The organism is Paenibacillus sp. RU5M (genome assembly GCF_900221055.1).
GTDB classification, from domain to species: Bacteria; Bacillota; Bacilli; order Paenibacillales; family Paenibacillaceae; genus Paenibacillus; species Paenibacillus marchantiae.
The window spans coordinates 1-57,671 of record NZ_OBQM01000007.1 but is presented as its reverse complement, the minus strand read 5'-3'; the positions used below and the strand labels follow the sequence as shown (position 1 = coordinate 57,671).

The following is a 57,671-nucleotide window of genomic DNA, read 5'->3' as shown; positions in this document are numbered from 1 at the left end:
GCTATGGCGGTTCATCTCTGACCTTGATGTTGACAGCGCTAGGCATATTATTGAACTTATCCCGTTATGCGAGGTGAATGTACGATGCGAGTCGTTCTAAGCGGCGGCGGTACCGGTGGGCATATCTATCCGGCCGTTGCTATAGCAAGGCAATGTGAGGCGGAGAATCCCGACTCGACATTTTTATATATCGGTGGTACCCGTGGACTGGAAAGTAAACTGGTGCCACAAGAGAATATTCCGTTTCAATCGATTGACATTACAGGTTTTCGCCGGAAATTGTCCTTTGACAACGTGAAGACTGTGATGAGATTTTTGCAAGGTGTTCGCAAAGCCAAGAAAATGCTCAAGGAATTCAAACCCGATGTTGTCATCGGTACGGGGGGCTATGTGTGTGGGCCTGTCGTATATGCAGCAGCCAAACTTGGTATTCCAAGTGTCATTCATGAACAGAATGCCATTCCCGGGTTAACTAACAAGTTCCTTACCCGGTATGTGGACACGGTAGCTGTTAGTTTTGAGGGTTCGGAGAAAGCATTCTCTGGAGCCAAAAGAGTTGTGTATACTGGCAATCCAAGGGCTACAACGGTAGCTCAAGCTAGTCGTGATCGTGGTTTTGCGACACTGGGTGTACCGATGGACAGCCGAGTTGTTCTTGTGGTTGGTGGTAGCCGTGGTGCGAAAGCAATCAATAAAGCCATGGTGGATATGGCACCGATGCTGGCCAAGCTTGAAGATGTGCACGTGGTCTACGTGACTGGTGATTCTTATTTTGATGAAACGCGTGAAGCGATTCGCAGTTCCCTTGGAACGATGCCAAATCATCTGCATGTGCTGCCCTACGTACACAACATGCCTGAGGTTCTTGCATGCACGTCGCTGATTGTAAATCGTGCTGGGGCATCATTCCTTGCCGAGATTACATCTCTAGGTATTCCATCCATTCTGATTCCGTCACCTAACGTGACGAATAATCATCAGGAGGCGAATGCTCGTACACTTGAGGGTGGTGGTGCATCGCTTACGATGCTGGAGAAGGATCTGACAGGCCAGGCGCTATATAAAGCGATTGCTGGAATTATGAATGACGAAGCGGCGCGCAAAAGGATGGCGGAAGCCTCCAGGGAACTGGGGAAACCTGATGCAGCCGAGGTGCTTGTGGGCGAGATTCGGCGTCTTGCTGCAGGGCGTTAAAGTGCGTTTTGGGCGATTGTCACACACACGGCGGGACTGACATAAGATACCCTATAAATCGTGACAATCGTTCCATGGCGCCGCAACACGGCTTGCAGCAATGAAAACTGCCGTGCTCATCGGTTTTGAAGTAAAGGAGGATGTTAATATGCAGCAGTGGATATCGTTACTATCCCAGAACAATGTCGGCAAAGTTCTTGAAAACGAGCCGCTAGCCAAATACACCACATGGAAGATCGGCGGTCCTGCAGATGCGCTGGTCATACCGGAAAACAAGGAGCAGATGATCAATCTCATTCAATTGCTGCACAAGCATCAGATCCCATGGATGCAGCTTGGACGGGGTTCAAACATGTTGGTGTCTGACAAGGGAATACGCGGAGTTGTCGTGAAACCGGGAGAAGGCTTTGATTATGCCGAATTTCACGAGGGCGGGGTAACTGCCGGAGCGGCACATTCCTTTGTTAAACTCAGTGTTGTTGCTGCAAAGAAAGAGTGGACCGGTTTGGAATTTGGTAGCGGCATCCCCGGAACGGTCGGCGGAGCCGTATATATGAATGCTGGTGCCCATGGATCGGATGTGTCACGGATATTTCAATCCGCTGAGATTGTACTGGAGACAGGGGAATTGGTACGTTACAGCAAGGAGGACATGGAATTTGCCTATCGCCACTCTGTTCTTCATGACCGGAGAGGTATCGTGCTGGAGGCTACATTTGCACTCCAGCAGGGAGAACGCAAAGTCATTTCGGAATCGATGGCCGCTTATAAAGACCGTAGACGCCGTACACAGCCACTGCAGATGGCGTGTGCTGGCAGCGTGTTCCGGAATCCACCTGGTGATCATGCCGCCCGCCTGATTGAAGCAGCGGGGCTAAAGGGTATGACTCAAGGAGGCGCACAGGTATCCACCATGCATGCCAATTTCATTGTCAATACAGGCCAAGCAACAGCAGAGGACGTTATCACCCTAATGCAGCAGATTCAGAACACTATATCATCTCAAAACGGTATTAACCTGGTACCGGAAGTCTTCGTAGTGGGTGAACGGTAAACCCCGGAGGTGATACATTGGACAAATTGGTGATTGAAGGCGGGAAACCCCTCTCAGGATCCATACGCATCCATGGAGCAAAAAATGCCGCTTTACCGATTATGGCCGCAAGTTTGTTGGCAGACGGAGAAGTTACGCTGCACAACGTTCCACACTTGCTGGACATTGAAGTGATGCTGTATATCCTGGAACGACTTGGATGCACGTGTCGGCATGAACAGGGAACAGTGACGATAGATACATCGTCCATCCGGTCATATGATGTGCCTGAGGATCTCATGAAGCAGATGCGTTCTTCCATTTTTTTAATGGGACCATTACTGGCTAAGTTTGGGCAAGTATCCGTGTACCAGCCAGGTGGCTGTGCCATTGGGGAACGTAAAATTGATCTTCACCTTCGGGGCCTTGAGACGCTCGGAGCTTCGATTGAAGAGCTGGATCAGCAGATCATATGCCGCGGGCGCAAGCTGGTGGGTACAGACATTCATCTGGATTTCCCCAGTGTAGGAGCCACAGAAAATATTATGATGGCTGCTGTTACGGCTGAGGGTACAACAACGATATTTAATGCAGCCAGAGAACCTGAGATACAGGATTTGCAACATTTTCTGAATGCAATGGGTGCACGGATTATCGGTGCTGGAACGGATACGATCACCATTAATGGTGTGGAGAAACTCAAGCCTTGTTCTTACGAAATTATACCTGATCGGATCGTTGCAGGAACGGTGATGATTGCAGCCGCAGCAACGAGAGGGAATGTAACGCTTACACACTGCAATCCGGCTCATCTTACTTCCCTTATACATGTGTTGAAGCGTACTGGTGTTCAAATCACAGTCTGCAATGATATAATGACGGTGAGCTGTATGAGCCGTCCCAAATCAGTAGACCGCATTGTGACTTCTCCGTATCCTTCATTTCCAACAGACCTGCAGTCGCAAATTATGGTGCTGCTCAGTCTGGCAGACGGTTTCAGTGTGATGAAGGAAACGGTATTCGAGGGTCGGTTCAAACATGTGGATGAGCTGAATGTCATGGGAGCCGATATTTCGGTAGACATGAATGCAGCATTTATCCGTGGCGTTCCCCGTTTGTACGGGGCTACAGTGGAAGCAACCGATCTGCGTGCAGGTGCAGCACTAGTCATTGCTGGCCTTGCTGCCCAGGGAAAAACGGTTGTGGAGCAAGTACATCATATTGATAGAGGGTACGATCGTATCGAGAAGCTCTTTCAGAGTCTTGGAGCTTCGGTTGAGCGACAGTCCCCCGTTTCGAAGCAGCTGGATTTTGCCAATTAACGTCCTTTGAGTCCCCTTCTTAAGGGAAGGGGGCCGGAGGCTTTGTGGAGCGCGACCTATGCCTAAAAGTCAAATTCCGGTTCTGAAGAAGAATCGGCCCAAACGAAACACAAGCCGTAAAATCGTATTTATTCTTTTACTTCTTTTTATTGTATTACTTGCTGTACTTTTTTTTCGTTCTTCGATGAGTCGGATTTCGGCAATTGAGATTACGGGTAATGTATACACAACAACTTCGGAACTGCTGGAGAAAAGCGGTCTGAAGGAGGGCGAACAGTTTTTTGGGACAACCTCTGCTGATGTGATTGAGCGACTGAAAACGATCAAGGCTATATCAACCGTAACTGTGGATAAACAATTTCCGGGTACTATTCTTATCAAGGTGCAGGAATATCCAACGGTTGCGTATGAACTTGGTTCTGACGGTACGCTAAAAGCCATACTGGCAAGCGGGACAAGCTTAACGGTTCCTGCCACCATTGGCGTTGCGGTTGAGAAACCGATTTTGACCCAGTGGAAGGCGGACGATCCGCTCAAGGCCAAGCTGAGTGAAGCGTTGGCCAAGATCCCGAATGAACTAACGACGGATATTTCAGAGATTATTCCGAATCCTACACCTTCATTCCCGGATCAGATTCGGATGTATACCAAGTCACAGTTTGAAGTGATTACAACTGTTTCTCTATTGTCCGATAAGGTAGAGTATCTCAACCAGGTCATTGAGACGGAACGGCCAGGGAAAATCACGATGCTAGAGGCTGATACGTACGTGCCTTTCATTCCGGATAACCCGGAAGAAGATGCTGAACCAGGAGCAACTCCCTGATTTCCGCCTTTATTCGGTAGAGAAGTATTCAAAACCAGGCGGGATCGGGGTTTAGCCCCTTTTATCCAATGAAAGTTGTTCTTTCTGAGACGAAGAAAAAATGATACACTTGAACTTATGGCACTTGAGTTGCCTCCTTCTTTTTTCTTCAAGGTTTTATGTCTCGCAACCAGATCTTGGCACCCAAAAAAATTGTAGAAAAAAGAGGGAAAGCCTAAAGTGTGTTGAATATATTTTAAGAGTGTTTAAACCCGAACGTATTTTACTATTTGGAGTCAGGAGGTGCCACAGACTTGAGCAACAATGACATCATTGTTAGTTTGGACATCGGTACATCCAAAATTCGCGCTATTATTGGGGAAATGAATAATGGAACCTTTAATATTATTGGAGTTGGATCTGCCGACTCGGAGGGAATTCGCAAAGGTGTAATCGTAGATATCGATCAGACGGTGCAATCGATCCGTAATGCAGTGGATCACGCAGAACGTATGGTAGGTATTCAAATATCCGAAGTATATGTTGGAATCTCGGGAAATCATATCGGACTGATGAGCAGTCACGGTGTCGTGGCAGTATCTAACGAGGATCGTGAAATCGGAGAAGAAGACATGGAGCGGGTGTTGAAAGCAGCCGAAGTGATTGCGGTTCCACCGGAACGGGAAATTATTGATGTTGTAGCCAAGCAGTATGTTGTCGATGGCTTGGAGGGCATACAGGACCCCCGTGGTATGATTGGTGTTCGTCTGGAAGTAGAGGCGACCATCATTACGGGTGCAAAAACCGCGATACATAATCTTTTGCGCTGCGTGGAAAAAGCGGGTCTGAAAGTAAGTGATTTGGTACTCATGTCACTTGGAGCAGGTCAGCTGGCATTGTCCAAGGATGAAAAAACGATGGGTTCCGTGCTTGTTGATATCGGAGCAGGGGCTACAACCATCGCCATCTTCGAAGAAGACAGTCTCGTTGCAACTTCAACGCTACCTATTGGTGGGGAGTTTGTAACGAATGATATTGCCTATGGTCTGCGCACATTAACAGATCAAGCCGAAAAGGTAAAATTGAAATATGGCTGCGCATGGCTGGATGATGCTGCTGCGGATGTCATGTTCAAAGTAACACGGATCGGCAGCAACGTAGACAAGGAATTCTCTCAAGAGGATCTGGCGGCTATTATCGAACCGAGGGTTCAAGAAATATTCCAGATGATTTCTCAAGAAGTGAAGCGTCTTGGTTACAATGATCTTCCTGGAGGTTATATACTAACGGGAGGTACGGTCTCTATGCCGGGTGTTCTGCAGGTAGCTCAGCATGAGCTTGCTGCTTCGGTACGAGTTGCGGTGCCGGATTATATCGGTGTGCGTGACCCTGGCTTCACGAGCGGAGTCGGCATTTTGCACAGTGTAATCCGCAGTTTGCGTATTCGTCCCTCGATCAACAACGGCGGTGGAAATAACAACAACAATAATAACAACAAAAAACCGACCAACCGTCCTAAGCCGAATGCGGCCCAGGAATCGGAGCAAAAACCAGGTCTGTTCGAACGGCTGAAAAATATGTTCAGCGAATTTATATAACAGGTTGAATCCATTTCATACAATTCTTGAAGCCGTTTGAATGCGCTGGTTATAAAATAAACGCTTTCGTTCGTCGATATATGAAATTGATTCGGTTCAATCAAAAATTGGACGGGCCATCCATGCACATTGAGGGGGAGATGGAATAATATGTTGGAATTTGATTTCGAGATGGAGAGCTTGGCTCAAATTAAAGTCATCGGTGTAGGCGGCGGCGGAAGCAATGCAGTCAACCGTATGATCGAAAACGGTGTACAAGGTGTAGAATTTATTACGGTAAATACGGACGCTCAGGCGTTGCACCTCGCGAAATCCGAGCATAAATTGCAAATCGGTGATAAATTAACCCGTGGTCTTGGCGCTGGCGCCAACCCGGATGTAGGTAAAAAAGCAGCGGAAGAATCCCGCGACTTGATCATGAACACCTTGAAAGGTGCAGACATGGTATTTGTTACAGCGGGTATGGGCGGCGGTACGGGTACAGGTGCGGCTCCGGTTATTGCCGAAATCGCCAAAGAGTGCGGCGCACTTACCGTGGGTGTTGTAACACGCCCGTTCACATTTGAAGGACGTAAACGTTCCAGCCATGCAGAGCAAGGTATCGAAGCTCTCAAGGAAAAAGTGGACACGCTGATCGTCATTCCAAATGATCGTTTGCTTGAGATTGTAGACAAAAAGACCCCAATGCTTGAAGCGTTTCGTCAAGCAGATAATGTATTGCGTCAAGCGGTACAAGGTATCTCTGACTTGATCGCTGTACCGGGTCTGATCAACCTTGACTTTGCAGACGTCAAAACGATCATGCACGAGCGTGGATCTGCGCTGATGGGTATCGGTGAATCGACTGGCGAGAACCGTGCAGCTGAAGCAGCTCGTAAAGCCATCATGAGTCCTTTGCTGGAAACGTCCATCGAAGGTGCACGTGGTGTCATCATGAACATTACGGGTGGCATTAACCTGTCCCTGTATGAAGTCAATGAAGCAGCTGAGATTGTTACTTCAGCTTCCGATCCGGAAGTGAACATGATCTTTGGTGCCATCATTGATGAGGATCTGAAAGAGGAGATCAAGGTTACAGTTATCGCGACCGGATTTGAGGACAAGCCTGCTTCGCCTCCACCTGGACGCAAACCTGCTCCAGCAAGTGAGCCTGCGGATAACCGTTCGCCGAACCTGCGTCCTTTCGGAAATCAGCCGAGCAATGATCAGCTGGATATTCCGACATTTTTGCGCAATCGTTCACGCAATAATAACAACGATTAATACTCCAATAGATTTCAATGAAGACCCGGTACTCCTGATAGGAGTAACCGGGTCTTTTTGTTTTTTATTATCCTATCACATCGTATTGAACAAATCCTGAACAACGGGTCTGAGCAATTCCGACAAAAAAAGTTGGAACGATCCCCCCATGATTAGACAGACTTTGAAAAGTGAGCTCCTTATACTTGTGAATATGCTCATGAATATCGGGATAACGTTATTTCGATATGTTGCGCGCAGGCAGGTGAAGAATGTGGTTGTATATGTGGATCTTATTTTTTTGACGAACCTGTGTATTGACGGTGCACTCATCGGACTGACGGCCTGGATGCGCAAAACGAAGCTGGTCTGGTGGAGATGGTTGCTGTCCGCGATCGTGGGTGCGCTGTACGTAGTCATGATGTTTGTACCGGAGTTTGATTTTATGTTCACCTTTTTGATCAAGTTTGGATTGTCTCTGGTGATGCTGAGTATTGCATTTGGGTTTAAGGGTCTTCAGGCATTTATGAGGACCTTGGGTACCTTCTATGTAATCAATTTTGTCGCCGCAGGGGGAATTCTGGGTGTGCACTACATGCTGCAAAGCTCTGGGGAATTGTTCAACGGCATTTGGTTTACGGCATCAGGTGGAATGTCTTTTGATTTGAAAATTGCCTTTTGGTTCACGTTTGTTGTCTTTTTTGCCGTGCTTTTTCTATTCAAAGCCGTGCAGAGCTCGAAACGAAAAACAGACCGAATGACAACGTACTTGGGTAAAGTGGAGGTTTTTATTGATGATGTGACTATTTCTTGTACAGGCCTTCTGGATACAGGAAATCAACTCACAGATCCCCTTTCACGTATGCCCGTCATGGTAATGGAGGTATCGTTATGGCAAGACATGCTGCCTGCTGCATGGAAGGGCAGGTTGAAGGATGAGGCGCCGGACAACCTTATCATGGAGCTCGATCAGGAGGATTTCCACTGGCAGGATCGTTTAAGGCTTGTACCCTATCGGGGGATTAACAAAGGAACTGCATTTATGCTGGCGATGAAGCCAGACCGGGTGAAGGTAACGATGGATGAGATGTGTTATGAGACGACAAAGGTATTAATAGGGTTGGACGGGGGCGTACTGTCATCCGATGGAAAATACCAGGCCGTGATTCACCCTGTGCTTGTGCAAGACGCTGCTTCTGCGCAGTCTACGGCTATCTCTGCGGGAGCAACAGAAAAGCCGCTGAATGTGGTATAGGAGGAACGTACATGCTTGTAAAATGGAAACTGGTGGCGCAGCTGCAGTACTATCGTTTATTATTTCTGCTTGGTTTGAAAAGTGAAGAGATTTATTATATCGGAGGCAGTGAGGCGCTACCGCCCCCATTAACACGTGAAGAAGAAGAATTTTTGTTGCAAAAGTTGTCTTCAGGGGATTCCGCGATCCGTGCCATGCTGATTGAACGGAACCTGCGACTGGTGGTATACATCGCACGCAAATTCGAAAATACAGGTATCAATATCGAGGATTTGGTCTCCATCGGTGCGATCGGGTTGATTAAAGCCGTTAATACATTTGACCCGGAAAAGAAAATTAAACTGGCAACCTATGCTTCCCGTTGTATCGAAAATGAAATTTTGATGTACCTGAGACGTAACAGTAAAATTCGTACAGAAGTTTCTTTTGATGAACCACTCAATATTGATTGGGATGGAAATGAACTATTATTATCCGATGTACTCGGTACAGAGAACGATACAATCTATCGGAATATCGAAGAACAGGTAGACCGGAAGCTTTTGCATAAAGCATTGGAAAAATTAACCGAGCGTGAGCGAATGATTATGGAGCTTCGTTTTGGCTTGACGGATGGGGAGGAAAAGACACAAAAAGATGTCGCCGATCTGCTTGGAATCTCCCAATCCTATATCTCTCGTCTCGAAAAAAGAATCATTAAAAGACTCCGAAAGGAGTTCAACAAGATGGTCTGAACAGGAGCATTTTTCATAATGGGTATTAATGGCAAGGATGCCAAGTGCGAATAAAATAGCCTGCCCCGGAGATAATGTACATTAATGTTTCTCCTTGGGAGGTAAGTCACGATGACCCGAAACAAAGTCGAGATTTGTGGCGTGGACACCGCAAAATTGCCTGTCCTCACCAACATAGAAATGCGGGAATTGTTTCATTCCCTACAGCAACACCATGATCGCTCAGCAAGAGAGAAATTAGTGAATGGCAACCTGCGCCTGGTGCTCAGTGTCATTCAGCGCTTTAACAATCGGGGAGAGTTTGTCGATGATCTGTTCCAGGTTGGATGTATCGGCCTGATGAAAGCCATTGATAATTTTGATTTATCCCAGAATGTCAAATTTTCAACCTACGCGGTGCCGATGATTATCGGTGAAATCCGTCGATACCTGCGCGATAATAACCCAATTCGGGTATCTCGCTCCTTGCGGGACATTGCTTATAAAGCACTTCAGGTGCGTGACAGCCTGACGAATAAAAATTCCCGTGAACCGACGATATTTGAAATTTCTGAGGTACTGAATGTGCCGAAGGAAGATGTGGTTTTTGCATTGGATGCCATTCAGGACCCGGTTTCGCTCTTCGAACCGATCTATCATGATGGTGGAGATCCGATCTATGTGATGGATCAGATCAGTGATGACAAAAACAAGGATGTGTCCTGGATTGAGGAAATTGCACTGCGTGAAGCGATGCACCGTCTCGGTCAAAGGGAGAAAATGATTCTGTCGATGCGGTTTTTCGAAGGGAAAACCCAGATGGAAGTGGCTGATGAAATTGGCATTTCCCAGGCGCAGGTATCCCGTCTGGAGAAATCAGCGATACAACAAATGCAGAAACATGTGAAGTCGTAACAAGGGGTAAGCAAGGAGACGATCAAAGGGAAAAAATATCCCTTTGATCGTCTTTTTGCTTTTTGGATTTCGACATCAGAGGGATTTGGAATTGTTCCATTGCCTTTCCTTCGAAAAAGAGGACATTTTTCGCGTATGAAACATATATTGTATAGAAGCGGAGAACGGGCAGAAGCGGATTAATCGGGGGGCGGGACCAAATGAAAGTGAACACAGGTGAACCGGTCGGTAGCGGGATGAAAATTTCGGATTTTCAAACCAAAGATGTTATTAACATTACGGATGGCAAACGTCTGGGTCAGATTAGCGATTTGGAACTGGATCTGAAGCAGGGACGAATTGAAGCAATTGTTGTGCCAGGTTACAGCCGTTTTATGGGGCTATTCGGCGGGGGAACGGATCTAATCATCCCTTGGAGGAACATTGTGAAGATCGGTTCGGATGTGATTTTGGTTAAAATGGATGAAATGAAGGAAAATAACTACGATGAGCGTGACCGTGAAGCCCGCTTGTATGACGAGCAGAACGGCCGGGTGGACCGGGTGGAACGTATTGAACGGTTGAATCGGAACCAGCGTCGAACGATATAACCGAGACAGAACGGGGTTCATTTGGTACACTGGAAGTTGTGAGGTGAGAAGATGGAACCGTTTATTTTGGATAAGGAAATACGGTCGAGAAGCCAGAACTCAAATTGGGGTCCTGACCCGTTGTTATTATATGTGGAGCCGTGGAAATTGCAGTTTAAGCATATGAAAGCCGGTTTTACGACAAGGCAGGGTGGTGTTGGAAGCACACCTTACGCCAGTCTAAACTGTGCCTATCATGTGGGTGATGATCCGGCTAACGTGCTGAGTAATCGCAAACTTGTGGCTGAAAAGCTGGGTTTCCCTTTGGAATCCTGGACTTGTGGAGAACAGGTACATGGTAAACATGTCGCTGTAATCACGGCTGAAGAGCGGGGTAAAGGTTTGCTGGATCGACAGTCTGCATTACAGGATACGGATGGTTTGGTCACCAATGTGCCTGGTGTGCTGCTGACTTCCTTTTATGCAGATTGTGTACCCCTTTATTTCTATGACCCCGTACAACAAGCGGTGGGGCTTGCTCATGCCGGATGGAAAGGTACTGTTGCCGGTATAGCCGAATCGATGGTCGAAAAGATGGAGCAGGAATACGGAAGTCGCAGACAGGATATCCATGCTGCAATAGGTCCCTCCATTGGGGATTGCTGTTATGAAGTGGATGAAGTGGTTATGCAGCATGTACGGGTTTGGTTGGACCACTCCTCGGGTAATGATGAATACAAGAACTCTGCATCTAATCAAGTATATCGGCCTGCCACAAATGGCAAAACGATGTTAAACTTGAAAGAATGCAATCGACACATTATGATGAAAGCAGGAATATTGCCGGATCATATCGAATGTACAACTTGGTGTACAAGCTGCAATCCCGAGCTATTTTTCTCGTATCGTAAAGAAAATGGCATTACCGGGAGAATGGCGAGCTGGATTGGGCTGGAAGAGAGGTGACCCTCTGTGTCATTGGAGGAGCGTATACAACTGGTAAATCAGAAGATCGAAGCCGCGTGTCAGCGCAGTGGCCGTCAACGTGAAGATGTGAATGTGATTGCTGTCACGAAATACGTCTCACTTGAAACAACGGGAGCTGTGCTGGACCACGGTCTTGAGCATATTGGCGAAAACCGCTGGCAGGATGCACAAACAAAATGGGAAGCATTCGGTCAGCAGGGAACCTGGCATTTTATCGGTCATTTACAGACGAATAAGGTGAAGGACGTCATCGGTAAATTCCGTTACATACATTCACTGGATCGTTTGTCCCTGGCCAAGGAGTTGGATAAAAAGGCGGCGTCTCTTGGCATCCAGGTGGAAACACTATTGCAGGTGAATATTTCGGGTGAAGAAAGCAAGTATGGCTTGCAGCCTGAACAGGCGAGTTCCTTTTTGCGTGAAATCAGTTCGTTCAACAACCTGAAGGTCATCGGCCTGATGACCATGGCACCCCATGAGGAAGATCCGGAGCTTACACGTCCCGTATTTCGCGGACTGCGTGAGCTTAGAGACCATTTGAATGGACAAGCTTTGACAGCGGAGCCATTGACCGAGTTGTCGATGGGCATGTCCAATGATTTTGAAGTGGCGATTGAAGAAGGGGCAACCTGGGTTCGGCTTGGATCGATTCTCGTAGGAAAAGAGGAGGGTTCGCAATGGGCGTAATGAATAAGTTTATGAATTTCCTCGGGCTTCAGGAAGAGGAAGAGATTGTGGAACGTGAGCGTATGGCGGCACAAGAGGAACATGATCCTGATCAGCAGGAAGCTGAAACCTCAAGTCTAGACAAACGTAGAAACCAAAGGGGTAATAATGTGGTGAGCATTCATTCCCAGAAAAATGTTAAAGTCGTCCTTTATGAACCGCGTTCTTATGACGAAGCACAAGAGATTGCTGACCATCTGCGCTCCCATCGTACAGTTGTAGTTAACCTGCAGCGGGTGCGTCAGGATCAGGCACTTCGCGTCATTGATTTCTTGAGTGGCACAGTGTATGCACTGGGAGGCGGTATTTCAAAAATTGGCGGCAACATTTTTCTCTGTACGCCAGATACGGTTGAAATTCAGGGATCAATTACGGAAATACTGGCTGACAGCGAGCAAGATTATAACAGAATGAGGTGAGCCACTTTTGTATCAGATTGAAAGCGTGTTGTACACGTTATACCAGATTTACTTTTACATGGTCATTGTCTACATATTGATGTCATGGCTTCCCAACGCACGGGAGAGTTTCATCGGTGAATGGCTAGGTAAGTTTGTAGAACCATATTTAAGACCTTTCCGCCGATTTATTCCGCCTTTGTTCGGTGTGTTGGATATTTCACCGATTGTGGCGTTGATCGTACTTCAACTCGCGCTTAATGGGCTGATCTCCATCCTCCGATACTTTGTATATTAAGGTAGGGTGAACATAGATGAGCGGTGAAATTTACGAGCATTTTAGTCATGACGAGCGGGATTTTGTGGATAAAGCCTCAGACTGGGTTGAACGTGCAGGTAAGTATCATGACATGAAGCTAACTGACTTTCTTGATCCCAGACAGGCCTTTATTTTACAAACGCTTGTGAACCGTCGAGATGATGTACAGATTCGTCTGGATGGTGGTTATGAAACAGCTGAACGTAAGCGTGCGCTGATTGCACCGGATTATCGATATCTGGACGATGAAGATATGGGTATGCAGGTGATGAGCATTACGTCTGACGATCAGAAAATCAAAGAGCTGGAGCATGGGGACTATATGGGTGCCCTGCTCGGGCTTGGCATGAAACGTGGCAAGATCGGTGATATTCAAGTGCTGGAGGACGGGTGCCATACTGTGGTGGCGTCTGAAACCGGCGCTTTTTTATCGCTTCAACTGAATCAGGTGCATCGAGTACATGTGTTTACGGAGTTGTTGGCACTGGATCAGCTGAAATGGTCCGAGAGCAAACTGGAGACGATGGACATTACCGTGGCTTCCCTGCGTTTGGATGGCATCTGTGCAGATGTGTATCGGCTTAGCCGCAGTAAAGTTCTCGTTCCGATCAAGGCTGGCCGCTGTCGGGTGAATTGGAAAGTGGAGGAAGATCCGTCCAAAGCGCTAAAAGCGGGAGATGTGGTATCCATTCAAGGATTTGGTCGATTCAAGGTGATGGAACAGGATGGGTTGACCAAAAAGGGACGCTGCCGCGTAAAAATCGGCAAATTTGCCTAAGAGTGTTGCAGGAAAACCCGCTTTCTTGTCGAAATGTTTAAGGTAAAGGTGCAAAAAACATTCGGTGTTTCCGATATACATTAAAGTGCAAAGGTTGATATGACCGCCAAAGGATCAGAGTCTGATCCTGCATTCCGTGTTAGTGCCAGGATTAGGCATCACATATACGGCCCCTTGGGTGGAACCCATATGCTGCAAACCTTCTCAGTCCGGGAAGGAACTTTTACAGGAGGTGGACAGCATGCCATTAACGCCGCTGGACATACACAACAAGGAATTTTCCCGACGTTTGCGCGGGTATGACGAGGATGAGGTCAATGAATTCCTGGATCAAGTCATCAAAGATTACGAAGGCGTCATTCGCGAAAACAAAGAGCTGAGCAATCAGTTGCTGTCCGTTCAGGAGAAACTTGATCATTTTGCAACGATTGAAGAGACGCTGAGCAAAACGATCATCATTGCGCAGGAAGCTGCGGATGATGTGAAGAACAATGCGAAAAAAGAAGCACAGTTGATCGTGAAGGAAGCCGAGAAAAATGCGGACCGGATCGTAAACGAATCTTTGTCTAAATCACGCAAAATTGCTTTGGAAGTCGAAGAGCTGAAAAAGCAGGCGTCCATCTATCGTGCTCGTTTCCGTACACTTGTGGAAGCACAGCTTGAATTGTTGACTCAGGATGGTTGGGAAGCGCTGGAGAGCCGGGAGCAGGAAGTCCGTGACCGTGAGCGGGAAATGAAGGAAATTTATTAGTCTATCCGCCTGGTTGACTTTTGCCTGTAAAGAGGCTATAACTATATTCATAATGAATAGTGATTCCATGACGGGTTCAGTACGTTATGATCTCATCCCTCAGAGAGTTGGCGTTTGGTGCAAGCCAATGGATGAGTTATAGCCGAATATCTCCCCGGAGAAGTGACGCTGAAGCGGTGTAGGATTGGCCGTGTGTAAGCGAAACCGTGAGCCGAACGTTATATCGGCACCCTGCTGTAGTTAAGCGGGGCATAAGCGCTGTTGATGACAGAGCATACCCAATTTATATTGGATGTGGTTTGTGATGAACAGAATTAGGGTGGTAACGCGAGCACAACCTCGTCCCTTTCCAGGGATGAGGTTTTTTTGTGTCCAAAAAAAGCAGCGAACGTACATGAGGCCCGAAGGGACCTCAAGGAGAGAGCCCGCCGCCGGAAGAGCGAAGCGTCCGGCAACTCCCTTCTCGCGGTAAGGCCCTGCGGCGTTCCCGAAGGGGACAGCCGCATGAGGGCCGACTCCAACATACACACCCTCGCCAACGCCGCCGCAGTTCCCGCCAAAGACAACCCATTCCTGGTGTCCAGAGGGCGGAGCGCCTATGGGGTCCCCCTTGGTAAGGGGGATTTAGGGGGATTGAAACGCTTTTTGTGGACGGTCCACAACTATATCTCGAAAGGAAGATTATCATGCAACGAGTTGACGTCAAAGAGAAAGCACGTGCCAGAGAACTACGTGTGTTAAACAAATGGAAAACCGAGAATACATTCAAAAGATCCATCGAAAACCGCGAAGGTAAGCCGAACTTCGTATTTTACGAGGGGCCGCCTACAGCCAACGGTAAACCGCATATCGGTCACGTATTGGGACGGGTAATCAAGGATTTTGTGGGACGTTATAACACGATGAAGGGTTACCGCGTCGTTCGTAAAGCAGGCTGGGATACACATGGTCTGCCTGTAGAACTGGGTGTTCAGAAAAAGCTGGGCATCTCCCATAAGTGGGAAATCGAAGATTATGGTGTGGAGAAATTCATTAACGAATGTAAAGCGAGCGTGTTCGAATACGAACAACAATGGCGCGATCTGACCGAAGGTATCGGCTACTGGACCGACATGAATAATCCGTATATCACACTCGACAACAATTACATCGAAAGTGTGTGGAACATTCTGGCGACGATTCATGAAAAAGGTCTGCTGTATCGCGGTCACCGCGTGAGTCCTTACTGTCCGTCTTGTCAGACTACACTTAGCTCCCATGAGGTAGCGCAAGGGTATAAAGACGTGAAAGACCTCAGTGCTACAGCCAAATTCAAGCTGAATGACAGCGGCGAATTCGTGCTTGCCTGGACAACGACCCCTTGGACATTGCCTTCACACGTTGCGCTTGCCGTGAACCCGGATATGGACTACTCCCGTGTTCGTCAGGACAACGAAGTGTACATCATGGCGACTAATCTTGTTGAGAAAGTCATGAAGGATGCCAAAGGGGAGTATGAAATCATCGGTGCCCTGAAAGGTTCTGACCTGGTTGGCAAAACGTATGATCCTCCGTTTAACTACGTACAGGCTGAGAAAGCAAATATCATCCTGGGTGCAGGTTTTGTAACCGATGCAAGTGGTACAGGGATTGTACACATGGCACCAGCACATGGTGAAGATGACTATCGTGTATGTCGTGAGCATGGCATCAGCTTTGTGAACATGGTGGACCTGGAAGGTAAGTTTGTGCCACAGGTAACTGATTTTGCCGGACGTTTTGTTAAGGATTGCGATATTGATATCGTAAGATACTTGTCTGAAAAAGGACGTTTGTTCAGCAAAGAAAAATATGAGCATAGCTATCCGTTCTGTTGGCGTTGTGATACACCACTTCTGTACTATGCAATGGACAGCTGGTTTATCCAAACAACAGCAATCAAGGATCAGTTGATCGCCAATAACAGTGAAGTAGACTGGTACCCAGGCCACGTTCGTGACGGGCGTTTCGGGAAGTTCCTTGAAGATCTCGTAGACTGGAATATCAGCCGTGACCGTTACTGGGGAACGCCACTGAACATCTGGGTGTGCGAAGAGACAGGTGAACAATTCGCTCCGCATAGCATCGCTGAACTGCGTGCTCGTGCCATCGGCGACGTGCCTGAGAATCTGGAGCTGCATAAGCCGTATGTAGATGACGTCAAAGTCATGAGCTCTTGTGGCAAATATGAAATGAAACGTACACCGGAAGTGATCGATGTCTGGTTCGACAGCGGCTCTATGCCGTTTGCCCAGCAGCACTATCCATTTGAAAATAAAGAAATATTCGAACAGCAATATCCGGCAGACATGATCTGTGAAGGAATTGACCAGACACGTGGCTGGTTCTACAGCTTGCTGGCCGTATCTACACTTTTGACAGGCAAAGCGCCTTACAAAGCGGTTATGGCAACAGGCCACGTTCTCGATGAGAACGGACAGAAGATGTCCAAATCCAAAGGCAACGTTATCGATCCTTGGGAAGTCATTGAAGAATACGGTACAGATGCATTCCGCTGGGCTTTGCTGTCTGACAGCGCACCGTGGAACAGCAAACGTTTCTCCAAAGGCATCGTGGGCGAAGCGAAATCCAAAATGGTGGATACGCTGGTCAACACCCATGCATTCCTGACGCTGTATGCTACAATTGATGGATTTGATCCACAGGAGCATCCGTTTAAATTGTCATCACACAACCTGGACCGCTGGATTTTGTCAAGACTGAACAGCCTGATTCTCGTTGTAGAAAAAGCGCTGGCTGTTAATGACTATCTGAACTCTTCCAAAGCCATTGAAGCGTTTGTAGATGAACTCAGTAACTGGTACATTCGTCGTTCCCGTGACCGTTTCTGGGGCAGCGGATTGACAGAAGACAAACTGGACGCTTACCGTACCCTTACCGAAGTGCTGGTGACTACAGCCAAGCTGGTGGCTCCATTCACACCAATGCTTGCAGAAGATATCTATCTGAACCTGACTACTGGTGAGAGTGTGCACATGGATGATTATCCGGTTGCCAATGAAACGCTGATTGACTTGGATCTGGAGCAGGATATGGAGACAGCACGCCGAATCGTTGAACTTGCCCGTAACGTCCGTAACGAAACAGGTATCAAGACACGTCAACCGTTGTCTGAACTGATCGTTTCCCTGGATAAAGGCTTCGATCTGGCAAGTTATGAAGAGATCATCAAGGATGAGATCAATGTCAAAACTATTCGTACCGAGCATGATGATGCGGATTTCGTTGATTTCACTTTGAAATTGAACCTGAAAGTGGCGGGTAAAAAATACGGTAAAAACGTAGGCTTCCTGCAGAACTTCTTCAAGGGAATGTCAGCAGATGAGACGCGTAAAGTGGTGACAGAAAATCTTCTGAATGTCGTTTCACCTGAAGGCGAAGAGCTGCAAGTGACGGGTGAAGAACTGCTGGTGGAGAAACAAGCCAAATCCGGTTTTGCCTCGGCATCCGGCTATGGTCTGACAGTAGCTCTCAATACGGAGATCACAGCAGAACTCGAACAGGAAGGCTGGGTCCGTGAAGTCATTCGTGCAGTTCAAGACACACGGAAGAAGCTGGATCTGCCGATTGAGAAAAGAGTACGTTTGACTCTGGATGTGGACGCTGCTTTACAAGAAGCGATTAAGGCCTTCGATCATGTGCTGCGTGAGAATGTGCTCGTTACCGAAGTTACCTTTGGAATGAATGATTCGATGCAACGCATTGAAGCCGGAGGCAAAGCCATCGGTGTATATATCGAGGGGTAATACAGTAATTCTCACGTAAGGCGTTCCTGGAGAAAGGATTGCTTTGTCAGACTTTAACGGGGACAGAGTAACTCTATTTCAAATAGGACAGTATATAGAGACAGACATGCCAACGAGCCTCAGATGCAGGAGATCAATCCTGTATCCTGGCTCGTTTGGTTTTTCAGCAAATGGGCAATGATTTCTATTGTGCAGACATTCTATATACATCAAAGGAACTGAGTAAATTATGAACGAACAGGATACCCAATCGCCATCTAATTCAGAATCCACGACGCATTCCAAGAATGCGGAGGACAAGATTGAAGAACTTCACAAGCTCACTAACCGGCTCGCGAATGAACTCGAACGTTCACGAATCGCACAGTATACGGAATTACTGAACCGGCCGTGGAAGCTGATCGGACTTAATCTGTTGTCCGGCGCCGCAAGGGGCGTGGGAATCGCCATCGGTTTTACTTTTTTTGCAGCAACGATCATTTACGTGTTACAAGTGCTTGGTGCGCTTAATCTGCCCATCGTGGGTGATTACATCGCAGATATTGTACGGATTGTGCAGCGACAGCTGGAATTGAACACTTATTAGGTTACCCGTGGGTTAATATGAGTCGTCTGACTCGACATCTGGTTCTAACAGACCATCACCTTCACGGTTCTCTAGGTACTGTCGATATTGCCGATTACGTACGATGGACACGTCATGGCCGTAGATATCGGTTGCGACAAAGCTCTCATATGCCTCAACGCAGCCCTCCACTTCGTCAGTGGCTTCAATCGCCATAACATCATAACTGTCGATGTCGCGTCCCTCAGCCATAGCCGGAGTATTGGAGGTGCCCCAACTTTCAACAATCTGCCATGCATCTTCACCGTCGAAGCCGTTCTGGTCGTCACGTTCATCCAGGCTTGTGCGGCCAAAGGCAGGAGCGAGGAATTCTTCCTCGACAGGACGATTTTCGGAGACAACGGTTTCCGGTTGATGTTTTTTGCAGTATTTGGTGTAAGGAACAGCTTGCATGCGTTCATAGGGGATAGGTTGCTGACACACGGCGCAAGTTCCATAATGGCCTTCTTCGATGGAATGCAGGGCAGAATCGATGCGCTCCAGTTGAAATTCATCATGCTCCAGCAGAGAAATATCCTTTTCGCGCTCATACATCTCGGTAGCTACATCACCTGGATGGTTGTCAATCGGTGATAATTCACCTGTTTGAAGCTTCATGGAATCACCAAGACCATAATGTTCGTTTTGCTCCAGTCTATGTTCAATGTCACGCTTTTCGGTTATCAGTTGGGAACGTAACGATTGCAGTTGTTTAGCATTGAAATGTGACATCATTTTCCCCTTTCTGTTCCGTATGGACTCCGGATTTTAACTCTGTTGTAGGATGTACCATTTCGTGCAGAATTACAGAAGGGAAATGTTATCGTTTTTGCCATCCGGGCTGGGGCTAACCGCGTCGTGGACGATTTCCAAACAGCTGTGCTACAATGAACAAGTCTGGCGTAAAGCCTGGTATCGTTTGGAAAAGACAAGAACGGAGTGACAAACAAACGTGGTGTATTATATCCTCGCTTTTATCGTATTTTTAGTCGATCAGGGAACGAAGTTCCTAATTGCAACCCGGATGGAACTTAGAGATGAAATTCCGGTGATTGGCAATTTCTTTGTCATCACATCACATCGTAACTCAGGTGCAGCTTTTGGTATTTTGCAGGATCAACGCTGGTTCTTTATTGTAGTTACACTGGTTGTCGTGGTGGCTTTGGTTTGGTATTTGCAAAAGGTAAAAGATACTCCGCACAAATTGCTGCCCGTGGCGCTTAGTTTGGTGCTTGGGGGAGCCATTGGTAACTTCCTGGATCGGGCTTTGACCGGAGAAGTGGTCGATTTTATCCAGCTTAATTTTGGTAGCTATACGTTTCCCATTTTCAACATAGCCGACTCGGCGATCTGTATCGGTGTGGTACTGATTATTGTAGAAACGTTGCTTGAAGGACGGCGCGAGAAAGCAGCCGCAAAGGTCGAAGGGAATGAACATCATGAGTAAAACGCAAAATGAAGAACAGAATAACGGAGATACGTCAACGCATGACGATGAACTCTTGAATGGCAATGATCGTATGGAATGGACGGTTGCCGCTGAACATAAAAAAGAACGAATTGACAAATATATTACAGAATCCATGGATAACGTATCGCGCTCCCAAGTTCAATTGTGGATTGGAGACGGATTCGTAACGGTGAACGGAGTTAAAGTCAAAGCTAACACCAAATTATCTGAAGGTGATCTGATAGAGCTTCTGATCCCTGAGCCGACGACTGTGGAGATTATTGCTGAAGATATTCCGCTTGAAGTGGTGTATGAAGATAGTGATTTGATCGTTATTAACAAACAGCGTGGCCTTGTTGTACATCCAGCACCAGGGCATACGTCAGGAACACTTGTTAATGCACTGATGTATCACTGTAAAGATCTCTCAGGCATTAACGGCGAGCTGCGTCCCGGTATTGTGCATCGGATTGATAAGGACACATCAGGTCTAATTATGGCTGCCAAAAATGATCGTGCTCACGCCTCGCTGGCTGCTCAGCTCAAAGAGCATAGTGTGAATAGACGATATATTGCACTCGTTCATGGGCATCTTAGCCATGATCAGGGTACGATTGATGCACCCATTGGTCGAGATACCAATGATCGCAAAATGTACACCGTTACAGAGCGTAACAGTAAACATGCGGTTACGCATTTCACCGTCACGGAGCGCATCAATGACTACACGTTGTTGGAACTGAAATTGGAGACAGGACGTACCCACCAGATTCGTGTTCACATGAAGTTCATTGGTCATCCGCTTGTTGGAGATCCGACGTATGGTCGTAATAAAGGAATCAAAATGCAGGGACAAGCCCTGCATGCCGCGATTCTCGGTTTTGTACATCCAACGACCGGAGAATACCTTGAATTTACAGCTCCGCTTCCGCAGGATATGGAAGATGTTCTGGCCTCACTGCGTAGCCGCTGACAGCTCGAGAAAGTACAAATGTTCGGATAATTTGTCCATGGTTTTGAACGCGCAAATGCTTCATATTAAAGTGTAGAAATTTGCGTCAAATGAGGAGATGAACAAAATCATGAGTATCGATAAATATCAGGAAACGTACATTCAGACTAATTTTGCCGACCGTATTGGCGGCTCCAACTATGGTAAAGACACCAACATCTATAAATTCGAGAAAATCAAACGTGCCAAAGCTTCGGCTAAAAAAGATTTTCCCAATGTAGAATTGATTGACCTCGGCGTAGGTGAACCAGACGAGATGGCAGATGCAGGCATCGTAGCTGCATTGGCGGAGCAAGCCTCCAAACCTGAAAACCGTGGATACGCGGATAACGGTATTCCTGAATTCAAGGAAGCGGCAGCTGCTTACTTGAAAAATGTATTTAATGTTGAAGGTATCGATGCATCAACTGAAATCGTGCATTCCATCGGTTCCAAGCCAGCTTTGGCGATGATGCCTTCTTGCTTCATCAATCCAGGTGATGTAACGATTATGACGGTGCCAGGGTATCCGGTTATGGGTACACACACCAAATACCTGGGTGGTGAAGTGTTCAACATTCAATTGACCAAGGAGAACAACTTCCTGCCAGATCTGTCGGCTATTCCGGAAGATATTGCGAAACGTGCGAAGTTGCTCTATCTGAACTACCCGAATAACCCAACGGGCGCGAGTGCTACCGTGGAGTTCTTTACGGAAGTGGTTGAATGGGCGAAGAAATACAGCGTAGTCGTTGTACATGATGCTCCATACGCAGCATTGACTTATGACGGCAAAAAACCGTTCAGCTTCCTGTCTGTACCTGGTGCGAAGGATGTGGGCGTAGAATTGCACTCCCTGTCCAAGTCCTATAACATGACAGGCTGGAGAATTGGTTTTGTTGCAGGTAACCCGCTTGTTGTTAAAGCATTCAGCGACGTGAAAGACAACAATGACTCCGGTCAGTTCATCGCGATCCAAAAGGCTGCTGCTTATGGATTGAACCACCCGGAAATCACGGAAAAAATCGCCGAGAAATATTCCCGTCGTCACGACCTGCTGGTAGCTGCACTGAACGAGCTGGGCTTCCAGGCTGAGAAACCTAAAGGTTCCTTCTTCCTTTATGTTGAAGCTCCAAAAGGTATTGTCGGAGGCCGCCGCTTTGAATCAGGCGAAGACTTCTCCCAGTTCCTGATCCGTGAGAAACTGATCTCTTCGGTGCCTTGGGATGATGCAGGTAACTTTGTTCGTTTCTCCGTTACCTTTGAAGCTAAAGGGGAAGAAGAAGAGAAACGTGTTATCGCTGAAATTAAACGCCGCCTGAGCGACGTGCAATTCGAATTTTAATTAATTCACATAATCATAATGATGTAAAGTAAAGAAAGAAGAGACCGGAAACGGTCTCTTTTTTTATGCAAAAAAATATAATTTCTCCCTGTAATACCTTTACAAAATTATACAAGCAACATATGATTAGATCTTTACGTTATTTATTATAGTCAGAAGTTGCTTTTGAAGGGAGTAATGGAAATTGTTATCATCACGTACCAATACCGTGTCCACACCTGCTGCAGGGACAGGCAATACCGTTTCAGGATTGCTTAAACTATTGAGACCAAAACAATGGACCAAAAATTTGCTGTTGTTTGCCGCGCTGCTTTTTTCTTTTGAGGAAATTCGGACGGAGACCATTCTATCGACTTTGCTAGGTTTTATTTTATTTAGCCTTGTTGCAAGCTGCGTTTATATTTTAAACGATTATGTAGATCGCGACAGAGATCGTCAGCATCCGGTGAAGATGTTCCGTCCCCTTGCTTCTGGACAGGTCAATCCGGCTCACGCCTTGTTGTTCGGAATTCTGTTATTAATTCTTTCCGTCGGGACAGCCTTCGTGATGAACCCATTATTCGGAGTATTATGTATTGTTTATTTCCTATTGAATGTGTCGTACTCATTTGTACTCAAACATCTCGTTATTTTAGATATGATGACCATTGCGGCTGGATTTGTGCTTCGTGCGATTGCAGGCGGTGTCCTGATCCATGTGCCATTTACGCCGTGGTTCCTCATCTGTACGATGCTGCTGTCCCTGTTCCTGGCTATCGGCAAACGGAGGAATGAACTCACCCTGCTTGAGGGAAATACTGGTTCACACCGTAAAGTATTGGATAACTACTCGATAACGTTATTGGATCAGTTCAATACCATTGTCACAACGGCGACCATTATTAGCTATTCGCTCTTTACGTTCACATCCGATCGTACCATTCATTTAATGTGGACGATTCCTTTGGTTATATACGGCATGTTCCGCTATCTGTATCTGATTCATATGAAGAACCAAGGTGGTTCCCCAGATCGAGTTCTATTTGAGGACAAGCCCATCTTGATCACGGTCATTTTGTATGTCATAAGTGTTATTTCGATTTTTGCTATTTTTGAATAAAAGTTTGAGTCTGGAAGGTAGAGGGGATCAGGGTGAAAAGCACGAAAATCGCCATCTTTGATATTGATAAAACGATTATACGCAGAGATTCCATGTTTCAGTTTGTACATTACGGCGTTCGCCGTTACCCATGGCAGGTATGGAGATTGCCTGTAATTGCATTTCATACCGCGCTGTTCAAGGCAGGTCTGATGACGGTTGAGCGTGTCAAACGTTCCTATTTCAAAAGCATTGAACGCATGTCCGAAAATGATCTGGAGCATTTTTTTGATACACGATTGCGTACTGCCATTTTTGCGGAGGCAAGTGTAGAGATGCAGCACCGTAAGGAAGCAGGCTATCATGTATTGCTGGTGACCGCATCTCCGCATGCCTATATGAAATATTTTAAAAACTTTCCCTGGGTGGATCATGTCATTGGTACCGATCTGGTTCGTCACTCGAATGGCTATACCTGTAGGATTGATGGCAGCAATTGCAAAGGGGATGAGAAGGTTCGTCGAATTCAGGCCTATCTGGATGAGAAAAAGATGGTGATTGATTATGATCAATCCTGCTCCTACTCCGACTCCTTATCCGATCTTCCAGTGATGCAGTTGGTGAGTCAGCGATACTTTATTAACAAGCGCGTGCCAGAGATGGAGGCATTGTCGTGGGGGAGATAAAAGGGCGCCATACAGGCAAGCTGTTGATGCTGGTCTCCGCTTTTCTTACAGCGACAGGCCAATTGTTCTGGAAGTGGGGGCTGACCGAGTGGATCTATCTGGGCATCGGCTTTCTCTGTTATGGGCTGGGTGCCATTTTGATGATCAAGGCTTTTGCTTTGGAAAAGCTGTCTGTGGCCTATCCTTTGATGTGTGCAAGCTATGTGTTTGCGCTGATCTATGGATACTTTTTGCTAGGAGAAGAAATTACGGTGCAGAAGTTGGCCGCTGTTGTGCTGCTTGGAATTGGGGTGACGTTGACCAGTGTTGATCGATAGCTGGATGATTGCTGTATTAATTGCAATGACCCTGTGTGGAGCGATGGGGGGAGCGGGTTTGAAAGCCTACGCTACCAGCCGCAAAAAGCTGCATGTTTTAATGGGGCTAGGATTCTATGGTACAGGTGCGCTGCTGAACATTGTATTGTTGAAATTTCTTCCCTTAACGGTTGTGCTGCCAGCCAATGCGTTAACGTATGTGTGGACGCTCATTATAGCGCGGTTTGCCTTTAAGGAAGCGGTGGGTCCTTTGCGCTGGATCGGTGTCACTTGTATTATGGGCGGGTTGTGTTTATTGGTTTTCTAGAATAATGAAACTGGATGTGAATGCATGAAATTTTTGGACTACATATTTTATAATCGCAGGACCAATTGGACGGCATTTGGCCTGTTTGCGGGTTTTGCTCTTTTTTACGCTCTCATGAATGGACCTTACGTGACGTACATTGCGAATCACGCAGAGCTACTTGGGTCATACACGCCATTTAGTACGACGCAGTTTCCACTTAATTTATTTAACTTCGATCCTTCCATGTATTACGGAAGCAACAGTTCTTCGGTTATTCATCCGTTAATTTCATTTCTAGCGGTCACGCTTGAAGCAGGTGCTCAATTGCTGGGCGGGAATTGGTTCTTTCTTGTCCTGCAGTCCCTTGTGAATGCAGGTTCGGTTGTGCTGGTGTTTCTGTTTTTAAATCAAAAAGATAAACAAATCACCACACCGTTACTTTTCGCTTTATTGTTCGGTTTCAGCTCCTATCTGATGTTTACCGCGTTGATTCCGGATTCGTATCCGTACGTACAGTTTGTTATCCTGTTCTCTGTGCTGTATATGCAATACACCCGGGAACGGAAAGATGTCCGTTACATCCCGAATGCGCTGCTGGCATCCATCAACTTCGGACTGACGTCGACCAACATTGTACCATTTGCGGCAGCCATGTTTTTCAATTTGCGTACGTGGCGTAACAAGTCTGGTTGGAAAAAGTATATCGGGATTATGGCACTGGCCGTTGCCTTCATCGTAGTATTGACAGGAATCCAATACATCGCGTTTGGCGGTCGCAGTTGGGTCAGTAACTGGCTGCTTGGCATTCAAAATGGGGGAACAAGCTATGCGACTCCATTCCAGTTCGCAGCTCATTGGAAAGCTCTAAGTTTGCTAACGATTAATCCGATGCTGTCACCGAAAGTACATTTGCTGGACCCGGGTATGGTCGCGTTTGTAACAGATTTGACCCGTTCCAATCCGATCTATGTTCAGCTTACGGGTATATTTATCCTGTTGCTGGCGCTCACTGGGTTTATCAAAGGCATCCGTGAACGGGAAGTGTGGACTCTTGTGCCATACATTCTGTTTGCCTTTTTACTTCATATCGTTGTTGGTTTCGGGCTGGCGGTATTTCAATACGATATGTACCTGTACGCAGGACACTATCTGTTTGCGTTTTTCCTCCTCGGTGGGGGCTTCGTCATCTGTCTTCGTCCGGGGCTGGGTAAAAAAGTGCTAATAGGCTTGATCATGATATGTATTCTCGTCACCGCAGGGAACAACATCTACCGTCATGTAGAAACTTTAACAACCATTAAGCAGTCCTATGATCAGTTGGAACAGGAACGTACAGTGAAATAATCAGAGATTTTAATTATCTTTATAATGAGACAAGGCCATTGGACTTTAAATCCAATGGCCTTGTCTTGTTTGGTATGATTCATTCGATATGTGCATGTTGGGATAAACAAAAGACCCACTGCGTTGATTACGCAGAGGGTCTCACGGACGATTTTAAGCAATGATTTTGGTCTTCTTGGCATTCTCGGCTGAACGTTTGGTGAGACTGCTGAGTGGACGTTTCAAAGCGAGAGCAACGATGAGACTCAGCGCGATGAACATGCACAACCACAGAATATCCTTGATGGCAGTCGACCACAAGATGCCGCCGACCGACTCACGCAGTAGACTAATCGCATACGTGAAGGGCATGAACGGATTCAATGCCTGGAAAAAGGGCGATGTCATGCTGATTGGAAACGTACCGCCGGAGCTGGAGAACTGAAACACCATGAAGATGATCGCGATCCCTTTTCCGATATTCCCAAAAACGGACAGCAGGGTGTACGTTATGGTGACAAATACGGCACTCACCAGCATGGCAAACAAGACAAACCACACTTTATCTGCGACATAGGTGCCGAGAATCAATATATCTCCCAGGCTGACACAGATCGCTTGAAGCAATCCAATAGTCAGAAAAGTGGCAAGACGTCCAAGATACAACTCGTATCCCCGGAACTTGCCTTCTGGATTCTCAGCTTCGGCACGAAGCAGGGAAATCAGTAGCGTTGAGCCGACCCACAAGGACAGCACGCCATAAAATGGTGACATGGCTGATCCGTAATTCGGAATCGGGTAAAGCTGTTGTTCCTTGATTTTCACCGGACTTGCTAGGAAAGCACTCTCTTCTTCAATGTCGCCGCGCAAAAGCTTGGCGAGCTCGGCAAACTGGTTATTACCTTCGACTTCTCTAAGTTTGTCTGCTGCCTTGCTGAGGGCACTTTCCAATGCTGGCAAATCATCACGTACAAGCGTGGCAACACGATGTACTCCTTGTTCGACCTCCGGAAGCTGGTTCTGTACAAAATCGGATGCCTTGCCTATCTGTTTCTCGGCATTGGGCAGATCGTTCCGAACAAAATCAGCTGCTTCATTCAGCTTGGTCCCCAGCTTGGGCAGATCGTTTCGAATTAATGAAGATACTGTGTTCAAAGCTTGGATGAAGCCTTCACTTTTATTCGCGAGTGTCTCCGATATCTCATGAATCTTAGATTGTATTTGAGGCAGTTCGCTCTGGATTTTTGTCAATTCAGTCTGCCCAAACGTAATCCCTTCTTTGGCTGACGCAAGAATGTCCGCGATATCCGGAATTCGATCTCTTGCTCCCTGTAGTGTATCTGCTGAAGTGGAAAGGATAGACCTCAGCTTATCCGCACCAGCCGCAAGAGCCGGCGATATTTCGCTCTCGTAGGTGTTCATGATATTGCCAATGCCGCTGCTAATGTCCTTGGAGAGAGCATTTAACTGGGCGATGACGTCTGCGGGCGGAGTTGTATTACGACGCAGAGCATCACTGATAATCCCTGTCAGGCGGATTTGCAGCTGAAGTTTATCTGAAATGGTGTTCAGCTGCGTAATTTTATTAGCAAGTGGATGGCTTGGAAGTAAGTTGTCGATTTTGCCCAGTAGTTCTGCCATGCTGTCGACGAGTCTTACTGCAATCCCCAAACGGGCAGCGATCCGGTCCAGATCTTCTGCTGTCGGCAGGTTATTAAGATCTGTATTCTGCAATTGCCCAAATACGTCTGATGCAGCGTTTGATATTTGCTGCACCAGCAGCAGGTTTTGCCGAATCGCCGGGCCTATAGCCTGAAATGCTTCTTCACTGGAATCCACAAAGTGATTTAAGCCTTCGGCCAGCTCAATCCCGTTACCAGCGATTTGGGATACTTTGTCCAGATCTTGCTCTGCGGCCGTTACGATAGAGAGAGCCTTATTGGTTTTATCCAGGGCCGTTTGGATGACACCTGATACCTGACCAAAGTTTGCATCCACTTCTTGAATACGTTCTACGGCTTTTTGAATATGGGGAATACGCCCCTGAATAGCCAACACCTCGGATGCTGCATCATTAATTTGTGGCCAATACTCCTGCACCTTGAGCACATACTGTGCGGCTTCATTGATTTCAGGCAGTTTTTTTTCGATCTCGACGATCTTTTGAGCATCTTTTACGATACCAGGCATGGCTTTTTCTACTTCCAGTACCTTTTGACCTGCAGCTTGTATATCCGGAAGATTTTTCTCCAGCGTGAATATGCCATTCTCCATCTTGCGCAAAGTTGGAAGCTGGGCATTGATCTCAACTCCGGCTTCCTTCAATTTGGTTAGAACAGCCTGACTGACGGCTTCAGTGAAATTTTCATTGATTTGTGTTGTTATCGCAGATACACCGGAACCCGTGATTTTTGGAGCGATGGCATTAACCTTCTCATTAACGGTATAGATTACCTCTGGGCGCTCCAGCTTCCCGTCAACGATACCTGTAATTTTGGTTGAAAAGTCCCCAGGAATGAGCAGGCTTGCATAATACTCTCCTGTTTGCACACCACGATCAGCCTCAGCCTGGCCCACAAAAGTCCATCCCAGCTTTTCGTTCTGTTTCAGGCTGGACACCAGTTCGTCTCCAATATTGACATTAGTTCCTGCAACAGTTGCACCCTTGTCCTCGGTTGTCACCGCAATTTTGATCCCTTGGGTGTTGCTGTATGGGTCCCATACGGACTTCACGTTGACCCAGTCATACACCCCGGGTAGTAAAATAATAGCCACAATTAGAAAAATACCTGTGGGAACCTTCAAAATATGCAACCAGTCTGTTTTGTAAACTTGCCAAATGTGACGCATAACTTCCTCCTAAATGTAAATAAATGTAGGTCTTATCTTATTTCTATGTCGCGTATTTGTAAATCCTTATGTATATCGGCTTTATTGAAGCATCTATGAATTGTTTCATGTTTATAAACTTTACCCATTTCGCTGGGTACTAATGCAGAGCCTTCATGTATTCCGTGTTTCTGGACGTTGAACTCTAAAATTAGAAGAGATGGATCATATTAAAAATGCATTCAGAACTTAAGATAGCTATGACGAAACTCATTGCATGTTCCAAAGAATAGGGCTCTGTCTCAACGTTGAGTATAGTCAGAGGATTATTTTGGTTGTAAGATTCTCCGCAATTGCCTATGGATAAATATACAGAATTATTGTATAATTATGAATAACGAATGAAATGTGATGTGTTTGGATGTTTTTCAGCCGAACTGCTGATTCTAAGGGAATACAGTAGAGGAATTTCGCCTGTGATGTTGAGGTGTTGACAGAGGGTTGTCTTTCTGTCATAATTCATGGAGACAAACGGACATATTGAGTACAGAACCCTGTGAGGTCCTGCAATATGAACGACATGAATAGCACCTTTAAATCAGTCCCGTGAGACTGGCAAGGTAACGTGAACGATACATCGTTTTTTGCTGCGGCAAATCAAGCGATGCATCCCGAGAGTAAACTTTCTTCAGAGCGGTCTGAAGTTCGGAGACTCCTTGCCAATGAACACGGCAAGGAGTCTTTTTTGTTCTCCTCGTCACGGGGCCATGATCTGAAAGGTAAATCCTGAGGAGGCTGAACGCATGAGCACAGAGACACATGTCATTATGGATGAAACCGCGATCCGCCGCGCATTAACACGGATTGCCCATGAGATTTTGGAAAAAAACAAAGGTATTGAGGGTTGTGTACTTATCGGAATTCGAACACGGGGTGTATACCTCGCAGAACGGATCGCCGCCAAGATTGAAGAAATCGAAGGTACACCGATCCCTTGGGGAGAACTCGATGTGACCCCTTATCGCGATGATCGCTTGGAAGAGAATAAAGCGAATCGCAAGGAACTGTTGACGATGACACCTGAATCACTTTCAATTCATAACAAAAAAGTGATTTTGTTCGATGATGTGCTCTATACCGGACGTACGATTCGCGCAGCGATGGATGCCCTGATGGATTGTGGAAGACCACAGAACATTCAGCTGGCGGTTCTCGCAGATCGCGGACACCGGGAACTTCCGATTCGACCTGATTTTATCGGCAAGAATGTGCCGACTTCTAAATCAGAGGAGATCGAGGTTGCACTGATAGAAACGGACGGACAGGACGAAGTCAAGATCATTCAGAACCGGGGGGAACAGGCATGATGATTACACAACCAGCATTGAAGGACCGGAGCTTGCTTGGCCTTAAGGACCTTAGCCGCGATGAGATCGACTCCATTCTGAACAGAGCAACACACTGGGAAGCGCAGAAGGAGAAACTGGTTCCTGTACTGGAATCCCACTTCGTAGCCAACATGTTCTTCGAGAACAGCACGCGTACTCGCTTCTCATTTGAGATGGCAGAAAAACGTCTGGGTGCACAAGTACTGAACTTCACGGCGGCTGCATCAAGCGTGGAGAAAGGTGAATCCATCTATGATACGGTACGCACACTGGAGTCCATGGGCATTGACGCAGGAGTGATTCGGTTGAAACCTTCGGGTGTTCTGCAACAACTGGCTCAGAAAGTGAATGTTCCACTGGTGAATGCCGGAGACGGGAATAACGAGCACCCTACCCAGGCGTTGTTGGATCTCTACACGATGCGGAAGGCTTTCGGTGAGCTGAAAGGTTTGCGTGTGTCGATCATCGGAGACATCCTGCATAGCCGGGTAGCTCGCTCCAATCTGTGGGCACTGCAAAAGTTTGGTGCGGATGTGAGCTTCTGCGCACCGCAAACGATGCAGGCACCGGAGCTCGCAGAACACGCGCCTTATGTAGGTCTGGAAGAAGCACTCGATGCGGATGTAGTCATGATGCTCCGAGTTCAACTGGAGCGTCATAAACATGGCCTGATTACTTCGGCTGAGGATTATCGCGAACACTACGGATTGACGGAAGAACGGGCATCACGCCTGAAACCAAGCACAATCATTATGCACCCTGCTCCTGTGAACCGAAATGTCGAGGTAGATGACGCGGTAGTGGAGAGCGCAGCATCGCGGATCTTCCCGCAGATGGCAAACGGTGTTCCAATCCGCATGGCGGTCATGGAACGTGCGATGAAACTGTAACAGGGTCTGGCTGTGGGTCATAGGCTGACGGGACGGAAGTTCTTATAGAGCAATGTGAGGGTACACGATAAAGAAAATCACCCGGCTTGTCTGGCAAGTCGGACAGAACCGAAGCGGAGGGCAATTATGCTACAGATTATAAAGAACGCGAACATCTTGAATCATCAAGGGGAACTTGAACGGAAAACGATCATTATAGATGAAGGAAAAATTCAAAAGATCGCTGGAGTGGAAGACGAAGCGGTACTGAAAGCAGAGCAATCAGCGCATAGCGTAACCGATGCTTCAGGCAAACTGGTCATTCCCGGTTTGATTGATATGCACGTGCATCTGCGTGAACCTGGATTCGAGCATAAAGAGACGATCGAGACGGGTGCCCGTTCGGCAGCACAAGGTGGTTTTACAACGATTGCATGTATGCCAAACACAAGACCGGTAACCGACAGCGCAGATGTCGTTAAGTTGGTTTTGGATAAAGCCAAAGAAGCCGACCTGGTTAAAGTACTGCCTTATGCAGCTATTACGAAGAACGAGCTTGGACGTGAACTTACGGATTTCGCCGCATTGAAAGAAGCGGGTGCGATTGGATTCACGGATGATGGGGTGGGCGTACAAAACGCTCAAATGATGAAAGATGCTATGAGCCTCGCAGCAAGTATGGATATGCCAGTCATCGCTCACTGCGAAGACGACTCATTGGTAGTTGGCGGATATGTGACAGAAGGCGAGTTTTCGAAGCGTCATGGTATCAAAGGTATCCCTAATGAATCCGAGGCCATCCACGTAGGCCGTGATATCCTGCTTGCAGAAGCAACGGGAGTTCACTACCACGTCTGCCACGTAAGTACGGAGCAGTCGGTTCGCTTGATTCGCCTGGCGAAGTCCATCGGTATTAAAGTAACTGCTGAGGTATGTCCGCACCATCTGGTATTGTCGGATGAGGATATCCCAGGTATGGATGCCAACTGGAAGATGAACCCGCCCCTACGCTCACCACGCGACGTGCAAGCTTGTATCGAAGGTTTGCTGGACGGAACGCTGGATATGATCGTTACCGATCACGCGCCGCATAGCGAAGAAGAGAAAGCAAAAGGTATGGAGCTGGCACCGTTCGGTATCGTTGGATTCGAAACGGCTTTCCCGCTGTTGTACACGAAGTTTGTGGAAACAGGGCTTTGGAGCCTGGACTTCCTCGTGAAACGCATGACAGCAGATCCGGCACGGGTATTCCGACTGGATACTGGCAAGCTGGAAGAGGGAGCACCAGCGGATATCACGATGATTGACCTGAACGAGGAAAAAGCGGTTGATCCAGCAACTTTTGCTACCAAAGGAAGAAACACACCATTCACAGGCTGGAAGCTAAAAGGATGGCCGGTACAGACATGGGTGGATGGCAAAAGCGTGTGGAATAACACGGTACAACAGTAAATCAGTAACTTATTAGATCAATAAATCAAATAAGCTTTTCCTCTTTAATTCTTTTAAAACAACAAGGCTTTATAACTCTAAATCTACAACCTATACACCAATAACATCTTTACAACTAACTCAAGGCAGACCATGCCGAGAGTCAAACATACGAAACAAAGAAAAGTTGAATAATGCTTTTGAACATGGACACCAACGTAACTGTGGAGTGGGCAGAAAGAACCCGAAGAAGCAAAGCGTTCGCCTTTATCACCGGATTACTCCATTTGAAGAATGGGATCAAAGTAATCCGGGGATAACAGCGATCAAAGGGTTTTCTGCCCACGGAGCCGCACCAAACGTAACGTCCCCCATGTTCAACTCAAAGTATTCAACGTTGATAAACACAGAGGAGTGAAATGGGATGCAGGCACAGGCAAGATTATTGTTGGAAGACGGCACACTGTTCACCGGGAAAGCGTTCGGTGCTGAAGGTGAAACAACAGGTGAGGTCGTTTTTAATACGGGAATTACAGGCTATCAAGAGGTGCTTTCGGATCCTTCTTATTGCGGTCAAATCGTAACCATGACGTACCCACTGATTGGTAACTACGGCATTACGCGTGACGACTTCGAGTCGATTCGTCCGTTCGTACATGGTTTTGTGGTACGTCGTCATGAGCCGACACCAAGTAACTGGCGTGCGGAATACAGCGTAGACGATTTGCTTAAAGAGTATGGCATCGTAGGAATCAGCGAGATTGATACACGGATGCTGACTCGCCGGATTCGTCACCACGGCACAATGAAAGGAATTCTCACAACAGGATCGAAACCTGTGGAAGAGTTGCTGGAGATGATGGGAGACACCAGCATCGCTGAACTGCGAAACCAGGTTCCTATGACTTCTACTCAACATGTATACAACAGCCCGGGAACGGGTGAACGCATTGTATTGGTTGACTACGGTGCCAAAACAGGGATTTTGCGTGAACTCAGCAAACGTAACTGTGACGTTGTTGTAGTTCCGCATGATGTAACAGCGGACGAAATCCGCCGCATGAACCCGGATGGCATCCAGCTGTCCAACGGCCCTGGGGACCCGAAAGACGTTCCTCACGCGGTTAAAATGATCAGTGAACTGCTCGGCGAATATCCGATCTTCGGAATCTGCCTGGGTCACCAACTGTTCGCACTTGCGGCAGGAGCCGATACAGAGAAACTCAAGTTTGGACACCGCGGCGGAAACCACCCGGTTAAAGAACTGGAGAGCGGACGTTGCTTCATCACATCCCAGAACCACGGTTACACCGTAAACGAAGAATCCGTGAAAAATACGGAGCTTGAAGTGACACATATCAACAATAATGATAAGACCATTGAAGGTCTGAAACATAAAACATTCCCGGCGTTTTCCGTTCAGTATCACCCGGAAGCAGCGCCAGGACCATATGATAACAGCTATCTGTTTGACCGCTTCATCGAGATGATTCGGGAGCACAAGATTACTCACCCGCAACAGCCGCGTCAAGCCGTATTGGCAGCCGCAGTGAAAGGAGCACAATAACATGCCGATTAACAAAGATCTCAAAAAAATCCTGGTGATTGGTTCAGGTCCAATCGTCATCGGTCAAGCGGCCGAGTTCGACTATGCCGGTACACAAGCATGCCAGGCACTGAAAGAAGAAGGCGTGGAAGTTGTACTCATCAACAGCAACCCGGCTACGATTATGACGGATACCAACATGGCTGATAAAGTGTACATTGAACCGATTACACTGGATTTTGTAACGCAAATCATTCGTCAGGAACGTCCAGACGGTTTGCTGCCAACCCTTGGCGGTCAAACGGGTCTGAACATGGCTGTGGAACTGGCACGTGCTGGCGTCCTTGAGCGTGAGAATGTCAAACTGCTCGGAACACAGCTCACATCCATTGAGAAAGCGGAAGATCGTGATTTGTTCCGTGATCTGATGCGTGAACTGGAACAGCCTGTACCCGAGAGTGTAATCGTAACAACACTTGAGGAATCACTTGATTTTGCGAATGAGATTGGTTATCCAATCATCGTCCGTCCAGCCTACACGCTTGGTGGAACAGGCGGCGGGATCTGTTCCAACGAAGAAGAACTGCGCGAAACCGTAGCAGCAGGAATTCGTTACAGCCCGATCGGGCAATGTCTGGTGGAGAAAAGCATTGCTGGCATGAAAGAAGTCGAGTATGAGGTTATGCGTGACAAAAACGATAACTGTATCGTAGTCTGCAACATGGAAAACTTTGATCCGGTAGGTGTTCATACAGGTGACAGTATCGTTGTGGCGCCAAGCCAGACGCTGTCTGACCGTGAATATCAAATGCTGCGCTCAGCTTCCCTGAAAATCATCCGTGCCCTCAACATCGAAGGTGGATGTAACGTACAGTTTGCGCTTGATCCGCACAGCTTCCAATACTATGTTATCGAAGTTAACCCACGGGTAAGCCGTTCTTCGGCACTAGCTTCCAAAGCAACGGGCTATCCGATTGCTAAGATGGCTGCCAAAATTGCCATGGGTTACACACTGGACGAAATCGTGAATCCGGTAACGGGCCAAACATATGCATGCTTTGAGCCAACACTGGACTATATCGTGAGCAAAATCCCACGCTGGCCGTTTGACAAGTTTATCTCAGCGAACCGCAAACTGGGTACACAGATGAAAGCGACAGGCGAAGTTATGGCGATTGGCCGTACATTCGAAGAGTCAATTCATAAAGCTGTTCGTTCCCTGGAAATCGGCGTACACCGTCTGTATCTGAAAGATGCCGAAACCCTGGATGAAGCAACGCTGAACGAGCGTCTGGTCAAAGCCGACGATGAGCGTATCTTCCTGATCGCTGAAGCATTCCGCAGAGGGTATACATTGCAACAGCTTCAAGATCTGACGAAGATTGACTGGTGGTTCCTGGATAAACTCGAAGGGCTGATCCGCTTCGAAGATCGCATTCGTGAGGAATCCGAATTGTCCTCCGAAACCTTGTATCAAGCGAAGCGTCTTGGCTTCACAGACCGTGCCATTGCTGAGCTGCGGGCTGAAGGTCAACCAGGAGGTACGCTGACGAAAGAAGCTGAAATCAGAGCACGTCGTGAAGAGGAAAACCTTCGCCCAGTCTACAAAATGGTAGATACATGTGCAGCTGAGTTTGAAGCAACAACGCCATATTACTACTCTACTTACGAAACTGAGAATGAAGTCATTCCTTCAGATAAGAAAAAAGTAGTCGTACTTGGTTCTGGTCCAATCCGGATCGGTCAAGGGATTGAGTTTGACTACTCCACAGTACACGCGGTATGGGCTCTGCAAAAAGCAGGCTATGAAGCAGTTATCATCAATAACAACCCGGAGACGGTGTCTACGGACTTTAATACATCGGATCGCTTGTACTTTGAACCCCTGTTCTTCGAAGATGTAATGAACGTTATCGAACAGGAACAGCCAGTAGGTGTTATCGTACAGTTTGGTGGTCAAACGGCAATCAACCTGGCAGCACCACTACGTGCCGCTGGTGTAACGATTCTCGGAACTGATCTGGAAAACATTGATGAGGCAGAGGATCGCAAGAAGTTCGAGCGTTTGCTCTCCCGTCTGGAAATTGCACAACCAAAAGGAAAAACAGTCATTTCGGTAGATGATGCGGTTGAAACGGCTCAAAGTCTGGGCTACCCGGTACTGGTTCGTCCTTCCTATGTACTCGGCGGTCGTGCGATGGAGATTGTATACTCCGATGCAGAATTGCTGACATATATGGAGCAGGCGGTTAAAATCAATCCGGAGCATCCGGTCCTGATCGACCGTTACATGATGGGTAAAGAGGTTGAGGTTGACGCGATCTGTGATGGTGAAACGGTATTGATTCCGGGTATCATGGAGCATATCGAGCGCGCAGGGGTTCACTCCGGTGACTCCATCGCGGTTTATCCGCCACAGCACCTGTCCCAGGATCTCAAAGAGAAAATTGTAGAGATTACAATCAAGATTGCAAAAGAACTGAAAACGATCGGTTTGGTTAACATCCAGTTTGTTATCCATAAGGGTCAAGTGTACATCATCGAGGTGAACCCGCGTTCATCCCGTACAGTACCTTTCCTGAGCAAAGTAACTAACATTCCGATGGCGAACCTGGCAACACAAGCCATTCTGGGCGTGAAGCTGAAAGACCTCGGATATGTCGACGGTCTATGGCCTGAATCGGATCATGTTTCCGTAAAAGTTCCGGTCTTCTCCTTCGCGAAGCTGCGTCGTGTGGAACCAACGCTTGGACCTGAGATGAAATCCACAGGTGAGGTTATGGGTCGTGACCCGAATTACGCTAAAGCGTTGTTCAAAGGTCTTATCGGTGCAGGCATGAAGATCCCGGCCACCGGAGCAATCGTGGTAACGGTAGCGGACAAAGACAAAGAGGAAGCTGTTCCACTGCTTGAAGGTTTCTATAGACTGGGATACAAAATCATGGCTACCGGAGGTACGGCAGCTGCGCTTGAAGCAGCGAACATTCCGGTGACGACGGTGAACAAATTAAGTGAAGGTTCGCCGAACATTCTCGATATGATCCGCAGCGGCGAAGCAAACTTTGTGTTCAATACGCTGACCAAAGGCAAAACCCCGCAGCGTGACGGATTCCGTATTCGTCGTGAGGCGGTAGAGAACGGGATTGTATGTATGACTTCACTGGATACGATCCGTGCCCTGTTGATCATGCTGCAAACGATCAACTTCTCCTCTGAGGCTATGCCAGCTCTTGTAAAATAAATAAGACGATTTGTCACTGATCAAGGACATCAGTCAGCCTTCGGGCTGGCGGGATGTCCTTTATATCGGGCAAAAACGGAAAAATCAAGCTTTTGGAAGGAGCGCTGGAATATGAATCACCCGAATTTCAACGAAATGGCTGGCCGTCTGATGGTGGCACTCGATTATCCCGGAGCAGAGCAAGCACAGGAATTGGTACAGGCCCTCGAAGGCATTCCCTGTTATCTGAAGGTGGGCATGCAGCTGTTCTACGCCGCTGGCCCGGACTTCATTCGCGAGCTGAAGTCGAAGGGGTACTCGGTATTCCTTGACGTGAAGATGCATGATATTCCAAACACGGTTCGTGGGGGTGCTGAAAGCATCACCCGTCTGGGAGTGGATATGTTCAATGTGCATGCAGCTGGAGGTACAAGCATGATGCGTGCTGCTCGTGAAGGTGCTGAGGCGGCTCTGGCTGCTGACCCATCCTTGCGTAGACCTGAGATTATTGCGGTTACCCAGCTGACCAGTACCAGCCAGGAAACGATGAATGCCGAGATCGGCATCCAGGGCAGCGTTGAGGCAGCAGTAGTCCGTTATGCAGGACTGGCCCATGAGGCAGGTCTTGATGGCGTCGTTGCTTCCCCGTTGGAAGTACCGGCGATCCGCGCAGCCTGTGGCAGTGATTTTCACACGGTCACACCAGGCATTCGCCCAGCGGGAAGTGGCCTCGGAGACCAGACTCGTGTCCTGACGCCAGGTGAAGCCATTGCCAGAGGCAGCCATTACATTGTTGTAGGCAGACCAATTACAGGCGCTCCCAATCCACGTGAAGCGGCAGAAACCATTTTGAAGGAGATGTTGAACGCATGATCGAACTTACTGAGATTCCTAACCATATTGCTTCCCAACTGTTGAAAATTAAAGCGGTGGCGCTGCGTCCGCAGCAGCCATTTACCTGGACATCCGGCATCAAATCACCAATCTATTGTGATAACCGTCTAACGATGTCTTATCCCGAGATTCGTAACGACATTGCTGAAGCCTTTGCTGCGATCATTCGTGATCAATATCCCGATGCAGAAGTCATCGCAGGTACAGCAACCGCGGGTATCCCGCATGCTGCCTGGGTGGCGCAAAAGCTGAATCTGCCGATGGCATACATTCGTGATAAAGCCAAAGGACATGGCAAAGAGAACCTGATTGAAGGACTGATCACTGAGGGGCAGAAGGTTGTTGTCATTGAAGACCTGATCTCGACAGGTGGCAGTTCAATCAAAGCCGCTGAAGCAGTACGTGTAGCCGGGGCGACTCCATTGGCTGTACTGGCGATTTTCAGCTATCAGCTCGACAAAGGAATTAAAGCTTTTGAAGAAGCGGGAATTCCACTGCAAACCCTGTCCAATTACACAGCTCTGATGGATGTGGCTTTGGCTGAGGGTACAATCCAGGAGAGTGATTTTGAACTGCTCAAATCCTGGCGTGAAGATCCTTCTTCATTTGGTAAATAATATCATTCACACCCGACTGAACAGTTTGATTGTGAACGGTATCAAAATTGTAATGATTGCCGCCATAGAGGCAAATACATTGAATATTCAAGAGGCATCCCGCACTTTGGGGTGCTTTTTTCGTTTGTTCATCAAAATATTAACTTTTTCACTGGAACGTTGTAAAAAGCTTGTAACTTTTAGTTGTGATCCGTCGTTTATAATTCAGTGTAGTATGGAATAGATTTCTATTTTTAGTGTCTTGATGAAGTGAACGGGATATGAAGAAAGGATGAGCGTGATTGCTGGCATGAAGAATTTATTTTCCAAAATCAGACCTGCCAAGAGCCAGTCAGGCGAGGACAGTGCGGTCGGACTCACGGAGCAGCAGGAACCAGTCGGGCAGGAGGAATCGGCATACATAAGTGAACCGCAGAATACATCCATCGACCCGCACGACATAACCAATGAAACAAGCCAAGAGGAAGTTGCGGTTGCAGCAGCTGAACCTGAAGTGAAGTCCAAGCCCTCCAAGAAGGATCTGTTGCCTCCATATGAAGGACCTGTGCTGGAGGTTCGCAATGTTCATCGCAGTTTCCAGACGGGTAGCCGTATTATTCATGTGCTCAAAGGCATCGATATGGAAGTGAACCCGCAACAGCTGGTGATGTTGAAGGGGCGGTCGGGCTCAGGGAAAACGACGCTGCTCAATATGCTGGGTGGGCTGGATCAGCCATCCAGTGGAGACATTTTGTTCTCCGGACAGCCTCTTCAGGATTGGGGAGACAGGCGGCGAACCGCTTTGCGGCGCAGAGAAATTGGTTTTATTTTTCAGGCGTATGCCCTTATGCCTTTGTTGTCTGCCTGGGAAAATGTAGAGCTGTCGCTGCGCATGGCGGACGTGCCGCGTTCGGAATGGAAGGACCGGGTAGGTCATTGTCTGGATCTGGTCGGACTAACCAAACGGGTCAAGCACCGTCCATTCGAGATGTCCGGGGGAGAGCAGCAGCGGGTGGCCATCGCCAAGGCGATAGCCCACAGACCGAGATTATTGCTCGCGGATGAGCCGACAGCTGAACTCGATTCCAAAATGGGAGCACAGGTTATGGCTGTATTTCGCAATATTATTGAAGTTGAACAAGTAACGATCTGTATGACTACACACGATCCTACGATTTTGGAGGTTGCGGACCATGTTTATGAAATGGCGGACGGCAGATTTATCAAGTAAAGGGGCCGCTCCGAAGAGGGGGAAACGCGCAGCGCTTATTGTGCTTAGTGCGATAGTGGCTGCAACGATGTCCGGCTGTTCTTTGCTGCCGGCTGAGACAGAGGAAGAAGTACTTCCGCCAATTACACCGCCAACGATCTCCAAGAAGCCGGAATATGAAGTTCGGACTGAGACGCTGGAGAAGAAAGTAAGCGGAAGCGGCAAGATGATGAGCCAGCGGGAAGAAAAGGTGTATTTTACGCTGGACGGTATGCATATCAAAGAGTTGAATGTAAAACCAGGGGATAAAGTGAAAAAAGGTCAACTTCTCGCTGTTCTTGATGTAGAGAGCGTGGAGAAGGAAATCCGGGCCAAAAACCTGCAGATTCGCAAATCGGAAGTGCAAATGAAGGAAACGCTTCGCAAACGGGATGAGATGGACCCGGTAGAGTTCGAAGAGTCCACGATTGCCTTTGAAGAACTTCGTCAGGAACTCGCCGATCTGGAGGATCAGTTGGGTAAAGCCACTTTGACCGCTCCATTCGGTGGAACAGTCATTGCTGTGCAGGTGGAGAAGGGCGCGGCTGTCAAAGCTTATGACCCGATTGCGACCATAGCAGATACATCCAACCTGGTTGTCGCAGCTACGTTTGCCAAGGAAGATTTGGAAAAGTTCTCGGCTGGCATGAAGGCGGATGTGGACATTAATGGCGCAGGCAAAGTGGCTGGCAAAGTTAAAGTGATGCCTGTTGCCCAAGCATCGGGTAGTGGAAGTGGTAATGGCGGAGGTTCGGGGGAAGGCGGAACGCCTCCAGCGAAAGAAAGCCTGGATCAATATGTTATCGTCTCGCTGGCGAAAATGCCCAAAGGGGTTGAACGCGGTACACCTCTAACGGTTTCGATTGTCACGCAGCGAACAGAGAACGCGATTGTCATTCCAGTATCCGCTCTGCGCTCCATCGGTTCAAGAACGTACGTGCAAGTGGTGGAGAGTGATGGAAGCAAGCGTGAAGTGGACGTAGAAGTTGGGCAGCAGACATCCACGGATGTGGAGATTCTGAAAGGTCTGACCGTTGGACAGAAAGTAGTGGGCCGCTAATGGGGCTGCCATTGCTTCGACTGTTGTTCCGCAAAATGTGGAACACTCGCTGGATGACGTTCAGCACACTGATCGGACTGATTGTGGCGGTAGCGTTCACCGTTAGTATTCCGATGTATGCCGATGGTGCGCTGAAGCGGGTCGTGGCCCAGACGCTGCAGGATAACAGTGAGGGACTGCCAGCCGGCTCGTTGCTCATGAGTTACCAGGCACCTGGTGGTGTCAAGACAGACACACGTGGTCTGGAAGAGGTGGATCGATATATTCGCGAGGATGTGCCCCGTGACATTGGATTTCCTTTTCATACGTATGTGAACTCCCGTTCCATCCGCAGCACGGAAGTGAACCCGGAAGACCCAACGAAAGTGGATGCCAGCCGGGTCCGCAGCATGAGCCTGGGGACGATGACAGGCCTGGATGCACAGGTTAATTATTCTGCGGGAGTGAAGCCGGGCAACCAGGTCAAGGACGATACGATTGAAGCGGTCATGCTCGAAGAGGGCATGTATCGTAACGATCTGCATATCGGAGATGTTCTGGAATATCCAATTTACAGCGGTCTCGATATTACGTTGCGTGTGAAGATTGTAGGTTCTTTCAAAGCCGATGATCCTAGCAGCCCGTATTGGGTACAGGGATTTGACGGGATGATGAATGGACTATATGTGGATGAATCGGTATTTAATAATGTTTTGTTAAAGGAAAAAGGGATCCCTCTTCAGAATTCACGTTGGTATTATGCATTTGATCTGAAAGAGATTCAAACGAGCCAGCTCTCGGGATTGACCTCTGTGCTGGAAAGGCTGGATATCGATCTGTATCAGCGGTTGAAGGATACGAAAGTGGACATCACCTTCGGGGATCTGCTGAAACAATTCCGCAGTCAGAGTCTGCAATTGCAGACCATGCTGTTCACACTGGCAGCACCGATGATTGCGATGGTCTTTTATTTTATTGCCATGAATGCCAGACAGTCGTTACAGAAGCAGGAAAGTGACATTGCGGTTCTGCGCAGTCGCGGAGCTTCTGCCCGGCAGATATTCTCTCTTTATCTGCTTGAAGGTATATTCCTGGGAGCGATTGCTCTTGTCATCGGACCGTTTCTTGGATGGTTTATGGCGAAAAGCATCGGTTCAGCGAGTGGATTCCTGTCGTTCGTGGATCGGAAATCCATTCCGATTGGAATATCGAAAGAAGCCATCCTGCTTGGCCTTATCGCCGTGTTGGTGGCAATTATAGCTTCGCTCATTCCGGCAGTAACCTATGCGCGGGCGACGATTGTATCGGCTAAGCGGCGGCAAGCACGTACAGATCGTGCGCCGGTATGGCAGCGCTGGTTCCTGGATATCGCGCTGTTGGGGCTCGCCGGATATGGATACTACTTGTTCTATGAACGGCAAATGTTGACGTTCCAGACCGGAATGACGACAGATCAGCTTCAGGTACAGCCGTTTCTGTTCTTTGTACCGGCACTCGCGATCTTTGCACTGGGACTGTTCTTCTTACGGTTGTTCCCGTGGATTTTGAAATTGATTCAGCTGATCGGGCGTAAGTTTCTCCCGGTTCCACTGTATCTGACACTGACGCAGCTTTCGCGTTCATCATCTTCTTATTATCCTTTGATGATCCTGCTTGTATTGACACTCGGACTCGGTGTGTATAACTCGGCGGCGGCTCGTACCATTGATCTGAACTCAACCGAGCGCACGTTATATCGCTATGGTTCGGATGTTATTATGCAGACGGTATGGGAAGGCACACCTGAGGTTAAGCCAACGGGTTCCGGACAAAACGGAGGTTCAGGCGGTGGACAGGGTGGAGGAAACGGTGGCGGTGGTTCTGGAGGCGGCGGTAACGGCGGCGGAGGTGGATCAGGTGGGGGCGGTGGTACTTCACAACCCACGAAGATGATCTATTCCGAGCCACCTTTTGAAGTGTTCCGCAGCCTGAATGGTGTCGAACATGCAGCGAGAGTGCTGCAAACGAAAGGCAACATTATTGTCTCTGGCAAATCAGGTGGACAGGGAATGCTGGTGGGGATCGACAATGTGGATTTTGCCCAAGTGGCGTGGTTCCGCAACGATCTGTTCCCGGCTCATCCTTATAAGTACCTTGACTTGCTTGGAAAATATGAAGGGGCCGTATTGATCTCTTCCAAATTTGCAGACAAATTCAAGCTCAAAACCGGAGACCTCGTCTCCATTGGTGTACAGGGCCAGGCGATTGAATTTGTGGTCTTTGGCATTATACCTTACTGGCCTGCCCAGTACCCGGATCAAATGCCGTTTTTCATTGCTAATCTGGATTACATCTATGATCAGGTGCCTCTGATTCCATATGAGGTCTGGCTGAAGATGGAGCCGGATGCCAAAGTTGCTCCTTTGATGGAGAAACTTGCAGCTGAAGGCATTGAGTTATCGTCTGTACGGGATGTGCGTACAGAGTTGGTATCCCAGGGCAAACATCCGTCAAGAGGCGGGGTGTTCGGCATACTGAGTCTCGGATTCCTTGTGTCGGTGATTATTTCCCTGATCGGATACATTCTGTACTGGTTCTTCAATCTATCCGGGCGTGTAGTACAGTTCGGTGTCCTGAGGGCGATGGGATTATCCCGGGCACAGCTGAGCGGTATGTTGCTGTTAGAGCAGGTGTTCACGGCGGGTCTGTCCATCATTCTCGGTATTGGCATTGGTCAGGTATCCAGTCGTCTGTTCCTGCCCTTCCTGCAAACGACAGATAATGTGTCCGCACAGGTACCTCCGTTCCGAATTGTATTTGAAGAGAAAGATATGTTGCAACTGTATGGCGTGACCGTGGTCATGCTGATCATTGGAGCAACGATGCTGCTGTGGCAAATCCGCAGGCTGCGTGTTCACCAGGCAGTCAAAATGGGAGAGGAGAGGTAAACGTGATCCAATGCGAAGGACTTGTCAAAATTTTTAAATCCAGCGATGTGGAAGTCGTTGCCCTTCAAGGTCTCAATCTGACTGTCAATCAAGGTGAAATGATGGCCATTATCGGTAACAGTGGTAGTGGTAAATCCACATTGCTCAACATTCTGGGTGGACTTGATCGTCCAACAGCTGGTACAGCCGTTGTCGGGGATTGGGATTTGCTGAAAATGACAGATGCCCAATTGGTGGAGTACAAACGTCATACCGTAGGGTTCATTTGGCAAAATAACGGCCGTAACCTGCTGCCATACCTTACAGCACTGGAAAACGTGGAAACGCCCATGATTTTGGGAGGCAAGCGCGATCGCGCATATGCCATGCAGCTGCTGGAGTGGGTTGGACTGAAGGATCGGATGCACAACAAGCTGCATCAATTATCCGGTGGGGAGCAGCAGCGGGTAGCGATTGCCATCTCGCTATCAAATCGCCCCAAGCTGCTGCTTGCCGATGAGCCGACAGGTTCGGTGGATTCAGAGACATGTGATACCATCATGGGCATTTTTCGCAAAATGAACAAGGAACTCGGGGTCACGATTGTGATTGTTACTCATGATCTAACCCTTGCTGGTAAGGTGGACCGGATCGTGGCGATTCGGGACGGCTTGACCAGCACCGAGTTTGTGAAACGTAATCCGAATCTGGATGACGAACATGGCTTATCGGAGGCAGGAGCCCCGGATATTCATGAAGCTTTTGTCATTATCGACCGGGCGGGACGACTTCAGGTGCCCAAGGAGTATCTGGAGGCGCTGTCCATTGATAATCGTGCCACATTGGAATTTGACGGTGAACGTATTGTCATTACACCGCCAAGATAATTTTAGAGGGGGAATTGGGAGATGAAGAACAGGTTTTGGGGAAAACGAGTGCTGGCCGTGTTGGCTACAGCTAGTCTGGCATTGCCGCTGCTTGCGGGTTGTACAGCGAGTGAGTCCAAGGATAACGAGCAGCGTGTATTGCGTGTAGCGACGTTATGGGGTGGCCAGGATGACAGCTATTTCCGTCAGCAGTTTACCGATGCTTTTGAATTGACACATCCAAATATAACGATTGAAGTTGTACCTGCGGTAGATCAGGGCAGCATGTATGGCTATGGTAACCAGGAAGAGCAGAAGGACATTCCGGATACGATGGAAAGCTTGAAGAAGATTATGACAGGGGATAACCCGGTAGATGTCATCGTGGCGGATACGGCGACAGTCAAGTCGTTGATTCAGGAAAACATGGTGAAACAACTGGACCCACTGATGCAGGAAGACAAGTTTGATACTACGGATATTGTGCCAAGTGTTCTCGAAGGAATTAAGGATTTGGGAGATCAGAGCATCTACGCTTTGACACCAACGTTCTCCTCTTCCGCTTTGTTCTATAACAAGGGTATGTTTGAGAAAGCAGGCGTGGAGCCTCCAACGGATAATATGACTTGGGATGATATTTTCAACCTGGGTACACGCCTTACCAAAGGTGAAGGAAAAGACCATGTATTTGGTTTCTCTTTCAGTACCTATCAAGGCGGTTCTCCATACTATACGATGTCCCAGTATTATAACTCTTTGCAGCTGAAAATTTTTGATGACAAAGCGGAAAAAATGACTGTAGATTCTCCTCAATGGGAGAAAGTATGGAGCACGATAAGCAAGCTCGCCTTAGATAAAGTCATCCCTAAAGGAGACGAACCGCAGGATAGTCAGGATGAGAGTGGGCGTTATAATCCGCTTCAGGGTGATCTGTTCCTGAGTGGCAAAACAGCCATGGTGATTGGAGATTACAGCTACATTAATCAGTTGATTGATGCCAATAAAAATGCAGATAAAATGAAAGACTTTACGAAGGTAGACTGGGATGTTGTTACACCTCCAGTTCATCCGGAGGCTCCTGAAATCGGAGGCAACATTTATCTGAGCAATCTTATGGCCATTAATAGTTCAGCTCAGAACCCTGATGATGCATGGGAATTGATTAAGTATATGAACAGTGAAGACTGGGCGAAAATCAAAGCTCGCAGCAGTTATGAGATGGTTTCACGGAAGAGCTTTATTAAACCGAAGGATGGCTTGGATTACAATATCCAGGCGTTCTATACACTGAAACCTATACCTCCGACCAATACGAACTTGGATAAAATGTATCAAAAAATGCCGAACCTGTGGCAAGTAAGTGACAAGGGTATGGAATACTTCAATCAAGTTCTTGCGAACAAAAAAACACCAAAAGAAGCACTTGGTGAATGGGCAGCCAAAGGGAACGAGATGCTGGAGAAATTGAAAAAGAACCCTAAAGCCACATTTCAATAAAAGTTAGATGATCTTGTAATAAAATCATAGATGCAGCCGCTGGAGATTTATATCTTCGGCGGCTATTTTTATGGAATTGGGGTATTCTACAAAAGCAGGGATAAATGATGACTTCAAGAAAGGACGAGTGGAATGCACTGGGTATATTTCAGCAAATTGTATACAACCAAATTTCAGGCAGGGTGTCTTGCAAAACGGATGGAGCAGGATGGTTGGATTTACGGTCATAACGAGCCAGCTGAAGTGGAAGTATATCGTTCAAAAAAGGGGCGGTATGGCGTTCGCTTCATTCCCTAACATTACCCCTTGACATATGGGATAGGGATGGTGTATATTAATTAAGTCGCTGTTTTAATATTTCTTACTGACGCGGGGTGGAGCAGCCCGGTAGCTCGTCGGGCTCATAACCCGAAGGCCGCAGGTTCAAATCCTGCCCCCGCAATTTAGTTTTACTGGATGATTCACAGCCATCATCTGAACGTTATACATTTTTGTTCAGGGCCCTTAGCTCAGTTGGTTAGAGCGGTCGGCTCATAACCGATTGGTCACAGGTTCGAGTCCTGTAGGGCCCATTCTCTCAAAACCCTTGCGTAGCAAGGGTTTTTTTCTATTGTTATAAACTCAAAACTGATATTAACTGAGCCTTGGAATAAAGCCTGCAAAAGTTCGATGGTGATGAGCATCATCATTCGTTGCTGCTTCATCAAGGCTTTTTTGTTGTATTTCCCCTTCAACAAAGAATCCGTACTACTTTAAATGATAGGGGCGTACAAATAGTGTAGTTAATCTGTGGTTCAAAGAGGAGGGATAGTTTGATTGCCAAACTCTACAGGGTTGATCTACAATTCGCCAACAGGTGGAAGTGTGGCTACTCAGATTCTTGTGACTTGTTTAAATGATTCTCTTGATATTCCTGTAAATATAGAGATAGAAGTGTTTAAATGGGACACTACTCAAAATGCCAGAATTCCAATCGGGCACGATTTATTTCAAGTAGGCCCCCAGGCATCTCGGACCTTGATTTATGCTCTAAACGATGCAGCATTTTATGAAGTTCAAGCAGATTTCTTTAGTGCTACAAGTACGATTATTCATGCATATGGTATTGATTCTACAGGTAATATTATTCAACGTGTTTTACAGTCAGAAATGATATTAATTGACCGGTTTACGAATATTCCTTAATCTTTGGAATGGAGATGAGGTACTTGCCCGTTGTAAATATCACAGGAGCACTCGGTGGAAACCAATTTGAACCCTCAATTGCTTCCAACGAGCTACTTCCGAATATCATGTGTGCGGTTGCTGTTGACACAAGTACAGGACCTACACTTATCGGCGTTTATCGTTCTACTGACAGTGGACAGACATGGTCAACAACAACTATGCAGCAGCCTGCCGGGTATGCAGGCGCTGAAGCACCAACCATTGATTACACATTTCCGAGTACGTTTATAGTGACAGTTCACATATTTAACGGTGATAATGACGGTACAATCATCAGTTACACATCCCTGGATGATGGAGTGACCTGGACTCCTCCCGTGTTTGTGAACAAGGGATATGGCCTTATCGTTCATAATGATGAGCCGTTTATAGCAGTGGATCGAACACCTGGAAGCCCTTATCGGGGGAATGCATACGTGGGGTATACCCCTCTTGCTACATTGGCTTCGTCCACATTTTTGCAAAGGTCATTAGATCAGGGGACAACGTGGGAGATTCCGAGCCGAATTTCAAGCCCAAGAGGTTTCCATGACAGAAGTTCTATAGCTATAGGTTTTACTGGTGAGGTATATGCAGGATATATTACTACAGGGCCGGATAGTCCGTACGCACTGCTTCGCATCTCCTACGATGGAGGGGCTACGTTCCAGCCGCCGATTGAACGACAATCCACATGGATTGCTTCTGTTGTCCCTGCCCCATCTCCTTTACCTGTCACGAATTATGCTTTTCGCGTGCAGACGAACCTGAGCTTGGGAGCTGACATATCCAATGGAACCTTTAGTGGTAAAGTCTATGCAACCTGGAATGATGCGCGGAATGGATACACCGACATTTTCCTATGCAGCTCACCGGATGGGCTTCTATGGTCAGATCCCGTAAGCATTACTGGAGCCCCTGTTGGTTCTCAAAATTTCTTTCCCTCCATTACTGTATCGCCATTCATAGGAACTGTAAGGGTTATTTATTATTCCAATCAGATTGACGGGTTTCTTTTAGATGTGTTTGTTGCTGAATCGTTTAACGGAGGAGCTACCTTTGCGAATCGCCGACTCACAACGACTTCGTTTAACCCCAACGGCAATTCACCGGTGCCTACCGTATTAATTGGTGATTATATCACCGCTACAACGTATGCTCCCGATAATTTGGCTGCAGTTTGGATGGCAACCACTCCGCCCACTGGAAAATTGGACGTTTACTTTGGAAGTTGATTAGATTACTTTAAAGTGATGAGGGAATTACAAATAATTCACTGTGAGAAAGCTCTGTTAGCATAATGCTAGCAGAGCTTTTTTATGGCAGGCGAATGCTAACGAAATTGCAAACAAAGCTGATAAAATAAATATATGGTATCATTGTTAAAATATATGTTATAAAGGTGGTGACAATTTAAAGTTATGAATGGTGCTAGTGCTGTGGGTTTTGTAGGAATTTTAACTATATTTATTTTCATTGGTTTGGTAGGTCTGATTTTATATGCTGTGTTTTCAATGGCAATAAAAAGATCTGGTTTAAGGGAGGAAATCTCAGGTTTGAAGCAAGAGATTCGATTATTAAAAGAGAGATTGGAGAAAAACGAACATAACTTTGATTAAGAAATTCTGGAGGCACTGCCTTAGCAATACGGGCAGTGTCTTTTTGATATGCCCTTTTTTCTTAATATCAGTGTCTGTCCATGCCATATCTCAAATCTCACATATACTATCATATCCCCGACAGAAGGAGGTAGATTTCATGAGTCAATTTCTTGATGCAAGAACATCGCAGAATGCGAGTTTGGCGAACTCCATTGCTATCCCGATCCTCGTAATTAATACTCCTCAACTGTTTGGTCAGATTGGTCTGCAAACAGCTGGTGCTGGTGCAAACCCACGGGTACAATTCAAAGGAACTGTATCAGTGCAGCTTCCATTAGCCCTCGTAGGTGTAACGATAACAATTGTCAGAGGAACCTTAGCAACGGATCCTGTCATCTATTCTGCAACGTCTACGTTCAGCTTGAGCATTCTGGCTCCTCAGGTCATTACGTTCTCAGCGGATGATTTCAATCCACCAATAACACCTCAGTTGACGTACACTGCATTTATCAGCTCTAACTTGCTGGGTACGATCCGTGTAGGCCCTGAGAACTTTGATGGAGCGGTATATTCGGACTAACGTTGAGCGCCCTTGCCAACAGTTCGTTATAGAAGGAGTATAAATGTATTAACGAGCATTGCCTGCCTTGAGAAAGGCAGGTTTTTTCTATTTTACTGGAGTGTGGTTTAGCACTTCATTGGATCAGTCATCGTTTATGATATAATGCGTTAGAGATTAAGGGAACGGTCTATGAGAACATGGAATTGAAATTCCGAAATGTCGATGAAATTATGAATGGAAAGCAGGTTTTCAACCAATGATGCAAAACGAAGGACAACGATACCGCTTCAGTGAAGCTCCGGTATGGGACTGGCAGCGGGCATATTATGAACAGAAAGGGCTGCACGCTTGGACCGAGAATCAGGTTCCGCAATATATTACGAGTAACCCCATGATTGCAATGGCGTATGCCGAGATGATTTTTGGTTTTCTTCAAGATCTCGCCAGCAAAGGAAAGACGGCCGAGACAGTGACCATTCTGGAACTTGGAGCGGGCGTAGGCCGCTTGGCGCACCAAATTCTGTTCAAACTGACAGAGTTGAAAGATTTTGCAGGCGTGCAGCTGCCAGCTTTTCGATATGTAATGACCGATCTGGTCGAAGATAATGTATTGGGCTGGAGAGAGCATCCGTCCATGCAATCCTTTATTGACCAAGGAATACTGGATTTCGCACGTTTTGACGCGATACAGGACACCGAGTTGAATCTGGTAGTGGCGGATACAGTTATTCGACCGGGCGATCTGAAGCAACCTTTGCTGTTGATTGCCAATTACTTTTTTGACAGCATTCCACAGGAATTAATTTATGTCGGTGAGGGGGAGATATATGAGTGTGACATACTCCTCCAATCTCCAGAATCTGCTCTTCATTCGGAGCCTGCCGAGTTGCTGAAAAACATGATACTGAGTTATGAATACCGCCGTGCACCTGAGTACAGTGCAGAAGACTATCCGTATCAAGGGCTTATCGCTCTGTACAAGGAAGAGTTGGAGGATTCGCACATTATGTTCCCGGCAATCGGTCTGTCCTGTCTCGAACGATTGAATAGGTTATCAGATTCAGGATATGTGTTAATTACTGCGGACAAAGGTGACCATCGACTGGACAACTGGAAGTTTGCCGAGCCTCCTGAATTTGTACTTCATGGAAGTTTTTCTTTAACGGCAAATTATCATGCCATTCAATATGTATTGGAACAGCAAGGAGCCCACACTCGTTTCACAACACATCATTATAAAGATCTGAACGTTGGATGTATTTTGATGGTGGACGAACCACTGGGGTACATAAACACTCGTCTGGCGTATCACCGATTTGTTGAACGTTTTGGACCCGATGATTTCTTCAGTATGAAAGAATGGATGGATCATCAGGTAGAGCGGATGGAATTGAAGCAGATTATACCGTTCTGGCGTCTGGGCGGATATGATGCTGAGTTTTTGATTCATAGTGCCAACCGGATTTCGAACCTTCTACCGGATGCAAGCGATGAGGAAATACTTGATATTCAGTCTGGAATCCACATCATGTGGTCTTCATATTATGTAATGGAGCGGCTAGGAGATGTGGCGTTTCTTGTAGGTCAGCTGTTATATGGGATGTATATGTATGAGGACGCCAAGCGATTTCTGGAGCTGTCGTTAGGTACTGATTCGAGAAAACAGAACTCAGCGGTGCTGTATGACTTGGCCGTGTGTTGTTATGAACTTGAACTGGAAGAAGAAACACTGGCTTACACACGGAAAGTACTGGCTTTGGAACCTGATCATGAGGAAGCAATAGATTTGTTGGAAAGCTTCGAGTGTCTATAAAGATTGAAACTTACTTCTTTTCATCGTATTATTAGGATGATCACACAAAAATTCCCTGTATACGGAAGAGGAGATGAGTACATGAAGAAGGTTCTGACCATTTTGCTGTATCCACTTGCGGCGGTTGTGGGAGCGTTGGGCGCAAATTCAGCTGCGACTGGTGATATGGTACTTTTTGCGAAAGATATAGCTACAGATCGAGGTTATGACGGGCAGGAGATTTATGATAGAATTGAACACAGAAATTCCTAACTACATATCATTTAAACTGTAAAAGTAATTGTTAGACGTAACGATATGCCAAAGACAATTACTCTTGAAGCGAAGTGCGGTGAGCAGGAATCCTGCCTGTACAACCTTTAAGCCGGTTTCGTACCTGATACAGGTATGAACCGGCTTTTATTCATGAATGGGGGATAAACGTTGAAGATTATTATTGGACAACCCAGGTTGGAACAACAATTGCTGCAGCTGGAAGCGGAATTGAAACAACATCCAGAAGCGGATGTGTTGTTCTTTCCTGAAGGCTATCTGAATCAGAACGTGGAAGAGGCTAGCCGTCTGGCGGCTGTATATGGAACGATGATTGTATCAGGTCATCGCAGGTTGGATGAACGTCCCAAGGACCGTGCGATCATTATTAACAAGGCTGGGGAGACTGTATTGGAGAAAGCGAAGTATACCGCTGCTGAGGTAATTAAGGAACAGGACTGGACCATAAGCACATTGTTATGTGACGAACTGGTACTGCAAGGATTTCGCAACGAGAATATTGGCAGAGTGGATTTGATTATGCATTCCATTGGTGTGGGGATGTTCAGTGAAGAGCAGTATACAGAGTGGGTTGAAGAAGCGCGGCAGATGGCGATACAAAATCAATGCATTGTTATGGGGACCAGCCATGCGGACGGTTCATATCGTAACAGTGAAATTTCAATTCCAATCGCTTATTGTATTGCCCCGGATGGTCAAGTGGTTTTGGCGTCCAGAAACGATACACGTACTCGTTTGATTGTCCTGGAGAAACAAAATACACCAGACCTCTATCGTGAAATACCAGAAAATGATGTGAACATCCAAGTCATTCCTTCGGCATAATTCAACTAACAGAATACACAATGATTGGGCCGGTTAGCTTGCCGTATAGCCCGGTCACTCATGTTAGAATCGACATATGTTATGGCATACCTTGAAATTCAAAGGAGGCCAATCAAATGAGTGAAGTTGGATACGGTTGTGGCGGCAATGTTGGTGGATTTGGCGGATGGACTTCCACAAGCGCAATTCTCGTACTCTTCATCCTGCTCGTAATCATCACTAAATCTTTCTGGCTGTAAGCCGCTGTAGAACAAGGTGAGACCCTGGTTGCGTGTATGCTCCGCTGAGACTTCAGCGGGGCTTTTCTGCGTTTCTAAGAAAAAAATGATATGATGAAAGAGATTTGACAACCGAAAACAATGTGCTTAAAATCACATAAGAGACTAATAATAGAGATTGAAGGGATAGCAATGCCGTTTATTCGTTTTAAAGGATTCACAGGACCTCAGCTGGAGGAAGTTGTACCTCGCATCACGGAGCAATTTGCGTTGATTACCAATATTCCGCGGGAGAGAATGAAGGCAGAACGTCATGACGTACAAGCCCTTACTCCTTCTCCGGCTTCAGTAGAGATCTTGATGTTCCAACGTGATCAGGAGATTCATAATCGGATTGCTTCCTCAATGCAGGTTATTTTGGAAGAAGCGGATTTGCCTGATGTGCATATTTTCTTCAATATACTGTCACCCGCCCTGTATTATAAACAAGGCAAGCCGTTGACAGATTACCGATTGGATTGAGAATAAAATGGCTGCACCGATGATGTTCGGATGCAGCAGAGACGAGCAGATATGTGCTCGTCTTTTTTTGATTCAATCATTTTGCTCTTTAATTCGATTTAACCGGAAAGAGCACAGGGAGGATACGATGAATAAGGCACCGCCAATCAAATATACTAGCCGAATCCCCATTTGATCAGCAATCAGACCGAAGATTACCGTAGATATGCTCATGGAAGCTGAGAGAATAATTCCATGTGCTGCGTTTACTTTGGACAGTGATTCGATGGGCACACTGGTCTGAAAAGCCGTCTGCTGAGCAATATCGCGGATCTGATAAGCAGGACCCATAAGCATACACAATACCAGAGCAAGCCAAGGAAGGCTGTTTAAACCGTATGCGATGGTCAGTAAGCTGAAGAGAAGAGAACCTATGGCCATACTGGAGATCAAGTGCTTCTGTATGCGAGTGGCCAAGGCGATGGCCAGAATTCCCCCAAGAATGGTGCCGGCAGAATAGCTGGAGTTGATAAGTCCCCACCAACCTTTCTCTTGGCCCAAAGCTTCTTTCACAAAAGCAAGCGTGATAGCACCGATCCAGATGGAGCCAGCAAGACCTTCAACCAGATCCATGAACGTTATCAGGCGCAACGATCGATTTTTCCAAAGGATAAGCCAACCTTCCCTTAATACATCCCATCTGGAAGTGGATTTCTCGACTTTTTCCTGCATATCGCGGGTAAGTGAACTGATCGTAATCATTAGAAGCAGGACAGCCCAGGATAAGCTTGTAGCCGCCCAGAATGTTTGTGAAGCCCCCCAGTGCATAACGATGAATCCTGTCATCGCATATCCAATGATCGTCACGGTCTGAGTAGAGAATGAGAGAAAACTATTCGCCTTCACCAGATCTTCTCCTTGAACCAATCGTGGAGTTAATGTGTTTATTAATGGAGATTCCCATCCGTCCAGGAACGAGAGGATCGCTATTCCCACAAGCAGAAGAGGAATGTGAGCAGTGAGATCGGTAAATGCGATGGCGATTCCGGTTATCATCAATGTTTTGGCTAAAGGAATGCTAATAATCAGCCTGGAGAATGCGAAACGGTTCACAAGCAGTGGTGCAGTGAACCCTGCGACGATACGAGCTGACATTTGAATGAATGGAAACAGCGCAGCGTAAAGGACAGACCCGGTCTGACCGTAAATAAACGTCGTGATAACCATGATATATATAACATTAATGAGAGAAAGCAGCGTTTTGGCAGCCCAATATGGATAAAATGCGATGTTCATGCTAAGGTGTCCTTTCCACAACGATAATTATATATTACGGGTATCGTTGCAAACGCACCACAAACAAAGTTGTCATTTTCCCGTCATTGAAGCAGCAAAAAAGCAGCTGTCCCAAGGGATAGCTGCCGTTCTGGTTTCTATAATTCAAGCCACAACGAGCGTAAAAGCGATAAGCAGCATCAACAGACTGGTCATTCTGGTCATCGCCATATACGGTCTGCTGGGCTCAGCCTCTCCCCGAGAAATCCAGCCATAACGCAAGTACCAGCCAAATTTCGGGAAGCACAAATTAATGATACAAAGTGTCATGAATATAAAAAAGAGGGTTCTCATACCCGATCTTCCTTCCTCATTTTACATGACCCGCTCAAAATTAACGCTTACGTCTGGAGAAGAAGAAAACAAGCAAAATAATAATAATAACGATTAATAAAAATTTCATGAGTGACCCTCCTGATGAGATGATAAGTTTTGTGAATGTATTATTCAGATATTACCCAAGGAACACATGGCTTGAATAACTATGTTACAATTAATTATATTGTTTTTATATAATCACATACCATCGGGTTATCGATAGCTGCATTAGGAGCATGAACTCAACACAACAAAGTTTGGTGAGATGAAGGAGGAAGCATGACAAAATACAATCAACTCGCTATACAATGGGAATTTATAATTTCTAAGATTAAATCTTCCGTGACCGTAGTCGATGCTACCTTGCCTGATTTTCCTCTAATGTATGTAAATGAATATTTTAGTGAATTAACCGGATATAGTGCGGAAGAGTCGATTGGACAGAATTGCCGGTTCCTGCAAGGGCCGGATACGGATCCGGAAACCGTACAGAAAATTCGCGAAGCATTGAAGAAGCGTCAGTCGATCAAGACAGAGATTCTAAACTATACGAAGCATGGACAGAAATTCTGGAATGAACTGAATATTGATCCGATTTTCGATGATTCAGGGGAATGTTTGTTTTTTGTAGGGATTCAATACGATATTTCGGAGCGAAAATATGCTGAGCAGCAGTTACGTATGGCAGCTTCGCTGACAGAAATGAACAGTAGGGGACAGCTGGAGTTCATTGGGAAGCTGAACCATGAACTTCGCACGCCGCTGAACGGGATTATGGGCATGATCGAACTTGTGGGCATGGGTGACAACAGTGAGGAGCAAAAAGAGTACCTGGAGCTTGCGCGCCAGTCAGGGGAGGCTCTTCTGAACATTGTCAACAATAGTCTTGATATGGCCAAGCTGGGCAGAGGGAAAATGAGAGTGGAGCAAATCGAATTTCAGCCGTTGAAGCTGATTCAACAGATTATTAAAACGCATGAACCTGCGGCGCAGAATAAACAAATTCGCTTGCTCTGTTATGCGGATCTGACTACTCCTGATGTACTCACAGGTGATCCTCTTCGTCTCCGACAAGTGCTGGATAACCTGCTCAGCAACGCCATTAAATTCACGGAACAAGGTGAAGTGCAATTACAGATGGATGTTGAGGAGCGGCGAGGGGATACCGTTATTCTGGTATTCACTGTACATGACACCGGCATTGGCATTCCGGATAATAAAATCAATCAATTGTTTGAAGCATTCACGCAGACAGACATCTCTCATGCACGCAAATTTGGCGGCAGTGGACTTGGACTCACCATCTGCAAAGAGTTGCTCGAATTGATGGACGGTCAAATTTCGGTGGAGAGTACCGAGGGGAAAGGTACGAAGTTTGAGGTAACCTTGCCTTTACTTCGACAACAGGCGATTCCTAACGTGGGGTAGTCTATGCAGAACGAACAGCCGGGAAGTGTCGGCTGTTTTTTTATGTTTTTTTATATTGTTTAGCGAACTGGCGTTCTGGTATAATGCAAGTGTTGAATGGGGGAGAAACAGCATGAGTAAAAGACGCAGAAGTAAAAGGAGCAAGGGCAAGCAACGATTTAAAAAGCAGATATTGACGCTGGTGGCCATGTTAATGGTAGCTCTCTATGCATGGGTTGGGGGAGAATGGTCTCTGGACATACCGTCCCAATTTGGGGGAAGCAAGGGGAGCGTAGATCATACCATCACATTCCCGGCCGAGCGCTATCCCGAAACGGCCAATCATATCAAGAAGGCCATCAAGGCAGGACATTCGGATGTATGCACCATTGATCGCAGTGGAGCTGAAGGTAATCGGGATTTGTCCCTCAAAGGTGTTCCGGTCAAAAAGGGGAAAGATCGGGATGAATGGCCAATGGCGATGTGTGCGGAAGGCGGAGCGGGTGCGGATATCCAATATATTAGTCCCAAAGATAATCGTGGTGCAGGCTCATGGGTGGGAAACCAGCTAAGTACATATCCGGATGGAACACGAGTAAAGTTTGTGGTGAAATAACGACGGACTATGAATGAGAAAGTAATTGATGGAGAAATGCCTTGGCTTTGAAAAAGTGTGGTGTAAAGTAAAAGGCAAAAATAAAACCAGACGTCGATTGAACTGCACCCCATTTGTTAGACACGACTAACAATGGAGGTGCAGTTTTTTTGCCTAAATTCAGTTTAGATGAGAAATTGAAAGCCATTCATAG

General features: G+C 47.0%; 56 protein-coding genes, 2 tRNA genes and 1 other annotated feature (1 of these 59 running past the window's edge). Of the genes, 54 read left to right on the top strand and 4 right to left on the bottom strand.

The genetic code is table 11. From position 1 onward, the window contains the following. The 19 genes from spoVE to CRO25_RS19860 all read left to right on the top strand — a co-directional run. Positions 1-77, top strand: partial view of a stage V sporulation protein E gene (gene spoVE, locus CRO25_RS19950; protein WP_063566986.1) — the end only. The gene continues 1,021 nt to the left of window position 1, outside the view; 77 of the gene's 1,098 nt are visible here — the last part of the coding sequence; the start codon falls outside the window, past its left edge; its stop codon occupies positions 75-77. Between the two features lie 7 nt (positions 78-84). After that, positions 85-1,194: an undecaprenyldiphospho-muramoylpentapeptide beta-N-acetylglucosaminyltransferase gene (gene murG, locus CRO25_RS19945; RefSeq protein WP_064636447.1), complete on the top strand. Its 1,110-nt coding sequence runs from the start codon at positions 85-87 to the stop codon at positions 1,192-1,194. Positions 1,195-1,342: 148 nt separating this feature from the next. Continuing rightward, on the top strand, positions 1,343-2,248 hold the full coding sequence (murB, locus tag CRO25_RS19940) for a UDP-N-acetylmuramate dehydrogenase (protein ID WP_063566984.1): 906 nt from the start codon (positions 1,343-1,345) through the stop codon (positions 2,246-2,248). 17 nt (positions 2,249-2,265) lie between these two features. After that, positions 2,266-3,549 (top strand): UDP-N-acetylglucosamine 1-carboxyvinyltransferase, encoded by a 1,284-nt coding sequence (gene murA, locus CRO25_RS19935; RefSeq protein WP_063566983.1) that lies wholly within the window; start codon positions 2,266-2,268, stop codon positions 3,547-3,549. Positions 3,550-3,607: 58 nt separating this feature from the next. Next, positions 3,608-4,375 (top strand): cell division protein FtsQ/DivIB, encoded by a 768-nt coding sequence (locus CRO25_RS19930; protein ID WP_063566982.1) that lies wholly within the window; start codon positions 3,608-3,610, stop codon positions 4,373-4,375. 293 nt (positions 4,376-4,668) lie between these two features. Then, positions 4,669-5,952, top strand: coding sequence for a cell division protein FtsA (gene ftsA, locus CRO25_RS19925; RefSeq protein WP_063566981.1), 1,284 nt, complete (start codon positions 4,669-4,671; stop codon positions 5,950-5,952). A gap of 150 nt (positions 5,953-6,102) precedes the next feature. Further along, entirely contained in the window at positions 6,103-7,215 is a 1,113-nt protein-coding gene (gene ftsZ, locus CRO25_RS19920; RefSeq protein WP_063566980.1) for a cell division protein FtsZ, read from the top strand. Between the two features lie 253 nt (positions 7,216-7,468). Next, positions 7,469-8,449, top strand: coding sequence for a sigma-E processing peptidase SpoIIGA (gene spoIIGA, locus CRO25_RS19915; protein ID WP_079696345.1), 981 nt, complete (start codon positions 7,469-7,471; stop codon positions 8,447-8,449). An 11-nt stretch (positions 8,450-8,460) separates the two neighbouring features. Next, on the top strand, positions 8,461-9,183 hold the full coding sequence (gene sigE / locus CRO25_RS19910) for an RNA polymerase sporulation sigma factor SigE (protein WP_017687308.1): 723 nt from the start codon (positions 8,461-8,463) through the stop codon (positions 9,181-9,183). A gap of 111 nt (positions 9,184-9,294) precedes the next feature. Then, entirely contained in the window at positions 9,295-10,077 is a 783-nt protein-coding gene (gene sigG / locus CRO25_RS19905; protein WP_063566979.1) for an RNA polymerase sporulation sigma factor SigG, read from the top strand. A 236-nt stretch (positions 10,078-10,313) separates the two neighbouring features. Beyond that, positions 10,314-10,667 (top strand): YlmC/YmxH family sporulation protein, encoded by a 354-nt coding sequence (locus tag CRO25_RS19900; RefSeq protein ID WP_063567037.1) that lies wholly within the window; start codon positions 10,314-10,316, stop codon positions 10,665-10,667. Between the two features lie 51 nt (positions 10,668-10,718). After that, the gene (gene pgeF, locus CRO25_RS19895; protein ID WP_079696191.1) at positions 10,719-11,612 is read left to right on the top strand and encodes a peptidoglycan editing factor PgeF; all 894 of its coding nucleotides are present in this window, start codon (positions 10,719-10,721) and stop codon (positions 11,610-11,612) included. A 6-nt stretch (positions 11,613-11,618) separates the two neighbouring features. Continuing rightward, positions 11,619-12,320: a YggS family pyridoxal phosphate-dependent enzyme gene (locus CRO25_RS19890; RefSeq protein WP_079696190.1), complete on the top strand. Its 702-nt coding sequence runs from the start codon at positions 11,619-11,621 to the stop codon at positions 12,318-12,320. Continuing rightward, the gene (locus CRO25_RS19885; protein ID WP_063566976.1) at positions 12,311-12,778 is read left to right on the top strand and encodes a cell division protein SepF; all 468 of its coding nucleotides are present in this window, start codon (positions 12,311-12,313) and stop codon (positions 12,776-12,778) included. Before CRO25_RS19890 ends, CRO25_RS19885 begins: the two co-directional genes overlap by 10 nt. Before the next feature lie 7 nt (positions 12,779-12,785). Further along, complete coding sequence (locus tag CRO25_RS19880; RefSeq protein WP_301290087.1) at positions 12,786-13,055, top strand: YggT family protein; 270 nt, start codon at positions 12,786-12,788, stop codon at positions 13,053-13,055. A gap of 16 nt (positions 13,056-13,071) precedes the next feature. Then, complete coding sequence (locus CRO25_RS19875) at positions 13,072-13,854, top strand: RNA-binding protein (protein WP_063566975.1); 783 nt, start codon at positions 13,072-13,074, stop codon at positions 13,852-13,854. A gap of 241 nt (positions 13,855-14,095) precedes the next feature. Beyond that, positions 14,096-14,605, top strand: a complete 510-nt coding sequence (locus tag CRO25_RS19870; RefSeq protein ID WP_063566974.1) for a DivIVA domain-containing protein — start codon at positions 14,096-14,098, stop codon at positions 14,603-14,605. A gap of 58 nt (positions 14,606-14,663) precedes the next feature. After that, positions 14,664-14,955: a binding site (T-box leader), on the top strand. A gap of 336 nt (positions 14,956-15,291) precedes the next feature. Beyond that, the gene (gene ileS, locus CRO25_RS19865) at positions 15,292-18,390 is read left to right on the top strand and encodes an isoleucine--tRNA ligase (protein WP_079696189.1); all 3,099 of its coding nucleotides are present in this window, start codon (positions 15,292-15,294) and stop codon (positions 18,388-18,390) included. Positions 18,391-18,619: 229 nt separating this feature from the next. Continuing rightward, the gene (locus CRO25_RS19860) at positions 18,620-18,976 is read left to right on the top strand and encodes a DUF5665 domain-containing protein (RefSeq protein ID WP_063567857.1); all 357 of its coding nucleotides are present in this window, start codon (positions 18,620-18,622) and stop codon (positions 18,974-18,976) included. Between the two features lie 12 nt (positions 18,977-18,988). Here the strand turns inward: CRO25_RS19860 and CRO25_RS19855 are convergent, their stop codons facing one another. Then, positions 18,989-19,726, bottom strand: a complete 738-nt coding sequence (locus CRO25_RS19855) for a TraR/DksA C4-type zinc finger protein (RefSeq protein ID WP_079696188.1) — start codon at positions 19,724-19,726, stop codon at positions 18,989-18,991. A gap of 64 nt (positions 19,727-19,790) precedes the next feature. Here CRO25_RS19855 and CRO25_RS33470 point away from each other — a divergent pair, with 64 nt between their 5' ends. The 9 genes from CRO25_RS33470 to CRO25_RS19815 all read left to right on the top strand — a co-directional run bounded on the left by CRO25_RS33470 (position 19,791) and on the right by CRO25_RS19815 (position 26,494). After that, positions 19,791-19,937, top strand: coding sequence for a hypothetical protein (locus CRO25_RS33470; RefSeq protein ID WP_157258414.1), 147 nt, complete (start codon positions 19,791-19,793; stop codon positions 19,935-19,937). A 9-nt stretch (positions 19,938-19,946) separates the two neighbouring features. Further along, the gene (gene lspA, locus CRO25_RS19850) at positions 19,947-20,441 is read left to right on the top strand and encodes a signal peptidase II (RefSeq protein ID WP_024628399.1); all 495 of its coding nucleotides are present in this window, start codon (positions 19,947-19,949) and stop codon (positions 20,439-20,441) included. Further along, positions 20,434-21,417: an RluA family pseudouridine synthase gene (locus CRO25_RS19845; protein WP_090809957.1), complete on the top strand. Its 984-nt coding sequence runs from the start codon at positions 20,434-20,436 to the stop codon at positions 21,415-21,417. The genes lspA and CRO25_RS19845 overlap by 8 nt, the downstream gene beginning before the upstream one ends. Before the next feature lie 109 nt (positions 21,418-21,526). After that, positions 21,527-22,780 carry an LL-diaminopimelate aminotransferase gene (locus tag CRO25_RS19840; protein WP_063567860.1) on the top strand — a complete coding sequence of 418 codons (1,254 nt, stop codon included), beginning with the start codon at positions 21,527-21,529 and terminating at the stop codon, positions 22,778-22,780. Between the two features lie 184 nt (positions 22,781-22,964). Beyond that, positions 22,965-23,879, top strand: a complete 915-nt coding sequence (locus tag CRO25_RS19835) for a decaprenyl-phosphate phosphoribosyltransferase (RefSeq protein WP_372829006.1) — start codon at positions 22,965-22,967, stop codon at positions 23,877-23,879. Between the two features lie 32 nt (positions 23,880-23,911). Further along, entirely contained in the window at positions 23,912-24,544 is a 633-nt protein-coding gene (locus tag CRO25_RS19830; protein WP_079696187.1) for an HAD-IB family hydrolase, read from the top strand. A 26-nt stretch (positions 24,545-24,570) separates the two neighbouring features. Continuing rightward, complete coding sequence (locus CRO25_RS19825) at positions 24,571-24,861, top strand: EamA family transporter (protein ID WP_090810048.1); 291 nt, start codon at positions 24,571-24,573, stop codon at positions 24,859-24,861. 4 nt (positions 24,862-24,865) lie between these two features. Beyond that, positions 24,866-25,168: a permease gene (locus tag CRO25_RS19820; RefSeq protein ID WP_256338016.1), complete on the top strand. Its 303-nt coding sequence runs from the start codon at positions 24,866-24,868 to the stop codon at positions 25,166-25,168. Between the two features lie 24 nt (positions 25,169-25,192). Continuing rightward, positions 25,193-26,494 carry a DUF6080 domain-containing protein gene (locus CRO25_RS19815; protein WP_079696186.1) on the top strand — a complete coding sequence of 434 codons (1,302 nt, stop codon included), beginning with the start codon at positions 25,193-25,195 and terminating at the stop codon, positions 26,492-26,494. 153 nt (positions 26,495-26,647) lie between these two features. Here CRO25_RS19815 and CRO25_RS19810 read toward each other — a convergent pair whose 3' ends face one another. After that, positions 26,648-29,323 (bottom strand): YhgE/Pip domain-containing protein, encoded by a 2,676-nt coding sequence (locus CRO25_RS19810; protein ID WP_079696185.1) that lies wholly within the window; start codon positions 29,321-29,323, stop codon positions 26,648-26,650. Between the two features lie 782 nt (positions 29,324-30,105). On the opposite strand from CRO25_RS19810, the gene pyrR reads away from it, so the two are divergent. The 24 genes from pyrR to CRO25_RS19700 all read left to right on the top strand — a co-directional run bounded on the left by pyrR (position 30,106) and on the right by CRO25_RS19700 (position 53,823). Further along, the gene (gene pyrR / locus CRO25_RS19805; protein ID WP_072734474.1) at positions 30,106-30,669 is read left to right on the top strand and encodes a bifunctional pyr operon transcriptional regulator/uracil phosphoribosyltransferase PyrR; all 564 of its coding nucleotides are present in this window, start codon (positions 30,106-30,108) and stop codon (positions 30,667-30,669) included. Next, positions 30,669-31,580 carry an aspartate carbamoyltransferase catalytic subunit gene (locus CRO25_RS19800; RefSeq protein ID WP_097115805.1) on the top strand — a complete coding sequence of 304 codons (912 nt, stop codon included), beginning with the start codon at positions 30,669-30,671 and terminating at the stop codon, positions 31,578-31,580. Before pyrR ends, CRO25_RS19800 begins: the two co-directional genes overlap by 1 nt. Before the next feature lie 126 nt (positions 31,581-31,706). Next, entirely contained in the window at positions 31,707-33,011 is a 1,305-nt protein-coding gene (locus tag CRO25_RS19795) for a dihydroorotase (RefSeq protein ID WP_072734473.1), read from the top strand. A gap of 403 nt (positions 33,012-33,414) precedes the next feature. Then, positions 33,415-34,557 (top strand): glutamine-hydrolyzing carbamoyl-phosphate synthase small subunit, encoded by a 1,143-nt coding sequence (gene carA / locus CRO25_RS19790; RefSeq protein WP_063567867.1) that lies wholly within the window; start codon positions 33,415-33,417, stop codon positions 34,555-34,557. 1 nt (position 34,558) lies between these two features. After that, on the top strand, positions 34,559-37,777 hold the full coding sequence (carB, locus tag CRO25_RS19785) for a carbamoyl-phosphate synthase large subunit (protein ID WP_063567868.1): 3,219 nt from the start codon (positions 34,559-34,561) through the stop codon (positions 37,775-37,777). A 111-nt stretch (positions 37,778-37,888) separates the two neighbouring features. After that, positions 37,889-38,629, top strand: coding sequence for an orotidine-5'-phosphate decarboxylase (gene pyrF, locus CRO25_RS19780; protein ID WP_064636479.1), 741 nt, complete (start codon positions 37,889-37,891; stop codon positions 38,627-38,629). Next, complete coding sequence (pyrE, locus tag CRO25_RS19775) at positions 38,626-39,267, top strand: orotate phosphoribosyltransferase (protein ID WP_062326374.1); 642 nt, start codon at positions 38,626-38,628, stop codon at positions 39,265-39,267. The genes pyrF and pyrE overlap by 4 nt, the downstream gene beginning before the upstream one ends. 289 nt (positions 39,268-39,556) lie before the next feature. Next, the gene (locus tag CRO25_RS19770) at positions 39,557-40,477 is read left to right on the top strand and encodes an ABC transporter ATP-binding protein (RefSeq protein ID WP_256863706.1); all 921 of its coding nucleotides are present in this window, start codon (positions 39,557-39,559) and stop codon (positions 40,475-40,477) included. Further along, positions 40,440-41,555 (top strand): efflux RND transporter periplasmic adaptor subunit, encoded by a 1,116-nt coding sequence (locus CRO25_RS19765; protein WP_079696183.1) that lies wholly within the window; start codon positions 40,440-40,442, stop codon positions 41,553-41,555. Before CRO25_RS19770 ends, CRO25_RS19765 begins: the two co-directional genes overlap by 38 nt. Then, a complete protein-coding gene (locus tag CRO25_RS19760; protein ID WP_079696182.1) occupies positions 41,555-44,461 on the top strand; it encodes an ABC transporter permease in 2,907 nt (968 codons plus the stop codon). The genes CRO25_RS19765 and CRO25_RS19760 overlap by 1 nt, the downstream gene beginning before the upstream one ends. A gap of 2 nt (positions 44,462-44,463) precedes the next feature. Beyond that, a complete protein-coding gene (locus CRO25_RS19755) occupies positions 44,464-45,327 on the top strand; it encodes an ABC transporter ATP-binding protein (protein ID WP_063567873.1) in 864 nt (287 codons plus the stop codon). A 21-nt stretch (positions 45,328-45,348) separates the two neighbouring features. Further along, positions 45,349-46,803, top strand: coding sequence for an ABC transporter substrate-binding protein (locus CRO25_RS19750; protein ID WP_063567874.1), 1,455 nt, complete (start codon positions 45,349-45,351; stop codon positions 46,801-46,803). A 132-nt stretch (positions 46,804-46,935) separates the two neighbouring features. After that, positions 46,936-47,100: a hypothetical protein gene (locus CRO25_RS33465; RefSeq protein WP_162842468.1), complete on the top strand. Its 165-nt coding sequence runs from the start codon at positions 46,936-46,938 to the stop codon at positions 47,098-47,100. 71 nt (positions 47,101-47,171) lie between these two features. After that, positions 47,172-47,245 (top strand) — tRNA-Met (locus CRO25_RS19745). A gap of 56 nt (positions 47,246-47,301) precedes the next feature. Next, positions 47,302-47,375, top strand: a tRNA-Ile gene (locus CRO25_RS19740). A gap of 244 nt (positions 47,376-47,619) precedes the next feature. Then, a complete protein-coding gene (locus CRO25_RS19735; RefSeq protein ID WP_063567875.1) occupies positions 47,620-47,988 on the top strand; it encodes a hypothetical protein in 369 nt (122 codons plus the stop codon). Positions 47,989-48,011: 23 nt separating this feature from the next. Next, complete coding sequence (locus tag CRO25_RS19730) at positions 48,012-49,244, top strand: sialidase family protein (protein ID WP_097115802.1); 1,233 nt, start codon at positions 48,012-48,014, stop codon at positions 49,242-49,244. Between the two features lie 186 nt (positions 49,245-49,430). Further along, positions 49,431-49,628, top strand: a complete 198-nt coding sequence (locus CRO25_RS19725; protein ID WP_063567877.1) for a hypothetical protein — start codon at positions 49,431-49,433, stop codon at positions 49,626-49,628. Positions 49,629-49,767: 139 nt separating this feature from the next. Then, on the top strand, positions 49,768-50,190 hold the full coding sequence (locus CRO25_RS19720) for a hypothetical protein (RefSeq protein WP_063567878.1): 423 nt from the start codon (positions 49,768-49,770) through the stop codon (positions 50,188-50,190). Between the two features lie 238 nt (positions 50,191-50,428). Beyond that, positions 50,429-51,985, top strand: a complete 1,557-nt coding sequence (locus tag CRO25_RS19715) for a hypothetical protein (protein ID WP_079696180.1) — start codon at positions 50,429-50,431, stop codon at positions 51,983-51,985. Positions 51,986-52,066: 81 nt separating this feature from the next. Beyond that, complete coding sequence (locus CRO25_RS33460) at positions 52,067-52,237, top strand: hypothetical protein (protein WP_157258415.1); 171 nt, start codon at positions 52,067-52,069, stop codon at positions 52,235-52,237. A gap of 171 nt (positions 52,238-52,408) precedes the next feature. Then, on the top strand, positions 52,409-53,083 hold the full coding sequence (locus CRO25_RS19710; RefSeq protein ID WP_063567880.1) for a hypothetical protein: 675 nt from the start codon (positions 52,409-52,411) through the stop codon (positions 53,081-53,083). A gap of 116 nt (positions 53,084-53,199) precedes the next feature. Next, a complete protein-coding gene (locus CRO25_RS19705; protein WP_079696179.1) occupies positions 53,200-53,322 on the top strand; it encodes a sporulation protein YjcZ in 123 nt (40 codons plus the stop codon). A gap of 171 nt (positions 53,323-53,493) precedes the next feature. Then, the gene (locus tag CRO25_RS19700) at positions 53,494-53,823 is read left to right on the top strand and encodes a DUF1904 family protein (protein ID WP_063567881.1); all 330 of its coding nucleotides are present in this window, start codon (positions 53,494-53,496) and stop codon (positions 53,821-53,823) included. A gap of 72 nt (positions 53,824-53,895) precedes the next feature. On the opposite strand, the gene CRO25_RS19695 is transcribed toward CRO25_RS19700, so the two are convergent. Next, positions 53,896-55,098, bottom strand: coding sequence for an MFS transporter (locus CRO25_RS19695; RefSeq protein WP_079696178.1), 1,203 nt, complete (start codon positions 55,096-55,098; stop codon positions 53,896-53,898). 144 nt (positions 55,099-55,242) lie between these two features. After that, the gene (locus CRO25_RS33455) at positions 55,243-55,431 is read right to left on the bottom strand and encodes a DUF6199 family natural product biosynthesis protein (protein WP_053784205.1); all 189 of its coding nucleotides are present in this window, start codon (positions 55,429-55,431) and stop codon (positions 55,243-55,245) included. A 303-nt stretch (positions 55,432-55,734) separates the two neighbouring features. Between CRO25_RS33455 and CRO25_RS19685 the strand changes: the two genes are divergently transcribed. Further along, positions 55,735-56,883: a HAMP domain-containing sensor histidine kinase gene (locus CRO25_RS19685; RefSeq protein WP_079696177.1), complete on the top strand. Its 1,149-nt coding sequence runs from the start codon at positions 55,735-55,737 to the stop codon at positions 56,881-56,883. Between the two features lie 112 nt (positions 56,884-56,995). Continuing rightward, positions 56,996-57,478 carry a NucA/NucB deoxyribonuclease domain-containing protein gene (locus CRO25_RS19680; RefSeq protein ID WP_079696176.1) on the top strand — a complete coding sequence of 161 codons (483 nt, stop codon included), beginning with the start codon at positions 56,996-56,998 and terminating at the stop codon, positions 57,476-57,478. Positions 57,479-57,671: the final 193 nt, after the last annotated feature.

What these genes read in the sequence shown, in the direction of transcription:
- murG (WP_064636447.1), top strand. Translation starts at nt 85, where the DNA reads ATGCGAGTCGTTCTAAGCGGCGGCGGTACCGGTGGGCATATCTATCCG.
- murB (WP_063566984.1), top strand. Translation starts at nt 1,343, where the DNA reads ATGCAGCAGTGGATATCGTTACTATCCCAGAACAATGTCGGCAAAGTT.
- CRO25_RS19930 (WP_063566982.1), top strand. Translation starts at nt 3,608, where the DNA reads ATGCCTAAAAGTCAAATTCCGGTTCTGAAGAAGAATCGGCCCAAACGA.
- ftsZ (WP_063566980.1), top strand. Translation starts at nt 6,103, where the DNA reads ATGTTGGAATTTGATTTCGAGATGGAGAGCTTGGCTCAAATTAAAGTC.
- sigE (WP_017687308.1), top strand. Translation starts at nt 8,461, where the DNA reads ATGCTTGTAAAATGGAAACTGGTGGCGCAGCTGCAGTACTATCGTTTA.
- sigG (WP_063566979.1), top strand. Translation starts at nt 9,295, where the DNA reads ATGACCCGAAACAAAGTCGAGATTTGTGGCGTGGACACCGCAAAATTG.
- CRO25_RS19900 (WP_063567037.1), top strand. Translation starts at nt 10,314, where the DNA reads ATGAAAATTTCGGATTTTCAAACCAAAGATGTTATTAACATTACGGAT.
- pgeF (WP_079696191.1), top strand. Translation starts at nt 10,719, where the DNA reads ATGGAACCGTTTATTTTGGATAAGGAAATACGGTCGAGAAGCCAGAAC.
- CRO25_RS19885 (WP_063566976.1), top strand. Translation starts at nt 12,311, where the DNA reads ATGGGCGTAATGAATAAGTTTATGAATTTCCTCGGGCTTCAGGAAGAG.
- CRO25_RS19875 (WP_063566975.1), top strand. Translation starts at nt 13,072, where the DNA reads ATGAGCGGTGAAATTTACGAGCATTTTAGTCATGACGAGCGGGATTTT.
- CRO25_RS19870 (WP_063566974.1), top strand. Translation starts at nt 14,096, where the DNA reads ATGCCATTAACGCCGCTGGACATACACAACAAGGAATTTTCCCGACGT.
- ileS (WP_079696189.1), top strand. Translation starts at nt 15,292, where the DNA reads ATGCAACGAGTTGACGTCAAAGAGAAAGCACGTGCCAGAGAACTACGT.
- CRO25_RS19860 (WP_063567857.1), top strand. Translation starts at nt 18,620, where the DNA reads ATGAACGAACAGGATACCCAATCGCCATCTAATTCAGAATCCACGACG.
- CRO25_RS19855 (WP_079696188.1), bottom strand. Translation starts at nt 19,726, where the DNA reads ATGTCACATTTCAATGCTAAACAACTGCAATCGTTACGTTCCCAACTG.
- CRO25_RS19845 (WP_090809957.1), top strand. Translation starts at nt 20,434, where the DNA reads ATGAGTAAAACGCAAAATGAAGAACAGAATAACGGAGATACGTCAACG.
- CRO25_RS19840 (WP_063567860.1), top strand. Translation starts at nt 21,527, where the DNA reads ATGAGTATCGATAAATATCAGGAAACGTACATTCAGACTAATTTTGCC.
- CRO25_RS19825 (WP_090810048.1), top strand. Translation starts at nt 24,571, where the DNA reads ATGCTGGTCTCCGCTTTTCTTACAGCGACAGGCCAATTGTTCTGGAAG.
- CRO25_RS19820 (WP_256338016.1), top strand. Translation starts at nt 24,866, where the DNA reads ATGATTGCTGTATTAATTGCAATGACCCTGTGTGGAGCGATGGGGGGA.
- CRO25_RS19815 (WP_079696186.1), top strand. Translation starts at nt 25,193, where the DNA reads ATGAAATTTTTGGACTACATATTTTATAATCGCAGGACCAATTGGACG.
- CRO25_RS19810 (WP_079696185.1), bottom strand. Translation starts at nt 29,323, where the DNA reads ATGCGTCACATTTGGCAAGTTTACAAAACAGACTGGTTGCATATTTTG.
- pyrR (WP_072734474.1), top strand. Translation starts at nt 30,106, where the DNA reads ATGAGCACAGAGACACATGTCATTATGGATGAAACCGCGATCCGCCGC.
- CRO25_RS19800 (WP_097115805.1), top strand. Translation starts at nt 30,669, where the DNA reads ATGATTACACAACCAGCATTGAAGGACCGGAGCTTGCTTGGCCTTAAG.
- CRO25_RS19795 (WP_072734473.1), top strand. Translation starts at nt 31,707, where the DNA reads ATGCTACAGATTATAAAGAACGCGAACATCTTGAATCATCAAGGGGAA.
- carA (WP_063567867.1), top strand. Translation starts at nt 33,415, where the DNA reads ATGCAGGCACAGGCAAGATTATTGTTGGAAGACGGCACACTGTTCACC.
- carB (WP_063567868.1), top strand. Translation starts at nt 34,559, where the DNA reads ATGCCGATTAACAAAGATCTCAAAAAAATCCTGGTGATTGGTTCAGGT.
- pyrF (WP_064636479.1), top strand. Translation starts at nt 37,889, where the DNA reads ATGAATCACCCGAATTTCAACGAAATGGCTGGCCGTCTGATGGTGGCA.
- pyrE (WP_062326374.1), top strand. Translation starts at nt 38,626, where the DNA reads ATGATCGAACTTACTGAGATTCCTAACCATATTGCTTCCCAACTGTTG.
- CRO25_RS19770 (WP_256863706.1), top strand. Translation starts at nt 39,557, where the DNA reads ATGAAGAATTTATTTTCCAAAATCAGACCTGCCAAGAGCCAGTCAGGC.
- CRO25_RS19765 (WP_079696183.1), top strand. Translation starts at nt 40,440, where the DNA reads ATGTTTATGAAATGGCGGACGGCAGATTTATCAAGTAAAGGGGCCGCT.
- CRO25_RS19760 (WP_079696182.1), top strand. Translation starts at nt 41,555, where the DNA reads ATGGGGCTGCCATTGCTTCGACTGTTGTTCCGCAAAATGTGGAACACT.
- CRO25_RS19750 (WP_063567874.1), top strand. Translation starts at nt 45,349, where the DNA reads ATGAAGAACAGGTTTTGGGGAAAACGAGTGCTGGCCGTGTTGGCTACA.
- CRO25_RS33465 (WP_162842468.1), top strand. Translation starts at nt 46,936, where the DNA reads ATGCACTGGGTATATTTCAGCAAATTGTATACAACCAAATTTCAGGCA.
- CRO25_RS19725 (WP_063567877.1), top strand. Translation starts at nt 49,431, where the DNA reads ATGAATGGTGCTAGTGCTGTGGGTTTTGTAGGAATTTTAACTATATTT.
- CRO25_RS19720 (WP_063567878.1), top strand. Translation starts at nt 49,768, where the DNA reads ATGAGTCAATTTCTTGATGCAAGAACATCGCAGAATGCGAGTTTGGCG.
- CRO25_RS19715 (WP_079696180.1), top strand. Translation starts at nt 50,429, where the DNA reads ATGATGCAAAACGAAGGACAACGATACCGCTTCAGTGAAGCTCCGGTA.
- CRO25_RS33460 (WP_157258415.1), top strand. Translation starts at nt 52,067, where the DNA reads ATGAAGAAGGTTCTGACCATTTTGCTGTATCCACTTGCGGCGGTTGTG.
- CRO25_RS19705 (WP_079696179.1), top strand. Translation starts at nt 53,200, where the DNA reads ATGAGTGAAGTTGGATACGGTTGTGGCGGCAATGTTGGTGGATTTGGC.
- CRO25_RS19700 (WP_063567881.1), top strand. Translation starts at nt 53,494, where the DNA reads ATGCCGTTTATTCGTTTTAAAGGATTCACAGGACCTCAGCTGGAGGAA.
- CRO25_RS19695 (WP_079696178.1), bottom strand. Translation starts at nt 55,098, where the DNA reads ATGAACATCGCATTTTATCCATATTGGGCTGCCAAAACGCTGCTTTCT.
- CRO25_RS33455 (WP_053784205.1), bottom strand. Translation starts at nt 55,431, where the DNA reads ATGAGAACCCTCTTTTTTATATTCATGACACTTTGTATCATTAATTTG.
- CRO25_RS19685 (WP_079696177.1), top strand. Translation starts at nt 55,735, where the DNA reads ATGACAAAATACAATCAACTCGCTATACAATGGGAATTTATAATTTCT.
- CRO25_RS19680 (WP_079696176.1), top strand. Translation starts at nt 56,996, where the DNA reads ATGAGTAAAAGACGCAGAAGTAAAAGGAGCAAGGGCAAGCAACGATTT.